59 protein-coding genes (2 of these 59 running past the window's edge) are annotated in these 54,425 nt (G+C 66.5%); 36 read left to right on the top strand and 23 right to left on the bottom strand.

The features are described 5' to 3' along the window. Window positions 1-482, bottom strand: the start of a protein-coding gene (locus ACQ5SA_RS06980) for a DUF2066 domain-containing protein (RefSeq protein WP_230112806.1). The gene continues 646 nt to the left of window position 1, outside the view; only the first 482 of its 1,128 coding nucleotides appear in the window; it begins with the start codon at window positions 480-482; the stop codon falls past the left edge of the window. Window positions 483-594: 112 nt separating this feature from the next. Between ACQ5SA_RS06980 and purM the strand changes: the two genes are divergently transcribed. From purM to ACQ5SA_RS06945, 7 genes are all read left to right on the top strand, one after another. Continuing rightward, complete coding sequence (gene purM, locus ACQ5SA_RS06975) at window positions 595-1,653, top strand: phosphoribosylformylglycinamidine cyclo-ligase (protein WP_089239327.1); 1,059 nt, start codon at window positions 595-597, stop codon at window positions 1,651-1,653. Window positions 1,654-1,675: 22 nt separating this feature from the next. Continuing rightward, window positions 1,676-2,173 (top strand): hypothetical protein, encoded by a 498-nt coding sequence (locus tag ACQ5SA_RS06970; protein WP_108266768.1) that lies wholly within the window; start codon window positions 1,676-1,678, stop codon window positions 2,171-2,173. Next, the gene (locus ACQ5SA_RS06965; protein WP_499313636.1) at window positions 2,170-2,592 is read left to right on the top strand and encodes a hypothetical protein; all 423 of its coding nucleotides are present in this window, start codon (window positions 2,170-2,172) and stop codon (window positions 2,590-2,592) included. Before ACQ5SA_RS06970 ends, ACQ5SA_RS06965 begins: the two co-directional genes overlap by 4 nt. 93 nt (window positions 2,593-2,685) lie before the next feature. After that, the gene (locus ACQ5SA_RS06960) at window positions 2,686-3,297 is read left to right on the top strand and encodes a DUF2238 domain-containing protein (RefSeq protein WP_499314006.1); all 612 of its coding nucleotides are present in this window, start codon (window positions 2,686-2,688) and stop codon (window positions 3,295-3,297) included. Further along, the gene (gene purN, locus ACQ5SA_RS06955) at window positions 3,294-3,950 is read left to right on the top strand and encodes a phosphoribosylglycinamide formyltransferase (RefSeq protein ID WP_499313633.1); all 657 of its coding nucleotides are present in this window, start codon (window positions 3,294-3,296) and stop codon (window positions 3,948-3,950) included. The genes ACQ5SA_RS06960 and purN overlap by 4 nt, the downstream gene beginning before the upstream one ends. Window positions 3,951-4,018: 68 nt before the next feature. Then, window positions 4,019-4,816 (top strand): DUF3108 domain-containing protein, encoded by a 798-nt coding sequence (locus tag ACQ5SA_RS06950; RefSeq protein ID WP_089239317.1) that lies wholly within the window; start codon window positions 4,019-4,021, stop codon window positions 4,814-4,816. A gap of 2 nt (window positions 4,817-4,818) precedes the next feature. After that, window positions 4,819-5,502, top strand: a complete 684-nt coding sequence (locus ACQ5SA_RS06945) for a DUF3108 domain-containing protein (RefSeq protein ID WP_499313630.1) — start codon at window positions 4,819-4,821, stop codon at window positions 5,500-5,502. A 105-nt stretch (window positions 5,503-5,607) separates the two neighbouring features. Here the strand turns inward: ACQ5SA_RS06945 and ACQ5SA_RS06940 are convergent, their stop codons facing one another. From ACQ5SA_RS06940 to ACQ5SA_RS06930, 3 genes are read right to left on the bottom strand one after another with little or no spacing between them, the layout of a single operon-like run. Then, window positions 5,608-5,922 (bottom strand): EF-hand domain-containing protein, encoded by a 315-nt coding sequence (locus ACQ5SA_RS06940; protein ID WP_353101924.1) that lies wholly within the window; start codon window positions 5,920-5,922, stop codon window positions 5,608-5,610. Beyond that, window positions 5,919-7,193, bottom strand: coding sequence for a UDP-N-acetylglucosamine 1-carboxyvinyltransferase (gene murA, locus ACQ5SA_RS06935; RefSeq protein WP_108266763.1), 1,275 nt, complete (start codon window positions 7,191-7,193; stop codon window positions 5,919-5,921). The genes ACQ5SA_RS06940 and murA overlap by 4 nt, the downstream gene beginning before the upstream one ends. A gap of 21 nt (window positions 7,194-7,214) precedes the next feature. Then, complete coding sequence (locus tag ACQ5SA_RS06930; RefSeq protein ID WP_089239309.1) at window positions 7,215-7,445, bottom strand: BolA family protein; 231 nt, start codon at window positions 7,443-7,445, stop codon at window positions 7,215-7,217. 54 nt (window positions 7,446-7,499) lie between these two features. Between ACQ5SA_RS06930 and ACQ5SA_RS06925 the strand changes: the two genes are divergently transcribed. The 17 genes from ACQ5SA_RS06925 to ACQ5SA_RS06845 all read left to right on the top strand — a co-directional run bounded on the left by ACQ5SA_RS06925 (window position 7,500) and on the right by ACQ5SA_RS06845 (window position 21,381). Next, window positions 7,500-8,501 carry a KpsF/GutQ family sugar-phosphate isomerase gene (locus ACQ5SA_RS06925; protein ID WP_353101476.1) on the top strand — a complete coding sequence of 334 codons (1,002 nt, stop codon included), beginning with the start codon at window positions 7,500-7,502 and terminating at the stop codon, window positions 8,499-8,501. 66 nt (window positions 8,502-8,567) lie between these two features. Further along, window positions 8,568-9,116, top strand: a complete 549-nt coding sequence (locus ACQ5SA_RS06920; RefSeq protein WP_499313620.1) for a KdsC family phosphatase — start codon at window positions 8,568-8,570, stop codon at window positions 9,114-9,116. Further along, complete coding sequence (gene lptC, locus ACQ5SA_RS06915; RefSeq protein ID WP_353101480.1) at window positions 9,113-9,688, top strand: LPS export ABC transporter periplasmic protein LptC; 576 nt, start codon at window positions 9,113-9,115, stop codon at window positions 9,686-9,688. Before ACQ5SA_RS06920 ends, lptC begins: the two co-directional genes overlap by 4 nt. Before the next feature lie 105 nt (window positions 9,689-9,793). Further along, window positions 9,794-10,318 (top strand): lipopolysaccharide transport periplasmic protein LptA, encoded by a 525-nt coding sequence (gene lptA, locus ACQ5SA_RS06910; RefSeq protein ID WP_025874018.1) that lies wholly within the window; start codon window positions 9,794-9,796, stop codon window positions 10,316-10,318. After that, on the top strand, window positions 10,318-11,037 hold the full coding sequence (gene lptB / locus ACQ5SA_RS06905; RefSeq protein ID WP_353101484.1) for an LPS export ABC transporter ATP-binding protein: 720 nt from the start codon (window positions 10,318-10,320) through the stop codon (window positions 11,035-11,037). Before lptA ends, lptB begins: the two co-directional genes overlap by 1 nt. Window positions 11,038-11,077: 40 nt before the next feature. Then, entirely contained in the window at window positions 11,078-12,517 is a 1,440-nt protein-coding gene (locus ACQ5SA_RS06900; protein ID WP_353101486.1) for an RNA polymerase factor sigma-54, read from the top strand. A 58-nt stretch (window positions 12,518-12,575) separates the two neighbouring features. Next, window positions 12,576-12,893: a ribosome hibernation-promoting factor, HPF/YfiA family gene (hpf, locus tag ACQ5SA_RS06895; protein ID WP_004147311.1), complete on the top strand. Its 318-nt coding sequence runs from the start codon at window positions 12,576-12,578 to the stop codon at window positions 12,891-12,893. A 21-nt stretch (window positions 12,894-12,914) separates the two neighbouring features. After that, complete coding sequence (locus tag ACQ5SA_RS06890; protein ID WP_032977285.1) at window positions 12,915-13,367, top strand: PTS sugar transporter subunit IIA; 453 nt, start codon at window positions 12,915-12,917, stop codon at window positions 13,365-13,367. After that, window positions 13,364-14,314 (top strand): HPr(Ser) kinase/phosphatase, encoded by a 951-nt coding sequence (gene hprK, locus ACQ5SA_RS06885; protein WP_004147299.1) that lies wholly within the window; start codon window positions 13,364-13,366, stop codon window positions 14,312-14,314. The genes ACQ5SA_RS06890 and hprK overlap by 4 nt, the downstream gene beginning before the upstream one ends. 26 nt (window positions 14,315-14,340) lie before the next feature. Continuing rightward, complete coding sequence (gene rapZ / locus ACQ5SA_RS06880) at window positions 14,341-15,225, top strand: RNase adapter RapZ (protein ID WP_230113210.1); 885 nt, start codon at window positions 14,341-14,343, stop codon at window positions 15,223-15,225. A 410-nt stretch (window positions 15,226-15,635) separates the two neighbouring features. Then, on the top strand, window positions 15,636-16,028 hold the full coding sequence (locus ACQ5SA_RS06875; RefSeq protein ID WP_089239297.1) for a PTS sugar transporter subunit IIA: 393 nt from the start codon (window positions 15,636-15,638) through the stop codon (window positions 16,026-16,028). Then, on the top strand, window positions 16,021-16,290 hold the full coding sequence (locus tag ACQ5SA_RS06870; protein WP_230113211.1) for an HPr family phosphocarrier protein: 270 nt from the start codon (window positions 16,021-16,023) through the stop codon (window positions 16,288-16,290). Before ACQ5SA_RS06875 ends, ACQ5SA_RS06870 begins: the two co-directional genes overlap by 8 nt. A gap of 2 nt (window positions 16,291-16,292) precedes the next feature. Next, entirely contained in the window at window positions 16,293-18,062 is a 1,770-nt protein-coding gene (gene ptsP, locus ACQ5SA_RS06865) for a phosphoenolpyruvate--protein phosphotransferase (RefSeq protein WP_180163782.1), read from the top strand. Window positions 18,063-18,280: 218 nt separating this feature from the next. After that, complete coding sequence (mgtE, locus tag ACQ5SA_RS06860; RefSeq protein ID WP_025874026.1) at window positions 18,281-19,642, top strand: magnesium transporter; 1,362 nt, start codon at window positions 18,281-18,283, stop codon at window positions 19,640-19,642. An 11-nt stretch (window positions 19,643-19,653) separates the two neighbouring features. After that, window positions 19,654-19,920: a hypothetical protein gene (locus ACQ5SA_RS06855; RefSeq protein ID WP_230113213.1), complete on the top strand. Its 267-nt coding sequence runs from the start codon at window positions 19,654-19,656 to the stop codon at window positions 19,918-19,920. A 70-nt stretch (window positions 19,921-19,990) separates the two neighbouring features. After that, the gene (locus ACQ5SA_RS06850) at window positions 19,991-20,788 is read left to right on the top strand and encodes a carboxylesterase family protein (protein ID WP_499313612.1); all 798 of its coding nucleotides are present in this window, start codon (window positions 19,991-19,993) and stop codon (window positions 20,786-20,788) included. A gap of 101 nt (window positions 20,789-20,889) precedes the next feature. After that, window positions 20,890-21,381, top strand: a complete 492-nt coding sequence (locus ACQ5SA_RS06845; RefSeq protein WP_499314005.1) for an REP-associated tyrosine transposase — start codon at window positions 20,890-20,892, stop codon at window positions 21,379-21,381. 191 nt (window positions 21,382-21,572) lie between these two features. Here the strand turns inward: ACQ5SA_RS06845 and ACQ5SA_RS06840 are convergent, their stop codons facing one another. Genes ACQ5SA_RS06840 through ACQ5SA_RS06830 form a run of 3 tightly spaced genes read right to left on the bottom strand, consistent with a single transcriptional unit; the run spans window position 21,573 to window position 23,567 of the window. Next, window positions 21,573-22,523 (bottom strand): aspartate carbamoyltransferase catalytic subunit, encoded by a 951-nt coding sequence (locus ACQ5SA_RS06840; RefSeq protein WP_089239291.1) that lies wholly within the window; start codon window positions 22,521-22,523, stop codon window positions 21,573-21,575. A 17-nt stretch (window positions 22,524-22,540) separates the two neighbouring features. Then, entirely contained in the window at window positions 22,541-23,008 is a 468-nt protein-coding gene (ruvX, locus tag ACQ5SA_RS06835; RefSeq protein ID WP_025874031.1) for a Holliday junction resolvase RuvX, read from the bottom strand. Beyond that, complete coding sequence (locus tag ACQ5SA_RS06830; RefSeq protein WP_108264821.1) at window positions 23,001-23,567, bottom strand: YqgE/AlgH family protein; 567 nt, start codon at window positions 23,565-23,567, stop codon at window positions 23,001-23,003. The genes ruvX and ACQ5SA_RS06830 overlap by 8 nt, the downstream gene beginning before the upstream one ends. Window positions 23,568-23,648: 81 nt before the next feature. Between ACQ5SA_RS06830 and ACQ5SA_RS06825 the strand changes: the two genes are divergently transcribed. Both ACQ5SA_RS06825 and ACQ5SA_RS06820 read left to right on the top strand, forming a co-directional pair. Further along, entirely contained in the window at window positions 23,649-25,337 is a 1,689-nt protein-coding gene (locus ACQ5SA_RS06825; protein ID WP_499313609.1) for a DUF4153 domain-containing protein, read from the top strand. 119 nt (window positions 25,338-25,456) lie between these two features. Further along, the gene (locus ACQ5SA_RS06820; RefSeq protein WP_394196040.1) at window positions 25,457-26,002 is read left to right on the top strand and encodes a DNA-3-methyladenine glycosylase I; all 546 of its coding nucleotides are present in this window, start codon (window positions 25,457-25,459) and stop codon (window positions 26,000-26,002) included. Window positions 26,003-26,035: 33 nt separating this feature from the next. On the opposite strand, the gene ACQ5SA_RS06815 is transcribed toward ACQ5SA_RS06820, so the two are convergent. Together ACQ5SA_RS06815 and ACQ5SA_RS06810 are read right to left on the bottom strand one after the other, a co-directional pair. After that, the gene (locus ACQ5SA_RS06815; protein ID WP_165780962.1) at window positions 26,036-26,743 is read right to left on the bottom strand and encodes a YitT family protein; all 708 of its coding nucleotides are present in this window, start codon (window positions 26,741-26,743) and stop codon (window positions 26,036-26,038) included. Between the two features lie 327 nt (window positions 26,744-27,070). Further along, window positions 27,071-27,283 carry a DUF4287 domain-containing protein gene (locus ACQ5SA_RS06810; RefSeq protein WP_033830520.1) on the bottom strand — a complete coding sequence of 71 codons (213 nt, stop codon included), beginning with the start codon at window positions 27,281-27,283 and terminating at the stop codon, window positions 27,071-27,073. 440 nt (window positions 27,284-27,723) lie between these two features. On the opposite strand from ACQ5SA_RS06810, the gene ACQ5SA_RS06805 reads away from it, so the two are divergent. Further along, a complete protein-coding gene (locus ACQ5SA_RS06805; protein ID WP_312786824.1) occupies window positions 27,724-28,623 on the top strand; it encodes a LysR family transcriptional regulator in 900 nt (299 codons plus the stop codon). An 81-nt stretch (window positions 28,624-28,704) separates the two neighbouring features. Here the strand turns inward: ACQ5SA_RS06805 and ACQ5SA_RS06800 are convergent, their stop codons facing one another. The 4 genes from ACQ5SA_RS06800 to ACQ5SA_RS06785 all read right to left on the bottom strand — a co-directional run bounded on the left by ACQ5SA_RS06800 (window position 28,705) and on the right by ACQ5SA_RS06785 (window position 32,819). Next, window positions 28,705-29,688: an aldo/keto reductase gene (locus tag ACQ5SA_RS06800; protein ID WP_499313605.1), complete on the bottom strand. Its 984-nt coding sequence runs from the start codon at window positions 29,686-29,688 to the stop codon at window positions 28,705-28,707. A gap of 140 nt (window positions 29,689-29,828) precedes the next feature. Then, window positions 29,829-30,512: a PIN domain-containing protein gene (locus ACQ5SA_RS06795; RefSeq protein WP_312786825.1), complete on the bottom strand. Its 684-nt coding sequence runs from the start codon at window positions 30,510-30,512 to the stop codon at window positions 29,829-29,831. Between the two features lie 26 nt (window positions 30,513-30,538). Then, the gene (locus ACQ5SA_RS06790) at window positions 30,539-31,702 is read right to left on the bottom strand and encodes a PilT/PilU family type 4a pilus ATPase (RefSeq protein ID WP_049467229.1); all 1,164 of its coding nucleotides are present in this window, start codon (window positions 31,700-31,702) and stop codon (window positions 30,539-30,541) included. Window positions 31,703-31,781: 79 nt separating this feature from the next. After that, window positions 31,782-32,819: a type IV pilus twitching motility protein PilT gene (locus ACQ5SA_RS06785; protein ID WP_004147099.1), complete on the bottom strand. Its 1,038-nt coding sequence runs from the start codon at window positions 32,817-32,819 to the stop codon at window positions 31,782-31,784. An 87-nt stretch (window positions 32,820-32,906) separates the two neighbouring features. Here ACQ5SA_RS06785 and ACQ5SA_RS06780 point away from each other — a divergent pair, with 87 nt between their 5' ends. Together ACQ5SA_RS06780 and proC are read left to right on the top strand one after the other, a co-directional pair. Continuing rightward, window positions 32,907-33,584, top strand: coding sequence for a YggS family pyridoxal phosphate-dependent enzyme (locus tag ACQ5SA_RS06780; protein WP_230109669.1), 678 nt, complete (start codon window positions 32,907-32,909; stop codon window positions 33,582-33,584). A gap of 16 nt (window positions 33,585-33,600) precedes the next feature. Then, window positions 33,601-34,422, top strand: coding sequence for a pyrroline-5-carboxylate reductase (gene proC, locus ACQ5SA_RS06775; RefSeq protein ID WP_499313602.1), 822 nt, complete (start codon window positions 33,601-33,603; stop codon window positions 34,420-34,422). Window positions 34,423-34,543: 121 nt separating this feature from the next. On the opposite strand, the gene ACQ5SA_RS06770 is transcribed toward proC, so the two are convergent. Continuing rightward, window positions 34,544-35,419, bottom strand: a complete 876-nt coding sequence (locus ACQ5SA_RS06770; protein ID WP_499313599.1) for a LysR family transcriptional regulator — start codon at window positions 35,417-35,419, stop codon at window positions 34,544-34,546. A gap of 98 nt (window positions 35,420-35,517) precedes the next feature. Here ACQ5SA_RS06770 and ACQ5SA_RS06765 point away from each other — a divergent pair, with 98 nt between their 5' ends. Further along, window positions 35,518-36,120: a short chain dehydrogenase gene (locus ACQ5SA_RS06765; protein ID WP_499313597.1), complete on the top strand. Its 603-nt coding sequence runs from the start codon at window positions 35,518-35,520 to the stop codon at window positions 36,118-36,120. 37 nt (window positions 36,121-36,157) lie between these two features. On the opposite strand, the gene soxR is transcribed toward ACQ5SA_RS06765, so the two are convergent. Continuing rightward, the gene (gene soxR / locus ACQ5SA_RS06760; protein ID WP_230109663.1) at window positions 36,158-36,592 is read right to left on the bottom strand and encodes a redox-sensitive transcriptional activator SoxR; all 435 of its coding nucleotides are present in this window, start codon (window positions 36,590-36,592) and stop codon (window positions 36,158-36,160) included. A gap of 29 nt (window positions 36,593-36,621) precedes the next feature. Between soxR and ACQ5SA_RS06755 the strand changes: the two genes are divergently transcribed. Next, a complete protein-coding gene (locus ACQ5SA_RS06755; RefSeq protein ID WP_353100570.1) occupies window positions 36,622-38,043 on the top strand; it encodes an MFS transporter in 1,422 nt (473 codons plus the stop codon). Between the two features lie 44 nt (window positions 38,044-38,087). Here the strand turns inward: ACQ5SA_RS06755 and ACQ5SA_RS06750 are convergent, their stop codons facing one another. Beyond that, complete coding sequence (locus tag ACQ5SA_RS06750; RefSeq protein WP_499314004.1) at window positions 38,088-40,097, bottom strand: esterase/lipase family protein; 2,010 nt, start codon at window positions 40,095-40,097, stop codon at window positions 38,088-38,090. Between the two features lie 29 nt (window positions 40,098-40,126). Continuing rightward, on the bottom strand, window positions 40,127-41,104 hold the full coding sequence (locus ACQ5SA_RS06745; RefSeq protein WP_499314003.1) for an Lnb N-terminal periplasmic domain-containing protein: 978 nt from the start codon (window positions 41,102-41,104) through the stop codon (window positions 40,127-40,129). Between the two features lie 164 nt (window positions 41,105-41,268). Here ACQ5SA_RS06745 and ACQ5SA_RS06740 point away from each other — a divergent pair, with 164 nt between their 5' ends. Continuing rightward, a complete protein-coding gene (locus ACQ5SA_RS06740; RefSeq protein ID WP_108266726.1) occupies window positions 41,269-41,673 on the top strand; it encodes a GFA family protein in 405 nt (134 codons plus the stop codon). Window positions 41,674-41,949: 276 nt separating this feature from the next. Here the strand turns inward: ACQ5SA_RS06740 and ACQ5SA_RS06735 are convergent, their stop codons facing one another. Both ACQ5SA_RS06735 and ACQ5SA_RS06730 read right to left on the bottom strand, forming a co-directional pair. Further along, a complete protein-coding gene (locus ACQ5SA_RS06735; protein ID WP_499313594.1) occupies window positions 41,950-45,051 on the bottom strand; it encodes an efflux RND transporter permease subunit in 3,102 nt (1,033 codons plus the stop codon). Between the two features lie 4 nt (window positions 45,052-45,055). Continuing rightward, on the bottom strand, window positions 45,056-46,240 hold the full coding sequence (locus ACQ5SA_RS06730) for an efflux RND transporter periplasmic adaptor subunit (protein WP_499314002.1): 1,185 nt from the start codon (window positions 46,238-46,240) through the stop codon (window positions 45,056-45,058). Between the two features lie 152 nt (window positions 46,241-46,392). Here ACQ5SA_RS06730 and ACQ5SA_RS06725 point away from each other — a divergent pair, with 152 nt between their 5' ends. Continuing rightward, window positions 46,393-47,076 carry a response regulator transcription factor gene (locus tag ACQ5SA_RS06725; RefSeq protein ID WP_499313592.1) on the top strand — a complete coding sequence of 228 codons (684 nt, stop codon included), beginning with the start codon at window positions 46,393-46,395 and terminating at the stop codon, window positions 47,074-47,076. Beyond that, on the top strand, window positions 47,054-48,439 hold the full coding sequence (locus ACQ5SA_RS06720) for a sensor histidine kinase (RefSeq protein ID WP_499313590.1): 1,386 nt from the start codon (window positions 47,054-47,056) through the stop codon (window positions 48,437-48,439). Before ACQ5SA_RS06725 ends, ACQ5SA_RS06720 begins: the two co-directional genes overlap by 23 nt. A gap of 676 nt (window positions 48,440-49,115) precedes the next feature. On the opposite strand, the gene ACQ5SA_RS06715 is transcribed toward ACQ5SA_RS06720, so the two are convergent. From ACQ5SA_RS06715 to ACQ5SA_RS06705, 3 genes are all read right to left on the bottom strand, one after another. After that, window positions 49,116-50,003 carry a LysR family transcriptional regulator gene (locus tag ACQ5SA_RS06715; RefSeq protein ID WP_108266893.1) on the bottom strand — a complete coding sequence of 296 codons (888 nt, stop codon included), beginning with the start codon at window positions 50,001-50,003 and terminating at the stop codon, window positions 49,116-49,118. Between the two features lie 39 nt (window positions 50,004-50,042). Then, window positions 50,043-50,924: an SDR family NAD(P)-dependent oxidoreductase gene (locus ACQ5SA_RS06710; RefSeq protein ID WP_108266917.1), complete on the bottom strand. Its 882-nt coding sequence runs from the start codon at window positions 50,922-50,924 to the stop codon at window positions 50,043-50,045. A 96-nt stretch (window positions 50,925-51,020) separates the two neighbouring features. After that, window positions 51,021-51,884, bottom strand: coding sequence for a DMT family transporter (locus ACQ5SA_RS06705; protein ID WP_108266895.1), 864 nt, complete (start codon window positions 51,882-51,884; stop codon window positions 51,021-51,023). A gap of 133 nt (window positions 51,885-52,017) precedes the next feature. Between ACQ5SA_RS06705 and ACQ5SA_RS06700 the strand changes: the two genes are divergently transcribed. Then, a complete protein-coding gene (locus ACQ5SA_RS06700; protein ID WP_499313586.1) occupies window positions 52,018-53,406 on the top strand; it encodes an aminotransferase-like domain-containing protein in 1,389 nt (462 codons plus the stop codon). A gap of 49 nt (window positions 53,407-53,455) precedes the next feature. Then, window positions 53,456-54,181, top strand: a complete 726-nt coding sequence (locus tag ACQ5SA_RS06695) for a hypothetical protein (protein WP_353099705.1) — start codon at window positions 53,456-53,458, stop codon at window positions 54,179-54,181. 12 nt (window positions 54,182-54,193) lie between these two features. Here ACQ5SA_RS06695 and ACQ5SA_RS06690 read toward each other — a convergent pair whose 3' ends face one another. Then, window positions 54,194-54,425: the final stretch of a hypothetical protein gene (locus ACQ5SA_RS06690; RefSeq protein WP_353099703.1), read on the bottom strand. It continues 242 nt past the right edge of the window; only the last 232 of its 474 coding nucleotides appear in the window; its start codon lies beyond the right edge, outside the window; its stop codon occupies window positions 54,194-54,196.

The following is a 54,425-nucleotide window of genomic DNA, read 5'->3' as shown; positions in this document are numbered from 1 at the left end:
GCCTGCTGCACGCTGACCAGACGCGGACCGCTGCCGTCATCGACGGCAAGCCACAGCACCGGCTTCGGTCGCGGCTGCGGCCACAGCGGCAGGCCCAGGGCCGACACCAGCCCGTCCACGTCATCCTCGCGGAAGCGCGCGACCAGCAGGGTACGGAAGCTCGGCGCACCGCTGGCGCCCACGCTCTGGTCCTGCTTGTAGTCGTAGCTGGCCACATAATCCTTGGCATTGCGCAACGCCTGCGCCACGCCGGGGCGCGACATGACGCTGCGATCACCGGACAATTTACCCAGTACCACGCTCAACGCGCGGGCAAGTGCACCGTTGCGGTCAGCCTCGGCTTGGCTGTTGACGGGCACTTCGGCCTCGTACGCACCACTGGCAGTGGCAACATCCCCCTCGGTTCGCATGCCGCTCTGGGCCATCGTGGCCACCGGCAGGCATAGCGCAAGGAGCAGGGTCAAAAACAGGCTGCGGCGCATCAGGACATCCATTGGCTCGACGTATCCGGGGGGAATTGTTGCCCGAATACGGCCTTTGCGCCAATGCGGCCTGTTAAAATCGGCGATTCAACCCCTGCCAGCGCCGACGCCCGTGACCAACAGCCCGTCTTCCGCCCCTTCTCCCCTCACCTACCGTGATGCGGGTGTCGACATCGACGCCGGCAACGAGCTGGTCGAGCGGATCAAACCCTTGGTCAAGCGCAGCTTCCGTCCGGAAGTGATGGGCGGCCTGGGTGGCTTCGGCGCCTTGTTCGACCTGTCCAATAAGTACCGCGAGCCGGTGCTGGTGTCGGGCACCGACGGCGTCGGCACCAAGCTGAAGCTGGCCCACCAGCTGAACCGCCACGATACGATCGGCATCGACCTGGTCGCCATGTGCGTGAACGACGTGCTGGTGCAAGGCGCCGAGCCGCTGTTCTTCCTGGACTACTTCGCCACCGGCAAGCTGGACATCGACACCGCCGCCGCCGTCGTGGGCGGCATCGCCAATGGCTGCACCGAGGCCGGCTGCGCCTTGATCGGCGGCGAAACCGCCGAGATGCCCGACATGTACGCGCCGGGCGAGTACGACCTGGCCGGCTTCACCGTCGCGGCCGTCGAAAAGAGCGAGCTGAAGGACGGCGCCCATGTCGCCGCCGGCGACGTGCTGATCGGCATCGCTTCGTCCGGCCCGCACTCCAACGGCTATTCGCTGGTCCGCCGCATCTACGACCGCGCCGGCCGCCCGGCCGAGCTGGAACTGGAAGGCGGGGTCAAGCTGGTCGATGCGCTGATGGCCCCCACCCGCCTGTACGTCAAGCCGATCCTGTCGCTGCTGAAGTCGCATGGCGATGCCATCCACGGCATGGCCCACATCACTGGTGGCGGCCTCACCGAGAACATCATCCGCGTGGTGCCCGAAGGCCTCGGCCTGGACATCCAGGCCTCGTCGTGGACCCTGCCGCCGGTGTTCCAGTGGCTGCAGAAGGAAGGCGCGGTGGCTGACAGCGAGATGTGGCGCACCTTCAACTGCGGCATCGGCTTCGTGCTGATCGTCGCCCCGGACCAGCTGGAGGCCGTGTCCGCTGCGGTCAAGGCGCAGGGCCTGGAGCACTGGACGATTGGCCAGGTGGTCACCGCCCAGGGCGGCGAACGCGTCCACATCGCCTGATCCACTGGACAAAGGAACCCGCATGGACGCACCCCCTCCCTTGTCGACGCCGCCGGCTCCGCCGGTGCTGCCGCCGAACCCGGCCGTGCCGGTGTTCGGCCCGCAGGACGCCACCCAGCTGCGCCAGCTGGCAATCGGCCACTACGTGGTCGCTGGCCTGATGGCGGTGTTCTCGCTGATCTTCATCCTGCACATCGTGCTGGGCATCGCCATGCTGTCCGGTTCGCTGCCGATGAAGTCCGGCGGTGAACCGTCTTCGCCGGAAGAACAGCAGTTCGTCGGCTGGCTGTTCACCGTGATGGGTTTCTGCATCGTGCTCGGCGGGCTGACCCTGGCCGGCTTTGTCGCCTATGCCGGCCGCTGCCTGTCACAGCAGCGCCGCTACCTGTTGTGCATGATCGTGGCGGGGCTGTCGTGCCTGTTCACCCCCATCGGCACCATCCTCGGCGTGTTCACCCTGGTCGTGCTGCTGCGCCCGCAGGTGAAGGCTGCCTTCGCTGGCCAGGCGGGTGTGGCATGAACGATGGATTGAACCCGCCACCGCTGCCCAGGCAGACCCTGGCCGACCTGCAGACCGCCAGCCACCTGCACAATCTGAAGATCCTGTTCTATGCACTGGCAGGCTTCCATTGGCTGGCAGCGCTGGTGTTCCTCGGTTTTGTCGGCATCGTCGCCTTCGAACGCGGCATGGATGACGGTGCCGTGCTGGCGACGGTGTACGGCACGGTGTCGCTGCTGGCCATCGGATTGGGCTTCCTGCAGCTGCGCACCGCGCGGCTGCTTGGCCAGCGCAGCAATCTGGCCTGGTGTCGCGGCGCGGCCTGGGCCGCGGTGATGGCCGGCCCGCTGGGCATGGCGCTGACCGCCTACGCGGTGTATTTCCTGCGCAAGCCGGAGATCGCCGCACTGTTCGACCGCGGCGACCACGTCAGCGTCTGAGCTGGCAGGCGCATGTTCCATCCCTCTGCTGATCGCCCCGACATGTCCACGCCCGCTGCCCCCTCGCTCGCCAGCAACCGCGCCACCCACTCACTGTCAGGACCGAAGAAGGTCGCGCTGGTCGCGGTGCTGAGCATATTCGCGGCAACCTGGATCCATCCGCTGTGGCCGCTCGAGCAGACCCTGCACAGCTCGCTGACCGTGATCGGCCTGCTCGCCCTGTGGTGGGTGGACCGGCGCTGGCAGCTGGGCAACGGTGCCTTCATCGCGATCTGCGGCTTCATCGCCATCCACTGCGTGGCCGCGCGCTGGCTGTATTCCAACGTTCCCTATGATGCCTGGCTGCAGTCGCTGCTCGGATGGTCGCCGGATGCCGCCTTTGGCTGGCAGCGCAACCACTTCGATCGCCTGATCCACTTCCTCTATGGCGTCTGCTTCACGCCGGCGTTGCTGCAGTTGGCGCGACAGTCCTGGCCTGCGCTGCGCATCGGCCAGGCATTCACCCTGGCGGTGATGGCAGTGATGTGTTCCAGCCTGGTGTATGAGTGGCTGGAATGGGGCATCGCCCTTGCCCTGTCGCCGGAAGCGGCCGAGGCCTACAACGGCCAGCAGGGCGACATGTGGGACGCGCATGCGGACATGCTGCTGGCGACCCTGGGCAGCCTGTTGCTGTGGCCGGTGGTGCGCCGGAGCGCGGCGCGATGAGCATCTGCCGCATCGCCGTGCTGGCCTCCGGCCGCGGCAGCAATCTGCAGGCCATTGTCGACGCCATCGCTGCGGGGCGGCTGCAGGCCGAGGTTGTCGGCGTGTTCTCCGACCGTCCCGATGCGACCGCACTGGAGCGGGTGGCAGCGGATCGACGCTGGGCGCATGCGCCGAAGGAATTCAGCGACCGCGCCGCCTACGAGCAGGCGCTGGGTGATGCGCTGGCTGCATCCGCCCCGGACTGGATCGTCTGCGCCGGCTACATGCGCATCCTCGGCGCCGATTTCGTGCAGCGGTTCAATGGCCGCCTGGTCAACATCCATCCCTCGCTGCTGCCGCTGCACAAGGGCCTGCACACCCATGCACGGGCGCTGGAGGCCGGTGACGTCGAGCACGGCGCCAGCGTCCACCTGGTGGTGCCGGAACTGGATGCCGGCGCGGTACTGGCGCAGGCGCGGGTTCCGGTGCTTGCCGGCGATGATGCGCAGACCCTGGCCGAACGCGTGCTTGCGGTGGAGCATCCGCTGCTGATCGCGACCCTGGAACTGCTCTGCGCAGGCCGCCTGGCTGAACGGGAAGGACAGCCGACACTCGACGGTCACCCCCTGTTTAGCCCTTTGGCTCTAGATTCCGCCGGAAACCTGAACCGGTAACGCCCGTGCACACGCCCCGCTGACTGCGGGGCTGGCATTCTGCCCCCCTCCTGCGGTTCCTGTCGGCCATGAAGACCACGTCCCTGCTGCGTACAACCCTGCTGCTGCCGCTTGCCGTCCTCGCCTGTGCGGGCTGGGGCCAGGCAACAGCGCCTGCTGCGCCGGCACCTGCCGAGGTGGCGCCGCCGGTGCTGCCTGCACTGGCCTGGGAGCCGCCGCCGCTGCAGCCGTTCAGCGCGACCTACCAGGCCTTCTACAAGAGCAAGGAAGCAGGCGATGCGACCATGCAGGTCACTCACACCGGTGGCAACCAGTGGCGGGTGGACATGCAGGTAGTCGGCCGTCGCGGCTTTGCCAGCGTGCTCGGCCTGAACATCGAGCAGAGCACGGTGTTCGAGGAGCGCAACGGTGTCTATGCGCCACTCAGCCAGAGTACGGTGCGAAAAGGCCTGTTCCTTGGCAAGAAGGCCGTCGGCACCTACAACTGGCAGGCCGGCACCGCGCAGTGGAGTGGCGACGTGGAAAAGAAGCGCGCACAGCCGATTCCGCTGCAGGCCGGCGATCAGAGCGCCCTGCTGATGAACCTGGCGATCATGCGCGATGCCCGCCCTGGCGCGACCATGCACTATCGCTACGTCGACATGGGCAAGGTGCGCCAGCACGATTACCAGGCCGCGCCGCAGACCGAGAACGTCGAGGTCGGCGACCTGTCCTACAACGCGCTGCGGGTCTATCGGACCAACGGCGGCAACAACGAAACCATTCTCTGGATCGCCAACGGTGTCCCCACCCCGGTGCGCATCCTGCAACGCGAAGATGGCGAAGATCGCGTCGATCTGCGCCTGATCGAATACCAAGGAGTCTGAGCATGAATACCCTGACCCGCCCCCTGACCTGGATCGCCGCTGCCGCATTTTCGGTGGTCAGCCTGCCGGCCATGGCACTGCAGCCGTTCAAGGCCGACTACCTGGCCAGCTACATGGGCATGCAGGCCAACGGCAGCATGACCCTGGCCAGCGAAGGTACCAACAAGTGGCGTTACAGCCTGCAGGTCAAGAACCAGCTGGCCGACCTGAGCCAGACCACCGTGTTCGAGGAAGTGCGCGGGCAGCTGCGCCCGCTCAGCAGCCAGGACCGCTCGGCGTTGCTGGTGAAGAAGCGCAATGTGCAGGCGAACTACAACTGGACCAGCAACCAGGCCACCTGGACCGGTGACATCAAGCCGGACCGCGCCGGACCGATCGCGTTGAAGGCCGGCGACATGGACGCGCTGCTGATCAACCTGGCCATCGCCCGCGACCTGGCTGCCGGCAAGCCGCTGACCTATCGCATGGTTGACGAAGGCCGGGTCAAGAACATGACCTACCGTGTGGTGGGCAAGGAATCGATCACCGTGGGCGGCAAGAGCTACGAGGCCACCAAGGTCTCGCGCACCGACGGCAACAAGGAGCTGATTGCCTGGATCGTGCCGGAGTTCCCGGTGCCGGCGCGCATGCTGCAGCGTGAAAGCGGTCGCGATGCGCTGGACCTGACCATCAAGGCGATGAACTGACGCACGAACCGGTAGTGCCGGCCGCTGGCCGGCATCCATTCGTGGGGTTGCCGGCCAGCGGCCGGCACTACCAAATGAAAAACGCCCGCTTTCGCGGGCGTTTTTTTATTTCTTCGGTTCTTCCGCTGGCGCGAACTCGGTGCGGCAGTCCACCCGGATCTGCTCGCCCGTGGATCGGCGCACGAACGTACGGCAATGGCGGTTGCCCTCCTGGCTGTCGTTCACCGCCACCGCATAGAACGACTGGATGATCTCGTCACGGGTCACCGTACCGTCGCCATTCCAGTCCATGTCCTTCTGCTCGATGCCCTTGGTGATGGCGATGTTGGCGTACCAGGCGTAGCCCAGCCACGCCAGTACGATCAGCACCAGCGCCAGCAGCGCCTTGCGGCGACGGCTGAACTTGCCGCGCAGGATCATGCGGCCACGCGCCGGATGGTGGCGCCGAGCGAAGACAGCTTCTCTTCGATGTTCTCGTAGCCGCGATCAAGGTGGTAGATGCGATCGATGGTGGTATCGCCATCGGCCATCAGACCGGCCAGGATCAGCGATGCCGATGCGCGCAGGTCGGTCGCCATCACCGGCGCACCGCTCAAGCGTTCGTGACCGCGCACGATGGCCGTGTGGCCTTCCACCTGGATGTCCGCGCCGAGGCGCAGCAGTTCGTTGACGTGCATGAAACGATTTTCGAAGATCGTTTCGTTGATCACGCCCACGCCGTCGGCCACGCAGTTGAGCGCCATGAACTGCGCCTGCATGTCGGTCGGGAACGCCGGGTACGGCGCGGTGGTCAGGTTGACCGCCTTCGGCCGCTTGCCGTGCATGTCCAGGGTGATGCTGTCTTCGGTGGTCTCGATGGTCGCGCCGGCTTCCACCAGCTTGGCCAGCACGGCGTCCATGGTGTTCGGGCGCGCGCGGTTGACGGTGACCTTGCCACCGGTCATCGCTGCCGCTACCAGGAAGGTGCCGGTTTCGATGCGGTCGGGTAGCACTTCATGGCGGCCACCGGACAGGCGTTCGACGCCTTCGATGACCAGGCGGGCGGTGCCCAGGCCTTCGATCTTCGCACCCAGCGCGATCAGGCAGTGCGCCAGGTCGGTGACTTCCGGTTCCATCGCCGCGTTGTCGAGGATGGTGGTGCCTTCGGCCAGCACCGCTGCCATCAGCACGTTTTCGGTACCGGTCACGCTGACCATGTCGAAGGTGAAGTGGCCACCCTTCAGGCGCTTGGCGGTGGCCTTGATGAAGCCGTTCTCGACCACGATGTCCGCACCGAGTGCCTGCAGGCCCTTGATGTGCTGGTCGACCGGACGCGAGCCGATCGCGCAGCCGCCGGGCAGCGACACTTCGGCCGCGCCGAAGCGGGCCAGCAGCGGGCCCAGCACCAGGATCGAGGCGCGCATGGTCTTGACCAGCTCATACGGAGCCACATGCTGGTTGACCGGGCGCGGGTCGACCACGATCGCGCTGCCGCGCGACAGCGTGCCCTGGTCGATGGTCACTTTCGCGCCCAGTTCGCCCAGCAGCTTCACCGTGGTGACCACGTCGTGCAGATGCGGCACGTTGGTGATCTCCACCGGCGCGTCGGCCAGCAGGGTTGCGCACAGGATGGGGAGGACGGCGTTCTTGGCGCCGGAGATGCTTACTTCACCGTGCAGCGCAGCGCCGCCGGTCACAACGATCTTGGCCATGTATTGGGGATCTTCTGCGGTTCAGCCGGCTTCGGCCGGGGTCACGGTTTTCAATGCGAGCGCGTGGATCGCGCCGCCCATCAGGTCGCCCAGAGTGGCATACACCATCCGGTGGCGGGCCAGCGGCATCTTGCCGGCAAAGGCCTCGCTGACCACGGTCGCTTCGAAATGCACGCCATCGTCACCCTGCACGTCGGCGCGGGCGCCGGGCAGGCCGGTTTCGATCAGATTGCGGATGGTGTCGGCGTCCAACGGGCTTTCCTAATAAAATGTGCGTCCATTCTACTTCCGCTGCGTGGCGTCCGCATGGCCGAATCCCTGTTGCCCCCCCGTTCCGCCGACCCTGCCGCCCTGGTCGCCAGTGGCCGGCGCGTGTTCGAGATCGAACGGCAGGCGCTGGACGCCGTGGCCGACCGCCTCGGCGACGCCTTCCAGCAGGCCTGCCGGGCGATCCTGGGCGGCCGCGGCCGGGTGGTCGCCACCGGCATGGGCAAGTCCGGCCATGTCGCGCGCAAGATCGCCGCCACCCTGGCCTCCACCGGCACCCCGGCGTTCTACGTGCACCCGGGCGAGGCCGGCCACGGCGACCTGGGCATGATCACCGAGGACGACGTGGTGCTGGCGCTGTCCTATTCGGGTGAATCGGATGAGCTGCTGATGCTGCTGCCGGTGCTCAAGCGCCAGGGCAATGTGCTGATCGCCATGACCGGCCGGCCGCAGTCGAGCCTGGCCAGCGCCGCCGATTTCCACCTGGATGTGAGCGTGCCGGCCGAAGCCTGCCCGCTGGCGCTGGCGCCCACCTCCAGCACCACCGCCTCGCTGGCGATGGGCGACGCCCTCGCGGTGGCCCTGCTGGACGCGCGCGGCTTCACTGCCGACGATTTCGCCCGCTCGCACCCGGCCGGCAGCCTCGGCCGCCGACTGCTGCTGCACATCACCGACGTCATGCACACCGGCGAGGACCTGCCCAAGGTCGATGTCGGCGCCAGCCTCAGCGAAGCACTGATGGAGATGAGCCGCAAGCGCCTGGGCATGACCGCCGTGGTCGACGACCAGGGTGTGTTGATCGGCCTGTTCACCGACGGCGACCTGCGCCGCGCCCTGGACACCGACCTGGACGTGCGCACCGCGAAGATTGCCGATGTGATGACCCGGCAACCGCGCACCATCAGCGCCGACAAGCTGGCGGTAGAGGCTGCGCGGCTGATGGAAACCCACAAGATCACCGGCCTGATCGTAGTCGACAGCCAGGGCCGCGCGGTCGGCGCCCTGAACATTCATGACCTGTTGCGGGCGCGGGTGGTTTAACCGACAGTCCGTAGACCCCATTCAGTCTGTACCAACGAGCCCGCAACCACCGAGTCCGATGCCCTGATGCCCTGGTCCCCCCTGCCCGCCTTTCCCGCCCACCTGCATGCCACCGCAGCCGCTATCCGCCTGGCCTGCTTCGACGTGGACGGCACCCTCACCGACGGTCGGCTGTACTACGACAAGGATGGCAACGAGAGCAAGGCGTACTTCGTGCAGGATGGCCTGGGCCTGAAACTGCTGCAGCAGCACGGTATCCACCCCGTGCTGATCACCGCGCGCAACAGCCAGTCCGCGCTCAAGCGCGGCGCCGACCTGGGCATCGACACCCAGATCGCCGTCGGCGACAAGCTGGCCAGCGTGCAGGCGCTGTGCGCGCAGCACGGCATCGGCCTGGAGCAGGTGGCCTTCATGGGTGACGACCTGCCGGACCTGGCGCCGCTGGGCGCGGTCGGCCTGGCCGTGGCGCCGGCCAATGCCCATCCGTGGATCGCAGAGCGTGTGCACTGGATCACCCGCGCCGACGGCGGCCGTGGTGCCGCGCGCGAGCTGTGCGACGTGCTGTTGGCCGCACAGGGCCGCCTGGACGCCGTGCTGGCGAGGTTCGGCGCATGAATGCCCCCTCCTTGAACTGGCGGATGATCCTCGGCGTCGGTCTGCTGCTGGCTGCCCTGCTGAGCAGTTGGGCCGCGCTGCGCAACCGTGAAAAGGCACCTGCCGTCGAGGGCCAGGACGCCGGTGTGGACTACATCCTGCATGACTTCCAGATCGTCGCCTTGGACGAGCACGGCAAGGAATCGACCACCCTGCGCGCGCCCCTGCTGGAACGCCAGCGTGGCGACCAGACGCTCAACATCACCACCCCGCTGTTCGAAATGCCCGACAAGGATGGCAAGCACTGGACGCTGCGTGCCGAGACCGGCTGGCTCAGTGCCAAGGGCGACGAGATGAAGCTGCGGGGCAACGTCGCCGGCGACAGCCCGGCCGATCCCGGCGTGGTCCCGACCACTTTCCGCACCGACCACCTGGATGTATTCCCGAAGGACAACCGCGCCCGTACCGATGCCCTGGTGACCATGACCCGGCCGGGCATGGAGCAGTCCGGCGTCGGGTTCGAGGTGGATTCGAAGAACAACACGTATCATTTCCTCAGCCAGTCCAAGGGCCGTTACACGCCCAAGCGCTGATTCCGCCGCCCGCCCGCGACGTCTTCCCGACAGGCGCGAAGCAGGCAGCCCCCACCCGCCGCCCCCGGTCCCGCCGGAGGGCCACCACCGGTAGAACGGACCCCGATGAAGATTCCCTTTGCAGCCGTGCTCGCGCTCAGTCTTCTTGTCCCCGCTGTCGCCTTTGCCAAGTCGACCGACCGCAATGAAGCGATGAATATTGATTCCGGCGCACAGTCCGGCACCCTCACCGGTGACGGCAAGACCGTGCTGTCGGGCGGCGTGATCATCACCCAGGGCACGCTGGACCTGCGTTCGTCCGAGGCCGAGATCTACCTCAAGGGCGGCGAAGCCGTGCGTGCGGTGTTCACCGGCAAGCAGGCCAAGATGAAGCAGCAGCTCGACGATGGCACCTGGATGGATGCGGTGGCCGACCGGATCGACTACGACATCACCACCGAGATCATCACCCTGACCGGCAACTACAAGGTCACCAGCGCGCGCGGCACCAATGCTGGCCAGCGCATGGTCTACAACACCCGCAGCGGTGAGATGAACTCCGGCGGCGATGGCAGCCGCGTGCGCACCGTGATTCCGCCGAAGAACAAGACGCCTGCTGCCGCCCCGGCCCCGGCGGGAGGCAAGAAGTAATGCTCGTCGCTACTGGCCTGCGCAAACGCTACAAGCAGCGCGAAGTCGTCAAGGACTTCGGGCTGACTCTGGATGCCGGTGAAGTGGTCGGCCTGCTGGGTCCCAACGGTGCCGGCAAGACCACCTGCTTCTACATGATCGTCGGCCTGGTCGGTGCCGATGCCGGCAGCATCGTGCTGGACGGCAAGGACATCACCGGCGACCCGATGTACACCCGCGCCAAGCAGGGTGTGGGTTACCTGCCGCAGGAACCGTCGGTGTTCCGCAAGCTGACCGTGGCCGACAACCTGCGTCTGGTGCTGGAACTGCGCGAGGACCTGGATTCGACCGGCCGCGAGCGCGAACTGAACAGCCTGCTCGACGAACTGCAGCTGGGACACGTGTCCGAACAGCTCGGCGCCAGCCTGTCCGGTGGTGAGCGTCGTCGTTGCGAGATCGCGCGTGCACTGGCCGCCAAGCCGCGCCTGATCCTGCTCGACGAACCCTTCGCTGGTGTGGACCCGATCTCGGTCGGCGAAATCCAGCGCATCGTCACCCATCTCAAGCAACGCGGCATTGGTGTGCTGATCACCGACCACAACGTGCGCGAGACCTTGGGAATCTGCGACCGCGCGTATATCCTCGCAGAGGGCACCGTATTGGCCCAGGGCTCGCCGGAGGCGATCCTGGACAACGCCGACGTGCGCCGCGTCTACCTTGGGGATTCCTTCAAGCTGTAACCGCGGCCGCCGGGCCCTCTCCCTTCCGTTCGGCACAGGCATGAAGACTCGGCTGCAGACATCGTTGGGACAGCAGCTGGTGCTTACGCCCCAGCTGCAGCAGGCGATCAAGCTGCTGCAGATGTCCACGACCGAGCTGGAGCTGGAAATCGCCCAGGCGGTGGAGAGCAATCCACTGCTGGACTGGTCCGACAGCAGCGACGAAGGCGCCGGTGTCGACAAAGACGCCAGCAGCGACGACGCGGGCGGCGACAATGACGCCCCGCCCGACAACGCTGAAAGCAGCGGCGACGACTGGGCGCCCGCCGAACTGGACTGGAGCAGTGGCGGCAGCGGCGGTAGTTTCGATGATGACGACGACAACGGCAGTGCCGCCGAGCGCGTCGCCGAAACCGAAACCCTGGCCGACCATCTGCTGTGGCAGCTACACCTGACCCATCTGTCCAACCGCGACCGCAGCATCGGTGCCGCGCTGATCGATTCGCTGGAAGACGACGGCTATCTGCGCGAGCCGCTCTCGGCCATCGCCGAAGCGCTGTTGCCGGCGATCCACGCCGGTGAAGACGAAATCCTGACCGTGCTGCACCAGATCCAGCGCTTCGACCCCGTTGGCGTGGCCGCACGCAGCCTCGGCGAATGCCTGCAACTGCAGCTGGACGTGCTGCCTGCCGACACCCCGTGCCTGGCCCTGGCCCGACAGGTCGCCGCCGGCCCGCTGGAACAACTGCCTCGCAGCGGCGTGACCGGCCTGGCCCAGCAGCTGAAGCAGCCGTTGGCCGAGGTCGAGACCGCCGTGGCCCTGCTGCGCTCGCTGGACCCTCGCCCCGGCACCCAGATCGCTCCGCTCGCCCAGGACACCTACGTGGTCCCGGACGTGGTCGTGTGGCGGCAGAACGGCATCTGGCGCGCCGCGCTGGCCGCCCATGCCGGCCCCAAGCTGGTGATCCACCGCGGTTACGAGCAGATGATCCGTCGCTGCGGTGACGCCGATGCCGGTTATCTGCGCGGCCAACTGCAGGAGGCACGCTGGCTGCTGAAGGGTCTGCAGGCGCGTGGCGAGACGCTGCTGCGGGTGGTGCGCAGCCTGATCCAGCAGCAGGCCGGCTTCCTTGAATTCGGCGAACAGGCACTGCGCCCGCTGACCCTGCGCGAGATCGCAGGCGAGCTGGGCCTGCACGAATCCACCGTGTCGCGCGCGATCGCCCGCAAGCACGTGCGTACGCCGCGCGGCACCCTGCCGCTGCGCGCCTTCTTCGCTTCGGGCATCGACACCGACGGCGGTGGCGAAGCATCCAGTACCGCCATCCAGGCCATGATCCGGCGCCTGATCGATGACGAGAACCCACGCAAGCCGCTTTCTGACGCCAAGCTGGCTGACCTGCTCAAAACATCGGGAATCCCAGTAGCGCGGCGCACCGTGGCGAAGTATCGTGAGGCCATGAACATCTCCGCCTCGCACGAAAGAGTCAGAATCGTTTGACGCGCCGCCGCGCCCGGCGGAGAGGTTCATTGGCACATCCGATCAAAGGAGAAACCCGATGCGCATCGAAACGTTTGGCAAAGATGTCGAAGTCACCCCGGCCCTGCAGTCCTATGTAGAGGAGAAGCTGGCCCGGATCGGCAAACACTTCGACCAGCACTGCGAAGCGCGGGTGACCCTCAAGCTGCAGAAGACTGAACACCACGTCGATGCCAGCCTCAATATTCCGGGTCAGACCCTGCACGCTGAAGCCAATGCGCAGACCATGTATGCCGCGATCGACCTGCTGGCGGACAAGCTTGACCGCCTGGTGATCAAGCACAAGGAGAAAAAACAGCAGCACGCACCGCTGCCGGTGGGCGACAATGGTGGCTGATCGCCACCGCTTCCCGCAGACATGCCCCTGACTGACCTCCTGGCGGCCGTGCAGACCCAGCTCTGCACGGCCACCGACCGCGACAGCGTCCTGCAGGCCGCGGCCGGATTGCTGGCCTGCCGCCAGGCCAATGCCGAACAGATCTATCTCAACCTGTGCCAGCGCGAAGCGCTGGGCAGTACCGCGATCGGTTACGGCATCGCCATCCCGCATGGTCGTGCGCCGACCCTGGATCGACCCCGAGGCGCGCTGCTGCGTCTGCAGACCCCGGTCGATTTCGGTGGCGACGAGCCGGTGGACCTGGTGTTCGCCATGGCCGTTCCCGCCCACTACACCCATCAACACCTGATGCTGCTGTCCGAGCTGGCCGAGCTGTTTTCCGCGCCCTGCATCCGCCAGGCGCTGCGCGAGGCCGGTGATGCACGGGAGCTGCGCCAGGCCCTGGACCTTACCCCACCGGCGAGCGCCGCATGAATACCAGCATCACTGCCCGCGAACTGTTCGAACAGCAGCGTGAGCGGCTCGGCCTGCGTTGGGCAGCGGGCAAATCCGGCGAGAAGCGCGAACTGGAGGCCGGCAATACGGTCTCGCGTCGCCCTTCGCTGGCCGGCTATCTCAATGCGATCTATCCCAACAAGGTGCAGATCCTCGGTACCGAGGAACTGTCCTGGCTGGACGCGCTGGAACCACGCCAGCGTTGGGAAACCATCGAAAAGATCATGCAGTCACACCCGCTGGCCCTGGTGCTGACCCGCAACCAGCCGTGCCCGGAAGATCTGCGTGCGGCCGCTGATGAATCCGGCACGCCGCTGTGGCTGTCGCCCAAGCGCGGCCACGAACTGCTCAACCACCTGTCCTACCACCTGGCGCGGACGCTGGCGCCGCGGGTGATCCTGCACGGCGTGTTCATGGAGATCTACTCCATCGGTGTGCTGATCACCGGTGAAGCCGGATCAGGCAAGAGCGAACTGGCCCTGGAACTGCTCAGCCGCGGTCACCGTCTGGTGGCCGACGACGCCCCCGAGTTCACCCAGATTGCCCCCGACGTGCTCGATGGCACCTGCCCGGAACTGCTGCAGGACCTGCTGGAAGTGCGTGGCCTGGGCGTGCTGAACGTGCGCGAGATGTTCGGCGACACCGCTGTAAAGAAGAACAAGTACCTTCGGCTGATCGTCCACCTGACCAAGCCGATGACCGAGCCCACCCCCCATGGTTACGAGCGCCTGACCGGCGACTCGGGCACGCGCCATGTGCTGGACCTGGACGTGCCGCTGATCACCCTGCCGGTGATGCCCGGCCGCAACCTGGCCGTGCTGACCGAGGCGGCCACCCGGCTGCACATTCTGCGTACCAAGGGTATCGACCCGGCGGCGATGTTCATCGCCCGCCACAGCAACCTGCTGGAACGGCGAACGCCCTGACCCCCTGTCCTTCGAAGAGTCCGTCCATGAGCACCGTCATTCCCACCGCCCCGACCCTGATCATCGTCAGTGGCCTGTCCGGCTCGGGTAAATCCGTCGCCCTGAAGACCTTCGAGGACCAGGACTACTACTGCTCGGACAACCTGCCGATCCAGCTGCTGCCGGATTTCGTGCGCAATGTCCTGAGCCATCACGACGGTGCCGCATCGCGCCGGTTGGCGGTGGGCATCGATGTGCGCGGACAGAGTGACCTGACCCAGCTGTCCAGCTGGCGGCAGCTGGCCACCGATGCCGGGGTGGACGCCAAGGTGCTGTTTTTCGAGGCCAGCGATGAAACGGTGCTCAAGCGCTATGCCGACACCCGTCGCCGGCACCCGCTGAGCCAGCTGGGCCTGTCGCTGCCGGAAGCGATCGCCCGCGAGCGCGAACTGATCGCGCCGCTGCGCCGCGAAGCCGATGCGGTGATCGATACCAGCGCGTTGAACGTGCATCAGCTGCGCCGCCGCATCATCACCGAATTCGCGATGGGCCATGCCACCCGCCTGTCGCTGCTGTTCGAATCGTTCGCCTACAAGCGTGGCGTGCCGGCCGAGGCCGATTTCGTGTTCGACGCGCGTGTGCTGCCCAACCCGCACTGGGATCCGGAACTGCGGGCGCTGAGCGGTCGCGAGCCGGGCGTGCGCGACTACCTGGAAGCGCAGCCGGATGTGCAGCGCTATCTGGCGCAGCTGATGGATTTCCTGGATACGTGGCTGCCCAAGCTGGGCGATGGCACCCGCAGCTATGTGACGGTGGCCTTCGGTTGTACGGGTGGCAAGCACCGCTCGGTGTTCCTGGCCGAACGCCTGGCGCGCCATGCGCGTGAGATGGGCTGGGAAGACGTGGCGACGTACCACCGCGAGCAGGATTGAGGGTGGTCGGCCGGGCTGCGCCCGGCACCCGCAGAAGCCACGGCAACGTCAACGGCAAGAGCCGGATTGCGTGGGATGGCGGGGTGGGTCCGGTTGCGGGGGACGCCGTAAACCCATCCCTGGGGGCTTGGCCGCGGCATCCATGCCGCGGACACCCCCGCAACCGGACCCACCCCGCCTCTGACAGATCGCGGCGCGTCGTCGTTTCGCTGTTGGTGGGTGTCGACCTTGGTCGACACGGTAGATCCACGCCATGCGTGGATGAATCTCTGTCATGCATCGAAAAACGGATGGGGTCGGAGCCCTTTTTCAACGAAAGAGGGCTCCGACCCGAGCAACACTGAATACGGGACACAGTGCCCCTCTGCTGCTGCTATCGCCAATTCACCTTGACCTGTTAACGTGCAGTAATGACCTGTGGCATTCTCCTCGTAACACATCCTGGGGTCGGGATCGCCCTGCTCGACGTGGCGACCCGGCTTCTGCGGCAGTTGCCGTTGAAAACCGAAGCTTTCGAAGTACCGTTCGACGCAGACCTGGATGCTCTGCTCCCGCTCGCCTCGGCCGCTCTGCGGCGGGTCGATGGGGGTGAGGGCGTGCTGATCCTGACCGACCTGTACGGCGCCAGCCCCGCCAACCTTGCCGGGCAGCTGGCCCGGTTGGGGACCCCGGTTCGCCGGGTGTCGGCGCTGAGTCTGCCGATGTTGCTGCGGGTGATGAATTATCCGGAACAGGGACTGGATCAACTGCCTGCCACTGCGGCGGCGGGCACCCGTAATGGAGCGATAGTCGACGATGCTTGAACGAGAACTCATTGTGAGCAACCGCCTGGGCCTGCATGCCCGGGCAACCGCCAAGCTGGTGCAGACCCTGGCGCCGTTCCGCTGCAACGTGACCATGGCCGCCAAGGGCCGTGAGATCAACGCCAAGAGCATCATGGGCGTGATGCTGCTGGCGGCTGGGCAAGGCACGCCGGTCACCATCCGCATCAACGGCGAAGACGAAGTCGCTGCGATGGACGCGGTGGTAGAGCTGTTCGAGCGCCGCTTCGACGAGGACAACTGAGCGTGCCGCGCGCGCGCGCCGGCCAAGCCCCCACCGGCCAACGGCCGGTACAGCTGCTGGCCGGGCACGGCGCCGCCCGCGGTACTGCGATGGGCCGCGCCCGCGTGCGCCTGCCGCATGCGCTGGAAGTAGCCGAACAGCGCGTCACCCCTTCCCAGGTTGAATCCGAGCTGGCACGCCTGCACCGCGCCGTGGACGCGGCGCGCACGGAAATGCACGAGCTGCGCCAGCGCCTGCATGGTGCGCTGAACCAGGAAGTGGGCGAGTTCCTCGACCTGCATGCACTGTTGCTGGACGATCCCGAACTGCTGTTCGGCCTGGACGAACTGATCCGCAGCGGTCCCTACAGCGCCGGCTATGCGTTGCGACTGCAGCGCGACCGCTTGGCCAAGGTCTTCGATGGCATGGACGATGCCTACCTGAAGAGCCGCATGGACGACCTCGACCATGTGATCGGGCGCATCCATGCGTTCCTGCAGCCCGAGCGCCCGGCAGCGGTAAAGGGCCTGGCCGGTGAAATCCTGGTCTGCGACAACATCGCCCCTTCCGAGCTGGCCCAGCTGCAGTCGCACGGTGTGGTCGGCATCGTGACCAGCGCGGGCAGCGCGCTTTCGCACAGTGCGATCCTCGCCCGCAGCCTGCACCTGCCGTTGATCGTCAACGTGCCGCAGCTGCTGAGCAAGGTGATCGATGGCGACGTGCTGATCATCGATGGCGCCGACGGCAGCATCACCGTCAACCCACAGGCCGACAACCTGCGTGATTACCGCGCACGCCTGAAGGAGCACGCACGCGAGCAGCGCGAGCTCGGCCGCCTGCGCAGCAAGCCCAGCCGTACCCGCGACCAGGTCGACATCGCCCTGCTGGCCAATGCCGAATCGCTGGAAGATGTGACCCAGGCACATGCGCTGGGCGCCCACGGTCTTGGCCTGTATCGCACCGAATTCCTGTTCCTGCAGCGCAACGAACTGCCGGACGAAGAAGAACAGTTCCAGACCTACCGCGATGCGGCGCTGGGCATGAGTGGCCGGCCGGTGACCATCCGCACCCTCGACCTGGGCGCAGACAAGGCCGACCGCACCGGCCTGACCCTGAGCAATGAGGAAAACCCGGCGCTGGGCCTGCGCGGCGTGCGCCTGTCGCTGGCCCGCCCCAAGGTGGCCGACACCCAGATGCGCGCGATCCTGCGTGCCTCGGCCTACGGCAAGCTGCGCGTGCTGGTGCCCATGGTCAGCACCCGCGACGAACTGCTGGCGGTACGCCGGCGCATGCTGAAACTGGGCGAGCAGCTGCGCGCCGAGGGCCACATGGTGGCCGAGCATGTGCCACTGGGCGCGATGATCGAAGTGCCCGCCGCCGCGCTGGCCTTGGAGAGTTTCATCGACCTGGTCGACTTCCTGTCGATCGGTACCAACGATCTGGTGCAGTACCTGCTGGCCGCCGACCGCAACAACGAAGCACTGGGCGAACTGTATTCACCGCTGCACCCGGCCGTGCTGCGCCTGCTGCAGATGGTGATCGAGACCGGCGCCCGCCATCGCATTCCGGTGGCGGTCTGCGGCGAAATCGCGGGCGACGCACGGATGACCCCGCTGCTGCTGGCGCTGGGCCTGACCGAGTTCAGCCTGCACCCGGGCACCCTGCTGGAAGTACGCCGGGCTGTCCGTGATGCCGACCTGGGCGCCCTGCGTGCCCGCGCACCGAAGCTGCTGGGCATGCGTGACCGCCGCGGCATCGAGCGCTGGCTGGCGTTGGTGGCGGACGCGTCCTGATTCCCGTCGGTAATGCCGGCCGCTGGCCCGCAACCTCATGGACCTTCGGCAGGCATGTTGCAGTTGCCGGCCAGCGGCAGGCACTACCATCGCCCGGCATAGCCGCCATGCCCGGCGGCTATGCGTTGAAACATCCCCTTGCGATAATGACGCGCTGAACACCCCTGTTGCCGCATCCTTGCAAGGATCGCGGCTTTTCTTATCCCGCGGGAGCTGCGATGGCTGAGGCTGTACGCCACGACAAGACTGCGCGCCAGTTGCGGATGCTGTCCGATGCACTGGACAGTGGTCGGCTGGGCCCGGTACGCCGTCTGGTCAATACCCTGGCGCCGGCCGAGATCGGCAACCTGCTCGAATCGCTGCCACCGGGCAAGCGCGAGATCGTCTGGGGCCTGGTCGATCCGGAAGACGACGGCGAGGTGCTGGTTCACGTCGGCGACGACGTGCGCGAAAGCCTGCTCGCGGACATGGACCCGGACGAGATCATCGCCGCGGTCGAAGACCTGGACATCGACGATCTGGCCGACCTGGTCGAAGACCTGCCGGACACGGTCATCGACGAAGTCCTCAAGTCGATGGACCGCGAGAACCGCGAGCGCCTGGAGCAGGTGCTGTCCTACCCCGAGGACAGCGCTGGCCGCCTGATGAACCCGGACGTGGTGACGGTGCGTGCCGACGTCAACGTCGACGTAGTGCTGCGCTACCTGCGCCTGCGCGGCGAACTGCCCGACCATACCGACCACCTGTTCGTGGTCAGCCGCCGGCACCAGTACCTGGGCCGCGTGTCATTGGCCTCGCTGGTGACCCACGAAGACACCACGCCGATCAACCGCCTGATCGACGACGAGCAGCCTGCCATCGATGTCGGCGAGAGCGACCAGGAAGTGGCGCGGCAGTTCTCCGACCATGACTGGATCTCCGCGCCGGTGGTGGATGACAACAACATCCTGATCGGCCGCATCACCATCGATGACGTGGTCGACATCATCCGTGGCCAGGCCGAGCACCAGGCGCTGGGCGCCGCCGGCCTGGACGAGGACGAGGATCTGTTCAGTCCGGTCTGGCGCGCGATGCGGCGCCGTTTGATGTGGTTGTCGGTGAACCTGTGCACGGCCTTCCTGGCCTCCAGCGTAGTCGGCCACTTCGAAGGCACCATCGACAAGCTGGTCGCACTGGCCGTGCTGATGCCGATCGTCGCCGGGCTCGGCGGCAATGCCGGCACCCAGGTGCTGGCGCTGATGGTGCGCGGCCTGGCGCTGGGCCAGGTCGGCAGTTCCAACGCACGCACGCTGCTGTGGAAGGAAGTGCGGGTCGCCCTGCTCAATGGCGTGGTGCTCGGCTCGGTACTGGGCCTGATCGTGCTCGCCTGGTTCCACTCGCCCGGACTCTCGGCGGTGATCGCCATCGCGCTGACCTGCAACCTGTTGTTCGCGGCACTGGCCGGCGTGTTGGTGCCCTTGGGTCTGAAGCGCTTCGGCTTCGACCCTGCACTGGCCAGCGGCATCTTCCTGACCGCGGTCACCGACTCGATGGGCTTCTTCACCTTCCTCGGCCTGGCCACCATGGTCCTGCTGCACTGACTGGAACTGCCATGGCAACGACAATCGAAAACTACTTTGCGCCGGGTTGGCGCGACCAGCCTCACACCTGCGCGGCCTGCGAGTGGAAAGGCAGTTCACGGGCAATGGTGATGGAGCTGGACGAGGACGCCACCGAGTACGTGTGCCCGGTCTGCGAGAACCCGTTGCTGGTGGTGCTGCACCCGGACATGGCGCAGGTGCAGGCCGCAGCCGCAGGCGGCAATGCCGAAGCACAGGAGCAGCTGGACATCATCGCCAGCTTCCCGCGCCCGCAGTGATGCGGCGCACGATGCCGGGCCAGCCGCAGCGCACTACCATCGAAGCGACCTCGCCCTCTTGGGAATCGCCATGCTTCGATCGTTCTCGCGCTGGCTGCCGCTGCTGGTCCTGCTGATGATGACCGGGTGCGCCAGTACGCCGCCCGGTGCGCGCGGCCACTTCGAGGCACGTGCAGTGAAGGTGGAAGGCGAAACCGCCTACTACCAGGTGTTCATTCCAGCCGAAGCCGCGCGCGCGTCTGGGCCTCTGCCGGTGATGCTGTTCCTGCACGGTTCCGGTGAGCGCGGCGGCGATGGCGTGAAGCAGACCCACGCGGGCCTGGGCCCGTACCTGCGTCAGCACGCTGCCGACTTCCCCGCGCTGGCGGTGTTTCCGCAGGTACCCGGCCGTGAAGAATGGAGCGGCCGCAACAATCGTGTGGCGATAGCGGCACTGGACGCCACGATTGCCGAATTCGGCGCCGACCCGGCAAGGCAGTACCTGACCGGGATGTCGATGGGCGGCTACGGCAGCTGGAACATCGCCCTGGATGACCCACAGCGCTTCGCCGCGATCGTGCCGGTCTGCGGTGCGGTACTGGCGCCGCGTGCGGTACGTCCCACCCTGTTCGTGGAGCAGGTGACGAACGAAGCGGATCCCTATGCAGTGATCGCGCAACGGTTGCAGCGCACCCCGATCTGGATCTTCCACGGCGCGCTGGATGATGTGGTGCCGCCGGATGACGACCGCCGGCTGCATGCCGCCTTCCAGACCGCCGGCGCGCGTGACGTGCGCTATACCGAGTACGCGGAAGGCAACCACAACGCCTGGGATGCCACCTACGCCGACGCGGCAATGTGGGCGTGGTTGTTCAAGCAGAAGCGCTGAGCGCCTGTTCTGGTAGATGCCAACCTTGGTTGGCACTGGCCTACCCAAGATCAAGCCATTCCCCGATGTTCGTCGCAGGCATGTCCGCCCAAGCTTGCGCCATGCAAAACGTCCGACTCCTGCTCGGCCGTCGCTCCAGTGTCGGCCTCAGCTACCTCCTCACTACCGTCGTGGATCGCCGCGCGCCCCTGTTCGCCGACGATGCTGCCGCAGCCCTCGCAATCCAGGAATTCCAGAGGCTCGATCAGGAAGGCTTCACCCGCTCGATCGCCTACGTAGTCATGCCCGATCACATTCACTGGCTGGTCGAACTGCGTGCAGGAACACTGGAAACCGTCATGAAGCGCTTCAAATCGCGCACGGCGCAGCAGGCAAACCGGTTGCTGGGAAGGGTCGGGCGTTTCTGGCAGGCCTGCTACCACGATCATGCGATCCGCTCGGACGAATCGTTGTACCGGCATGCGATGTACCTGATGGGTAATCCGATCAGGGCGGGTCTGACGACGCAGTTGGGGCAGTATCGGCACGCATGGTGCGAGTGGGAGCTCGAGGCCTTGGGTGATCGGCCGGAGGCATTCAGCACGGACGGATAGTGCCAACCAAGGTTGGCATCTACCAAAGCAGTGCACGTGCCAACCAAGGTTGGCATCTACCAAAGCAGTGCACGTGCCAACCAAGGTTGGCATCTACCAAAGCAGTGCACGTGCCAACCAAGGTTGGCATCTACCAGAGCGGGGCATGTGCCAACCGAGGTTGGCACCCACCAAAGCAGCGACGCGGGGTCTCAACCCAGCAGGGTTTCCAGCACCGCCATGCGTACGGCGACGCCGTTGGCGACCTGGCGCAGCACCCACGACTGCGGGCCGTCGGCCACGTCGTCGGTCACTTCCACGCCGCGGTTGATCGGGCCCGGATGCAGCACGGCTGCATCCTTGCCGGCGCGGGCCAGGCGTGCGGTGTTCAGGCCGTACTGCGCGTGGTACTGCTCCAGCGACGGCACCAGACCTTCTTCCATGCGCTCGCGCTGCAGGCGCAGCATCATCAGCGCGTCGACGCCTTCCAGCATCGCGTCGAAATCATCACCCACCACGCAGCCCTTCAGGGTGTCGTCGTCCGGCAGCAGCGACTGCGGGCCGCACACGCGGATCTCGCCCACGCCCAGCGTGCGCAGCGCATGCAGGTCGGTGCGGGCCACGCGCGAGTGCTTGACGTCGCCGACGATCACCACCTTCATCTTCGAGAAGTCCGGGCCCTTGGCCTGGCGCAGGGTCAACATGTCCAGCAGGCCCTGGGTCGGGTGCGAGCTGCGGCCGTCGCCGGCATTGACCAGTGCGGTGCCCTCGCCCGCCACGGCAGCCAGCGCTGCCACGGCGCCGTCGTCCGGGTGGCGTACGACGAAACCACGCACGCCCATCGCTTCCAGGTTCTTCAGCGTGTCGCAGGCGGTTTCGCCCTTGCGCGTGGACGAGGTGGAAGCGTCGAAGTTCAGCACGTCCGCACCCAACCGCTGCGCCGCCAGATGGAACGAGCTGCGGGTACGGGTGGAGGGTTCGAAGAACAGGGTGCACACCGCCGACCCGCCCAGCACGTGGCGCTTGTTGCCGACGCGGCCCACCGCGGCATCGCGGATCTGGCCGGCGCGGTCGAGCAATTGCACCAGGGTGTCGCGGGGAAGACCTTCAAGCGTCAACAGGTGGCGCAGGCGGCCGGAGTCATCGAGTTGCTGGGCGGTCATGGCGGGGGTTCGTATCGTCAGGGAATGGGAATGGCGTCGTCCGGCGACGACAACCAGCGGTCGATGATCACCGCCGCAGCCACGGCATCGAGAGCAGCCGCATCGCGGCGGCGCTTGCGCCCTTCGGCGCGTTCGACGGCGAAGCGGCGGGCAGCCTCGACCGAGCTGGAACGCTCGTCGATCATTACCACCGGCAGTTTGAAACGTTCCCGCAGCTGGCGGGCAAAGCCCTGCGCGCGCTTGCGGTTGGGCTGGTCCTGGCCGTCCAGGGTCAGCGGATCGCCAACCACCAGGCCATCGGGCTTCCATTCCTTGAGCAGGCGTTCAATCGCCGCCCAGTCGGGACCATTGCCGTGCACATCGACCACGGCCACCGCGCGCGCATGCGCGGCGAACGCACTGCCGATCGCCACACCGATCCGGCGCGAGCCGACATCGAAACCGAGCACGGTGCCATCGCGGCGGATGAGGGCCGGCTCAGACATGGCCGCTGTAATCGGTCAGCCGGAACAGATCGACGCCAATACGCGACGCGGCGCCCTGCCAGCGCTGTTCCAGCGGCAGCTGGAACACCAGTTCGGCGTCGGCCGGCACGGTCAGCCAGCTGTTTTCGGACAGTTCGCTTTCCAGCTGGCCGGCACTCCACCCCGCGCAGCCCAGGGTGACCACGGCATTGGCCGGGCCTTCGCCGCGCGCCATCGCCTCGAGGATGTCACGCGAGGTGGTCAGGTACAGGCCGTCACCGACGATCAGGCTGGAATCCCACGCGCGCGCATCGTCATGGATGACGAAACCACGTTCGGGATGCACCGGCCCGCCATTGAGTACTGGACGCGCCTGCAGACCACCATCGACGGTGGCGATGTCCATCTGCGCCAGTACTTCGCCCAGGGTGTACTCGGAAGGCTGGTTGACCAGCACCCCCATTGCGCCGTTCTCGTCGTGCTGGCAGATCAGCGCAACGGTGCGGGCGAAGGTGGCGTCGATCAGCGACGGCAGCGCCACGAGCAGGTGATTGGCGAGGGAAGTCGGCGTTACTGGCATGGGCGTCATTCTAACCGCTGCGGCAGGATGCGGGCGCGAAGGGATGGGCTAGGATGGCGCTCTTGCAAAGAGGACGACCCGATGCAGCAGGACGCAACGCTGTCATGGCCCACCCGCAGCATGATCGTGTTGATCGCATTGCTGCAGGGGCTGATGCTTTTCGCCGCCCAGGAACTGGCCGATCAATGGCCGTTCCGGGACATCGGCTGGCGCTACTGCTGGTATGCCTGGGTATTGACCGTGCCCACCGCGGTGGCGTTGACGCTGGTCGATCTGAAGGCGTGGCGCCTGTGGCTGCACGCCGGGCTGGCCTCGCTGCTGGTGCTTGCGCTGGCGGCCTGGGCCGCCTGGAACCTGAGCGGAGAAACCGCGCTGTATGCGGCCGGGCTGCAGGTTCCGCTCTCGGTCTGCCTGGCGGTTGCCACGTTCATTGCCCTGCCGTGGTGGCAGTTCCGTCTGCATGCGGGTCATTGGCGGGCCGACTATGGCGCACTGTTCGAGCGCGCCTGGCAGAACGGCCTCACCCTGGTGCTCGCGGCGGTGTTCACCGGCCTGACCTGGTTGCTGCTGTGGTTGTGGGCAGCACTGTTCCAGATGGTCAAGGTCGACTTCTTCGACGAGCTGTTCGGCAGCGATGCCTTCATCGCCCTGGCCACCGGCATGCTGGCGGGCTTCGGCGTGCTGATCGGGCGCACCCAGCATCGCGCGATGCAGATCACCCGCCAAGTGCTGTTCGCCATCTGCCGCGGCCTGCTGCCGTTGCTGTCGTTCATCGCGGTGCTGTTCGTGCTGTCGCTGCCGTTCACCGGGCTGGCGCCGTTGTGGGCCACGCGCTCGGCCGCCAGCCTGCTGCTGGTGCTGGCGGTGCTGCTGATCAGCCTGGCCAACGCGGTCTACCAGCACGACGACGGCACCCCGCCCTACCCGGCCTGGCTGCGCCGGCTGGTCGAGGCCAGCCTGCTGGCATTGCCGATCTACGCCGGCCTGGCGCTGTACGCAATGACGCTGCGGGTCAGCCAGTACGGCTGGACCCTCTCGCGCTTCTGGGGCTTTGCGGTTGCGGTACTGATCGCCGGCTATGCAATCGGCTACGCCTTCGCCGCACTGCGCCGGCAGGGCCGTTGGCTGCATCGGCTTGAGCCGGTCAACCGCTGGATGTGCTGGACCGTACTGGCCACTGCACTGCTGGCCATCTCCCCGGTGATCGACCCGGTGCGCATCACCCTGGCCAGCCAGATGAAGCGCCTGCGCGCCGATCCCGCGCTGATGACCGCGGACGCGGCCAACCAGCTGCGATTCGAGCTGGGCCGCCGTGGTGTGCAGGCGCTGCGCACGCTGCAGAAGGCGCCATCCTTGGCGGCCGACACCCGCGCCTCCAGCATCATCGTGCAGGCACTGGCCCGACAGAAGCGCGAATCGCGCTGGGACAACAACATCGACGATGGCGTGCGCGACCTGGCCGGCCTGAAGGCACGGATCGTGCTGGCCAAGGGCACCGCATCGCCAGCCGATGACTGGTGGCAGGCAGTACTGGATAGGCGCTTGAGCGCGGGCGATTGCCTGGACGCCGACAAGATCGGCGACAACCGCTGCGTCGCCCTGCGTCGTGACCTGGACGGCGATGGCGAAGATGAAGTGCTGCTGTGCATGACCACCCTGTACAGCGGTCCGCGCTGCCAGCTGCACGTGCGTGAACCGGCTGGCTGGAGAAAGGAGGGTGATGTTTCCTTCCAGGACGTTGACCAGCGCACTTCCAACGAGGCCCCATAGGCCCTGCGCGATGGCCGCTTGACCGTGCAACCGCCGCGCTGGCCGACGCTGCTGCTTGACGGCACGGCGGGTCAGCTGGAGATTGATCGCAGCAAAGACCGCGCGGAGGCGGCAACACCATGAGCGGATACTGCCGCATCGCCCCGGGCCACCCGGTGCACGAGTACTACCACGCCAACGAATACGGTTTCCCGCAGCGCGATGAGCGCGAGTTGTTCGAGCGCCTGCTGCTGGAGATCAACCAGGCCGGCCTGAGCTGGGAAACCATCCTGAAGAAGCGCGAGGGGTTCCGCGCGGCCTATGACGCTTTCGACGTCGATCGCGTCGCCGCCTATGCCGAGCAGGACATCGAGCGCCTGTTGTCGGACCCTGGCATCATCCGCAACCGGTTGAAGGTGCTGGCCGCGATCCACAACGCGCAGGTGATCCAGCAGCTGCGCCGGAGCCACGGCAGCTTCGCCGCGTGGCTGGACGCCCATCACCCGCGCAATAAAGCTGACTGGGTGAAGCTGTTCAAGAAGACCTTCCGCTTCACCGGCGGCGAGATCACCGGCGAGTTCCTGATGAGCCTGGGCTACCTGCCGGGCGCGCATGCCGAGGACTGCCCGGTGCACGCCAAGCTGCTGAAGCTGGCACCGCCATGGGTGCAGGCATCCGCCCGGTAGTGCCGGCCGCTGGCCGGCATTGCCCGTGAGCCGTCAGACGCCCATGTAACGGCCCGGACGGTGGTTGAACATCAGCACCAGGCTGAGCACCACCGCACCGATGGCCGAGTACATCACCTTCGACGGCGACAGCACGAAGAACGCGGCCACCATCAGGCACGCATCGAAGGACATCTGCACCTTGCCGGCGCTCCAGCCACGGGTGCGCTGCAGGTACACCGCCAGGATGCCGATGCCGCCGAGGCTGGCGCGGTGGCGGATGAAGAACAGGATGCCCAGGCCGGACAGCGCGCCACCGACCAGCGCCGAGTACAACGGCGCGATATGCGAGAAGTCGGCCCAGCGCGGCAGGATGTCGGTCAGCAGGCCGCAGGCGGTGACCGCCGCGAACGTCTTCAGGGTGAATTCCCAGCCCATGCGGCGCACCGCCACCCAGTAGAACGGCAGGTTGACCAGCACGAACACCAGGCCGAAGTTCCAGCCCATCGTGTAATGCAGCAGGAACGCCATGCCGGCCATGCCCCCGATCATCAGCCCGCTCTTGGCGAAGATCGCCAGGCCCAGCGACGCCACCAGCATCGCCAGCACCATGCCTTGCGCGTCCTCGGCGACCGAGTGGCGCAGTGCCTTTTCATCGGCGGGGGTGCCGGCGACATCGGGCGGCGGGGTCAGCGGACCAGCGGTGACCAGGTGGCCGTCAGCGTCGTCGCACGGCGCCGGGCCATGGGATTGGAGGGACATACAGGTGGGGGCACTACGGGTGGGGAGCGGTATTAGACACGATCTGCATGACAGTTGCAGATGAAATCGTTCAGTTGGGAGTTCCGGCGAACGGCGCAGCCCCTCGTGGCTGGGCGTATCAACAGCAAAAGCCGCGCTTGGCCGGGGGAGATGGGTTCGCGGGGGACGCCGTGAACCCGTCCTTGGGGGCTTAGCCGCGGCATCCATGCCGCGGACACCCCCGCGAACCCATCTCCCCCGGCCTTGGACAATTTCCGTGCGCGTCCAGCCACGTAAAGAGATAAAAAAGAGCAGAAGCGGGTCGCTGCGCTCGGTGGAGCGGTTGTATCAGCGCTGGGTGGCCAGGTGGTGGGCGACCAGGGCGTTTGCATGGCCATGGCCCAGTCCATGCTCGGATTTCAGGAAGCTGACCAGCTCCATGTGCTTCAGCCCAGGCCGTTTGGCCAGCAATCCCAGCCAATGCGCCACCGGCTGCCCGTAGGTCTTCTCGATGGACGGAAAGTAGGACGCCGGGCCCTTGGGTTTGCTGTCGGTGCTCATGTGCTGCTCCCTGTTGTTTGGAAAGTACCCATTCGACGAACCACGGAACCACAAATCGACATCGGCATTTACCGACCAGCGCCGGCACCACCGGGTACGCATCCACGCATGGCGTGGATCTACGTGTCGACCAAGGTCGACACCCACCAAGAGCAGACCATGCCATTCCGACAGCATGCCATTGCGACAGATCGCGGAGCCCTGTCGAAGGCGGGGTGGGTCCGGTTGCGGGGGTGTCCGCGGCATGGATGCCGCGGCCAAGCCTACAGGGACGTATTCACGGCGTCCCCCGCAACCGGACCCACCCTGCCAAACCCTGGAAACCGATGTTGCTGTTGCTTCGGCTTTTGCTCTTGCTTCGGCTGTTGCTGTTGAGGTTGCCGGCCAGCGGCCGGCACTACCGCGGGCGCCGGGCGCAGCCCGGCCGTATCATCCCTCTCATGCCGCGTGAAAACCTCAACGACCTGCAAGCCTTCGTCCACGTCGCCCGCGAAGGCAGCTTCACCAAAGCCGCCGCCCAGCTGGGCGTCTCCCAGTCCGCCCTCAGCCACGCCATGCGCGGGCTGGAAGAACGACTGGGCGTGCGCCTGCTGACCCGCACCACCCGCAGCGTCGCCACCACCGAGGCGGGTGCTCGCCTGCTGGAGACATTGGCCCCGCGCCTGGCCGAAATCGAAGACGAACTGGCAGCGCTGGCCGAATATCGCGAGCGGCCGGCAGGTACCATCCGCATCAATGCCACCGGCCACGCCGCCGAATACCTGGCCTGGCCAAGGCTGGCGCCGCTGCTGCAGCAGTACCCAGACCTGAAAGTCGAGCTGACCACCGATTACGGCCTAGCCGACATCGTCGCCGAGCGCTACGACATCGGCATCCGTCTCGGTGAGCGCCTGGCACGCGACATGGTGGCGCTGCCGATCAGCCCGCCGCTGCGCATGCGCGTGGTGGGCGCGCCGTCGTACTTCCGCCAGCACGTGGCGCCGGTGCATCCGCACGATCTGGCCGGGCACAACTGCATCACCCTGCGCCTGCCCACCCATGGCGGCCTGATGCCGTGGGATTTCGGCCAGGACGGCAACGAGCTGAGCATCCGCGTCTCTGGCCAGTGGACCTTCAACACCATGGGCATGACGCGGGCAGCAGCGCTGGCTGGCAGTGGCCTGGCCTGGCTGCCCGAGGACCAGGTGCAGGCGGCCCTGCAGGAGGGCCGGCTGCAATCAACACTGGATGACTGGTGCCCGCACTTCGACGGCTACTACGCGTATTACCCGTCGCGCCGGCATGTCACCGTGGCGATGCGCACCGTGCTCGATGCGCTGCGCGGGCCGATGGCGGGGTGAGGCGTGCGGACCAACGGTCCGCACCCACCACATGGCGAGAGCCCGCACCCACCACAGGACGAGAGTCCGCACCCACTGCGATCAGCCCTTGGCCTGTGCCGCACGCTGTGCGTTGTAGCGCTCGCCGACGATGGCGATCTCCTGCAGCGTGTGCGCGATACGCTCCAGCTCGGCCGGCGACAACTGCAGGTCGGCGGCGGCCAGGTTCTCTTCCAGGCGATGGATCTTGGTCGTACCCGGAATCGGCACGATCCACGGTGCCTGCGCCAGCAGCCAGGCCAGCGCGACCTGTGCCGGGGTGGCACCCCGCGCTGCCGCGATCGTGGTGATGCGGTCAACCAGCGCTTGATTGGCGCGACGTGCTTCCACTTCGAAGCGGGGCACGGTGTTGCGGAAATCGTTGTCGGCGAAGGTGGTGTCGGCGTTGATCGCGCCAGTCAGGAAGCCGCGACCCAGCGGACTGAACGGAACGAAGCCGATGCCCAGTTCCTGCAGCGCCGGCAACAGTTCGCGCTCCGGCTCGCGCCACCACAGCGAGTACTCACTCTGCACTGCAGCCACCGGTTGCACGGCATGGGCGCGACGCACCGTGGCGGCACTGGCTTCGGACAAACCGAAGTGGCGCACCTTGCCCTCGGCGATCAGGTCACGCACGGTACCGGCCACATCCTCGATCGGCACGTTCGGATCCACGCGGTGCTGGTAGAACAGGTCGATATGGTCCGTGCGCAGACGCTTGAGGCTGGCTTCGGCCACCGCGCGGATGTTCTCCGGATGACTGTCCAGGCCGGTGTCGACCTGTGCGTCCTTGAAGCCGAACTTGGTGGCGATCACCAGCTTGTCGCGGTGCGGCGCCAGCGCTTTGCCGAGCAGATCTTCGTTGGTATACGGCCCATAGACTTCGGCGGTGTCGAAGAAGGTCACGCCGCGTTCGACCGCCGCATGCAGCAGGGCAATGCCCTGGCTCTGCTCGACGGCGGGACCGTAGCCGTGGCTCAGGCCCATGCAGCCCAGGCCCAGGGCGGAGACTTTCAGGCCGCTGCGGCCGAGTTCACGTGTCTGCATCGTCGTGCTCCAGTAGGGGAGCGATGACCATACGCCTGCAGGGGCGGCGGATTGAACGACCTGGATGGCAGTCGGTCATGACTGGATTTCATGAATGCATCTGGCTGAGACCTCAATGCCGCCGGGCCGACGCAGGAGGCCTAGGTCGCTTTGGCTGGCAGCTGGTATCGCACCGCTTGGCCTTCCAGCACGATCCACTTCTTCTGCTGCAGCGTGTGGATGAGCGCGGTGACGTCACTGTCCGGCAAGGTCTTCTGGAACATGGTATGAACGGCGCTTCCAAGTGACTTGAGTCTGGTTGGCCTGGCCTTTCCTTGCTTGAGAAGCTGCGCACACACATGCTGCAACCGCAACGCCTCGCTCAACTGCGCTGGCTTCGGCTTTGGCGGCGTCGGCGGCTTCTTTGGCGGCGGTGGCACCGCAGCTGGGCGCTTCGTCGCGGCACGAAACATCGGCAACTCCGCCACCGACGTGCTTCGGCCGACCGTCAGGCCACGCGAGCGCAGGTGCGCGAGTAAGGGATCGAAACCGGTGTCCTTGGATACGATGTGGAAACACATGCCGGGATCGGTGGCAGCCATCTCACCGATGTAGAACGCGATATGGAAATCGAGTGCGTTGGAACCATGTCCATTGCAGCGCACGTACCTTCCCTGTGTACCGAGCGCATGCATCGCCTCGACCACATCCATGCTGATTTTGGCCTGCGATGCGCCAACAAACACCAGGACACTGAACCCCGGCGCGAGCAGCTCCTTCAATGAAGGAGGCTGCACGTTCTCATAGTCGATCAGGATGACATTGCGAGCCAGCGGCATATCCATATGCATCTCCTGTCATGGCATGGCGATCAACGGACCTCTGAAATCTCCACGCCATCCAGCCCCTGCGACAGGGTGCGGGCATCGCCGCCCTGGCTGAGCTTGATGCGCAGGCGCACTTCATTCTGCGAATCGGCGTAGCGCAGTGCATCCTCGTAGCTGATCTCACCGGCCTGGTACAGCTCGAACAGGCTCTGGTCGAAGGTCTTCATGCCCAGCTGGACCGATTCCTTCATCAGCTCCTTCAGCTTGTGGATCTCGCCGTCGCGGATGTAGTCCTGCACCAGCGGCGTGCCCAGCAGGATCTCCATCGCGACCTTGCGCGAGCGGCCATCCGGCGAAGGAATCAACTGCTGCGCGACCACGCCCTTGAGGTTCAGCGACAGATCCATCAGCAGCTGGTTGCGGCGATCTTCCGGGAAGAAGTTGACGATGCGGTCCATCGCCTGGTTGGCGTTGTTGGCGTGCAGCGTGCACAGCACCAGATGGCCGGTTTCAGCGAAGGCGATGGCGTGGTCCATGCCCTCGCGGGTACGCACCTCGCCGATCATGATCACGTCCGGTGCCTGGCGCAGGGTGTTCTTCAGCGCGGCTTCCCAGCTGTCGGTATCGATGCCGACTTCGCGCTGGGTGATGATGCAGCCCTCGTGCTTGTGCACGAATTCGATCGGGTCTTCGATGGTGATGATGTGCCCGGTCGAATTCTGGTTGCGGTAACCGATCATCGCTGCCAGCGACGTTGATTTACCGGTACCGGTAGCGCCGACGAACAGGATGATGCCGCGCTTGGTCATCGCCAGCGTCTTGATGATCGGCGGCAGGCTCAGCTCTTCCACGGTCGGGATGCGCGTCTCGATGCGACGCAGCACCATGCCGACCTGGTTGCGCTGGTAGAAGCAACTCACACGGAAGCGGCCGACACCGGACAGGCCGATGGCGAAGTTGCATTCGTGGGTCTTTTCGAACTCCTCGCGCTGCGCCGGCGTCATCACGTTCAGCACCAGGTCGCGGCTCTGCTGCGGCGTCAGCGGAGTCTGGGTGATCGGCGAGATCTTGCCGTTGACCTTGATCGCCGGCGGCATGCCAGCGGTGATGAACAGGTCCGAGGCGCGCTGGTGCGCCATCAGCTTGAGGAACGAGGTGAAATCGATGGTGGTCGCGGTGGTGTTCACGGCGGGCTCCCAATGGGGCATGTACCAGGAATCGGTCGGTGGAGGAAACAACGCGGGGCCGGCGGCGTAGTGGTACGCCCTGCCCCGCCATTGCCTCGCCTTACTCGAACAGACGCTTGTCCTTGGCGTATTCGCGGGCCTGGTTGCGGGTGATCAGGCTGCGCTTGACCAGGTCCTGCAGGTGCTGGTCCAGGGTCATCATGCCGTACTGCTGGCCGGTCTGGATGGCCGAGTACATCTGCGCCACCTTGTCTTCGCGGATCAGGTTGCGGATGGCCGGGGTGCCGACCATGATTTCCCACGCAGCGGTACGACCGCCACCGACCTTCTTCAGCAGCGCCTGCGAAATGACCGCGCGCAGCGATTCAGACAGCATCGAGCGCACCATCGGCTTTTCGCCGGCCGGGAACACGTCGATGATGCGGTCGATGGTCTTGGCCGCCGAACTGGTATGCAGGGTGCCGAACACCAGGTGGCCGGTTTCCGCGGCGGTCAGCGCCAGGCGGATGGTTTCCAGGTCACGCAGTTCGCCGACCAGGATGATGTCCGGATCCTCACGCAGCGCCGAGCGCAGTGCCTCGTTGAAGCCGTGCGTATCGCGATGCACTTCGCGCTGGTTGATCAGGCACTTCTGCGAGGTGTGCACGAATTCGATCGGATCCTCGACAGTGAGGATGTGGCCGTATTCGTTCTTGTTGATGTAGTCGATCATCGCCGCCAGCGTGGTCGACTTGCCCGAACCGGTCGGGCCGGTCACCAGAATCAGGCCCTGCGGCTGCTGGATCACCTCGCGGAACAGCGGCGGGCAGGCCAGGTCTTCCAGGGTCAGCACTTCGGACGGAATGGTGCGGAACACCGCACCGGCGCCACGGTTCTGGTTGAACGCATTGACACGGAAGCGCGCCAGCGACGGGATCTCGAAGGAGAAGTCGACTTCGAGGAATTCCTCGTAATCGCGGCGCTGCTTGTCGGACATGATGTCGTACACCAGCGCGTGGACCTGCTTGTGGTCCAGGGCTGGAATGTTGATCCGGCGAACGTCACCGTCCACGCGGATCATCGGCGGCAGGCCTGCGGACAGATGCAGGTCGGACGCTTTGTTCTTTACGGAAAACGCCAACAGCTCGGCGATATCCATGAGCGGCTACTCCCCAATAACGGCTTCGACTGGAAGGATCTTTCCCCGGGCGGCAGTATAGCCTCCTGATTGAACGGAACGCGTTACGTGGCCACTCCCCTGCCCCAGATCCTGAGCAACCTGCACAACGCCGCCGATGCCGCCGGGCGGCCACCGCCGCGCCTGCTGGCGGTGTCCAAGACCCAGCCAGCAGAGGCCGTCGCCGCCCTTGCCGCGCAGGGCCAGACCGCGTTCGGCGAGAACTACGTGCAGGAAGCACTGGCCAAGATGCAGGAGCTGCAGCCCCTGGACCTGGAATGGCACCTGATCGGCCACCTGCAGTCGAACAAGGCTGAGCCTGTGGCCACGCACTTCGACTGGGTGCAGAGCGTGGACCGGCCCAAGCTGGTCACCGCCCTGGCCCGCTATCGCCCTGCTGAACGTGGCCCGCTGAACGTGCTCATCCAGGTCAACATCGATGACGAATCGAGCAAGCACGGTTGTGTGCCGGAGGACGTGGAGGCGCTGGCCGCGGCCATCGTCGCCGAACCGAACCTGCGCTTGCGCGGCCTGATGGCGATTCCTGCGCCGTGGCCCGAAGCAGAGCGCCGGCGCGATGCGTTCGTGCGCATGCGCACACTTTTCGAGGCGCTGGCAGCCCGTCATCCCCAGGTGGATACCCTGTCGATGGGCATGAGCAGCGACTACGCTGAAGCCATTGCCGAAGGTGCCACCCTGGTGCGCATCGGCACCGCCCTGTTCGGCGCGCGTCCGCGCCCGGCCTGATTCCAAGGAGATTCCCATGGCAGCTGATTCCATCATTTTCATCGGCGGCGGCAACATGGCCCGCAGCCTGATCGCCGGCCTGATCCGGCAGGGCGTGCCGGCCACGCGCATCCACGTGGCCGAACCGGTGGCCGGACTGCGGGAAGCACTCGCTACCGATTTCGGCGTGCAGACCCATGACAACGCGGCCGACGCAGCTGCCCAGGGCGACACCTGGCTGCTGGCGGTGAAACCGCAGGTGCTGCGCGATGTCTGCCAGTCACTGCAGGTACTGGCGCAGGCGCAGACACCCTTGGTGATCTCGATCGCCGCCGGCATCACCAGCGCGCAGCTGCAGCGCTGGCTGGCGGGCTCGCTGCCGGTGGTGCGCGCGATGCCCAACACCCCGGCGCTGCTCGGTGCCGGGGTTACCGGTCTGTATGCAACGCCGTCGGTGGATGCGCAGCAGCGTGCGCAGGCCGAACGCGTGCTGGCCAGCGCGGGACGCACGGTGTGGATCGACGACGAAGCGCAGATGGATTCGGTCACCGCCGTATCCGGCAGTGGCCCGGCCTATGTGTTCCTGCTGGCCGAAGCGATGGAAGCGGCGGGGATCGCACAGGGCCTGCCTGCAGAGGCGGCGCGCACACTGGTGGTGCAGACGCTGCTGGGCGCCTCGCGCATGCTGGACGAAGCCGGTGAAAGCCCCGCCGAACTGCGTCGCCGGGTGACCTCGCCCAATGGCACCACACAGGCGGCGATCGAGAGCTTCCAGGTCGGCGGGTTTGAAGCGCTGGTGGGAAAGGCACTGCGTGCGGCGCAGGTGCGCGGGCAGGAATTGTCAGCGGCCAATGATTGAAACAGGTGTGCCGACCAACGGTCGGCACCCACCGCCATCCACGCATGGCGTGGATCTACTGACACCTGTCGCCGCTGGAATGCATGGTGCTCTTCAGTAGATCCACGCCATGCGTGGATGCTCATTGCCCCAATGTGGCCATGACGAAATCGACGAAACACTGCAGCCGCGGTCGAGGGCGACGATCGGGCAGGTAGATCAGGTGCATCGGCCGTGGCTCGGGCAGATGGTCGCGCAATAGTGGTTTCAATCGTCCTGCCGCGATTTCACCAGCAAGCAGCGCGGTCGGCTGCAGCACCAGGCCCGCACCCGCCACGGCTGCTTCGCGCAGCGCGTAACCGTCATTGCTGGTCAGCCGCGCCTCCCAGTCGACCTGTTCGCCATTGGCCAACTGCCAACCGTGCCCCCCGCGCCAGGCCAGGTGGCTGAGGCAATCATGTCCTTCAAGATCGGCCGGCGTGCGCGGCGTGCCACGGCGGCGCAGGTACGACGGTGATGCGCACAGACTCATTGCATACGGTGGCAGCGGACGCGCCACCAGTTCCTGCGATGGCAACGGACCGACCCGTATCGCTGCATCGAAGCCATCCTCGATCAGATCGATGCGGCGATTGCTCAGGTCCAGTTCGAGGTTCAGCAGCGGCTGTGCCCGCAGCAGCTCGGCCAGCAATGGCGCCAGGACACAACTGCCCCACGTGGTCGGCGCACTGACCCGCAACAGGCCGCGTGGCTGCACCTGCAGCCCGGCCACGTCCGCCTCGGCCTGCTGCACTTGCTCCAGCACCTGCCGGCAACCGGCCAGATAAGCGTTGCCGGCCTCGGTCAGGCGTTGGCGCCGGGTGTTCCGCTGCAGCAGCGCGGTGCCCAGGTGCGCTTCCAGCTGCTGGATGTACTTGCCGACCATCACCGCCGAGACCTGCAGCTGGCTGGCCGCAGCGGAAAAACTGCCGTGCTCGGCCACGGCGACAAACGCCTGCATGCAGCGCAAGGTGTCCATTGCGAACCCAAGGTTAGGAATATGCGAATCATACGCACATTACCAAACCAGCCCGCGACGGCGCAGACTGCCTCCATCCCCTATCGCAAGGAGCTGTCATGAAGATTCTTCTCGTCGGTGCCAGCGGCACCCTCGGCCAGGCCGTTGCCCGACATCTGGGCCAGCAGCACGACATCCTCGCTGCAGGCCGACGCAGCGGCAGCCTGCGCGTGGATCTCACCGACGACGCCAGTGTGCGTGAGCTGTTCGCGCAAACCGGCCCGGTCGATGCGGTGATCTCCACCACTGGCAAGCTGCATTTCGGCCCGCTGCAGCAGATGACACCCGAGCAGTTCAACGTCGGCCTGCAGGACAAGCTGCTCGGTCAGGTGCGTCTTGCGCTGGCGGCGCAGCACCACCTCAACGCGGGCGGCTCGATCACACTGACCAGTGGCATCGTCAGCGCGCAGCCAATCCGCGATGGTGCCAACGCCACCGCCGTCAACCACGCACTGGAAGGTTTCGTGCGTGCGGCGGCACTTGAGCTGCTGCCGCGCGGGCTGCGCATCAACGTGGTCAGCCCGAACGTGCTGGTGGAATCGATGGACGCTTACGGTCCGTACTTCCCCGGCTTTGAAGCAGTCACCGCACAACGCGCGGCGCTGGCCTTCCAGCGCGCGGTGGAAGGCATCCAGAGCGGCGAAACGATCACCGTCTGGTAACGAGCGTGCCGACCAAGGTCGGCACCCACCCGCACGGTCAGCCCCAGCGCATCGGGCCGTCGCCGCGTTCGCCGAGCACGTCCTCCGGGTTGGCCAGGCGGCAACGCTTCAGTGACAGGCAGCCGCAGCCGATGCAACCGGTCAGCTCGTCACGCAGCAGCTGCAGCATGTGGATGCGTTCTTCGAGCTCCACCTGCCAGCGCGCCGACAGCTTGGCCCAGTCGGCCTTGGTCGGCGCCCGCCCCTGCGGCAGGCTCTCGAACGCACGGGCCACCGCTTCCAGCGGCATGCCTACGCGTTGCGCCACGCGGATCACCGCCAGCCGCCGCAACACATCGCGGGCGTAGCGACGCTGGTTGCCCGACGTGCGCAGGCTGCTGATCAACCCCTTGCGCTCGTAGAAATGCAGCGCAGAGACCGCCACGCCACTGCGGCGGGCGACATCGCCAACGCTCATGTCCTGTGCCAGCATCGATTGACCTCAACTTTGGTTGAGGTGGCATGCTGCTACCATCGCCGCCAGATGACAAGCGCGGCCCGTCCGCCACCCGCAGGAACCCGATGCCCTCCCCCGCTGCCACGGCCGATCCGGTCGACTCCTCCATCCTGTCCGCGCGCTACCGCGCCACCACCGTGGGCATGGTCGCCCTGGTCTCTCTGCATGCCTTCGAGGCGCTGGCGGTAGCCGCCGCGATGCCCACCGTGGCCGAGGCACTGGACGGCCTGCGCCTGTATGCGCTGGCCTTCGGCGGCACGTTGGCCACCAGCGTGATCGGCATGACCCTGGCCGGCCGCTGGGCCGACCGCCACGGGCCGGCACGGCCGCTGTGGTGGGGCCTGGCCTGCTTCGTGCTGGGCTTGTTGCTGGCTGGCTTCGCGATGCGCATGGGCATGCTGGTGGCCGGCCGTCTGCTGCAGGGCCTGGGCGCCGGCGCCATCTCGGTCTCGCTGTATGTGATGGTCGGCCGCACCTATCCCGAGCACCTGCGGCCGAAGGTATTCGCAGCGTTCTCTGCCGGTTGGGTGGTGCCCTCGATGATCGGCCCGGCACTGAGCGGGGTGATCGTGCAGCATCTGGGCTGGCGCTGGGTGTTCCTGGCGGTACCGCTGCTGGCGATACCGGCCGGCCTGCTGCTGCGACCGGCGCTGGCGCGCATGCAGGCTCCAGCGACCGGTGTTGCCGATGATGGCCGCGGCAGCATCGTGCACTGGGCGACCGGCGCGTCCCTTGCTGCCCTGCTGCTGTACCTGGGTGGGCAGCAACAGGGCGTGCCGGCGCTGGTGTGCATCGGTGTGGCAATGCTGGCGCTGTTGTTCTGCGTGCATCGCCTGTTGCCGGCCGGCACCCTGCGCCTGCGCCGCGGCCTGCCCAGCGTGATCGCATTGCGTGGCGTGGCCGCTGCCGCATTCTTCGCCTGCGAGGCCTACCTGCCCCTGCTGCTGCAGCGCGAGCGCGGGTTGTCGCCCAGCTGGGCCGGTGCCGTACTGAGCCTGGGGGCACTGGGCTGGTTCACCGGCTCGTGGCTTCAGGGTCACCAGCAGCGCGGCTGGTCGCGCCAGCAACTGCTGCGTGTGGGCACGCCGCTGATGACCGTGGGCATCGCCGCCACGCTGGCGGTGCTGTTCACTGCGGTACCGCTGCCGGTCGCGCTGGTCGGCTGGACGCTGACCGGTTTCGGCATGGGCATGATCTACGCCAGCCTGTCGGTGCTGACGTTGTCACTGTCACCGCCGCACGAGCAGGGCGCGAACACCTCGGCCCTGCAGTTGAGCGAAGCGCTGTCGGTGACCACCGCACTGGCGGTATCCGGCGCGCTGTTCGCCTTATTCGTGGAAAGCGCCCCGCATACCGGTTACGTCCTGTGCCTGGCCATCACGCTGGGCCTGGCCGCGTTCGCCACCGTGATCGCCAGGCGGGTGTAGACGCGCTGCGGGTTCCGCCGGGGCGCGCCCGGCGGACGCCGCGATCAGGGGCGCGCCACCGTGCCCACTTCATCGATGTCCTGGTGCAGGATGCGGCGCACTTCCAGCACCGCCTGCGGGGTTTCCTGCACGCTGTGGCCGGAGATGATCACCTTCTCCGACAGCGCGCCCGGCAGGTGCGAACTCCAGTACGGCACCAGCCCATCGTCGGACTTCTCCACCGGCAGTTCCGGTTTGCGCTGGGCGATGATCGAGTGGTACTTCAGGCCCGGCGTGATCGGCAGCTGTGCAGCGGCTTTCACGAACGGGTCGCTGGCTTTGAGGTTGTCGATGCTGTTGGGGATCTTCGGCTTGGCCGTGCCATCCACCTGCTGCTCGGCCTGCGCCAGCGCCAGGAATACATCCTCAAACTTGCCGAGGATGGTCAGCGGCAGACGAACGAGGCGGCCGATCAGGCGGCCGACCTTGTTGCCGGCGATGTCCGTGCCCTGGTGCGGGGCGGCGATGAAGATCGCACGCTCCACGTTCGGTTCGGCCTTGAAGTGCAGCAGCGGACCGAGCTTGGACTGCACCCGCTTCAGGCGTTCGCCCTTCAGGTCATAGTTGGCCAGCAGATCGTTCCAAAGCACGTCGCCGGAGTCGCTGACCAGCAGCCGCGCCAGCACGCCGCCCATGCTGTGGCCGATGTAGACCATGTCCTTGGAGGCACGGGTGCTGCCGTTCGGGTCGAAATGCTTCAGCGTGTCGTTGAACGCGTTGGCGATCTCATAGCGGTTGAGCGCGATCGGCGCATTGGTCGGGTAGTACACCTGCCACACCTGGAACTGCTGGCGCAGTTCGGGGTCACCCATGATCTCGTTGGCCAGGTTCACCCACGCTTCCGGGCTGCTGCCCAGGCCATGCAGCATGAAGATGATGCGGCGGTTCGGATCCCACGGCTGCATCAGGTAGATGTGCGGCTCGCCGATGCCCTCGCTCATGCCAAAAAGGGTACGCAGCGACTGCGTGGCGAACCCGCTCTGCGCCAGCCACAGGCCGTAGGCGGCAGTGAAGTTGCCCGCCAGCGGCACCTCTTCGCCATGCAGGGCGATGCGCTCGGTCGCCTCCGGCGAATAGCCATCCAGCAGCACCTGGCGGGTGCGCATCACGTCCTCCAGCGTGTTGCCTTCAAAACGCAGCAATGCGGTGACGTTGATCGAGGACATCTCGCTGTACTCGGGCACCGAATCGTCGTGCTGGTGGCGGCGTCCGCGACGGACGCCCTCCTCCTGCTCGTCCTTGGTGGCCTGCGCCTGTGCCGTTTCGGCCTTCGGCCCTTCCGCGGCGACCACCGGCACCACCAGCTTCGGCGGGTCCATCACCATCACCAGCTCGGCGCCGAAACCATCGCGGCGATAGGTGCTGCGCATGCCCACGAAGCTGACGGTGCCTGCCGGCACCAGCTGCTTGGGGATGCTCTTCAGCGACAGCCGCTGGAAATCGGACGCCAGCGTCCAGCTGCCTGCCGACACCGGCTTGGTGTAGTCCTCGCCGGCCAGGGCGGCGGCGCGCGCGCGCGCGAACAACACTACGGCGGCCTTCTCGGCAGCGTAGTTGTAGTAATCGCGCACCTGCGTCTGCCGGTCCTCGAACGCACGATCGGAGGGCGAGCGTCCGCTGTAGAACAGATAGGCGTAGCCATAGCGCGCCGCCTCCAGCCACGCATCCAGCGCTGCATCGCTCATCGGTGGCTCGTTGGCCGCCTGCTTCTTCGGCGTCAGTGCCAGAGCGGCCTTCACCCACAGCTCGGACAGCGTCGACAAGCGCTGCTCGACGTTGAGATCATCGGTCATCAACAGCGTGCTGCGGCAGACCAGGAATTCCTTCTCGCACTGCGATTCGTCCAGCCCGGCCGCACTCAGCGTCTCGCGCGAGGCGGGGCTGAGCTTGCCGGTGTTGAGCACGTCGGCCCGCTTGTTGACCAGGTAATCGCTGGAAGCCACCTGCTTGACGGTGACCATCGCGCAGCCGCTGCCACCCAGCAGCAGGAAGGCCGCCAACAGCGCCGGCAGCACGCGCTGCCAGCGGAACAGGATCATCGGGGTCATTGCTGCGGGTCCTGCTCGGTGCCGGGGATGCCCTGGCGGATCACGGTGGAGAAATCATCGTCGGGGGCCATCTTCAGCGCGCGCTCGGTGATGCGGCCCTTGGCATGCAGTTCGGCGTACGGCACGCCAGGCGTGAGCGCGCCCACCTCCTGCGCGTACTCGGCCAGGTAACCCGAGGCCAGCAGCCGATAATCCAGCGGCAGGCGCGGGGCAATATGCCGCGCCAGATCGAAGACGATCGTGGTGCAGTTGCTGGTCAGCGTGTTGTAGAAGCCGGGCGTGGCATCAAGTTGCCGCGCCTGGTCGATGTAGGCAGCGAACAGGGTCTTCAGCTGGTTGCGGTCCATGCCGTGCAGGCGGTACAGGTAGACATCCTCGCCGCGCGCGTTGGTACGGGTGCGGATGATGTCGGTTTCTTCGGAGGCGACCAGCGTCATCTCGAACTTGCGGAAGAAGCCGCCCAGCGCCGAGAACGATTCACCGCGCTCCTTGCGGATTTCCAGCGAGAAGACCAGGTGGCGCCCGTCCTCGAATCCAAACGAGACCAGGGTGTGGGCGATTGCCGGGCCCATCCAGTACGACAGCACCAGGTCGGCCGAACGCAGCTGGTCGAGGTCGTAGCTGCGGCGCACCCAGCGCGCGTCGTAGTCGGTCTCGGTGCGCCAGGTGAAATCGCGCACGTTGTCCAGCACCACGTGGCGACCATCGAAGGATTCCACGTGCAGGCGCTGCGCCACGTCATCGGCCCAGTCGCGGTCCTGGCGCGGGGTCAGCAGTAGCCACCACAGCCCCGCAAGCGCCAGAGCGCCGGCGAAGGCCGCCCACAGCCTGCGCGTGCCACGGCCGCGCGCCACCTGCCAGGCCGCCCAGGCGGCGGCCAGCAACCACAGCAACGCCACAGCGCCGCCCAGCCAGCCCGGCCCGGGCATCTGGTAGGTCAACAGACCGGCCACCCACAGCGCCAGCAGCACCATCACACATCCTGTCATCCATCGTCCTGCGGCTTTCACTGGCGTCCTGTCGAGGTCCCGGGGCGGCATAGTTAGCCACAAGCCGCCTCACGGCGACATCTACAACCGGTTCAGGCTGGCGCGACCGGGGCATACTGGCACCCACCAAGGGCGCGCAGGGAGCAGAGATGGGCATCACCACCGTGGCCGGCGTAGCCGTGCAGGCGCAGCACCGGGCCAGCTGTCATTGCGGCACGGTCGAGCTGCTGCTGGACCTGCCCGAGGGCATCGTCGACCCGCGCCGCTGCGATTGTTCGATGTGCCGGCGCCGCGGGGCCATCGCCGCCAGCGTGGCACGGGACGGGCTGCAGATCGTGCGCGGCCAGGCTCATCTGCGCCTGTACCAGTTCAACACCCACGTGGCCGAGCACTATTTCTGCGGGATCTGTGGCATCTACACACACCACCGCCGCCGCTCCAACCCGGACCAGTACGGCTACAACGTGGCCTGCCTGGAAGGCATCGATCCGTTCGCGCTGGGAACGATTCCGGTCAATGACGGGGTGAACCACCCCGCCGACCGTACCGGTTAGTGCCGGCTGCGCCGGGGCGGCGGCGCGATCTTCTGCCACGGGGCCATGCTGGCCCGGCCGACGCGCAACGGGCGCTTCAACGGCGCTCGACGCGCGGGCGTGTCCGCTGCAGGCGGCAGCGTCTCAGCGGGCAGCACGGGGCGCGGGGGCCAGAGTCGGTCGATCAACCACATGGCAGGTCTCCGTTGGGGGCGGGGACGATCTACCGTACCGATGCCCAGGCCAAGACCGGGTGATGGCCCTGCGGCATGCAGATGACAGCTGGCGGCCCTGCCCTCAGTGCACCGGCCGCGCCCTGCCCAGCCGCCGTACCAGCACGAAGAACAGCGGCACCAGCACCACCGCCAGCACCGTTCCCGAGAGCATGCCGCCGATCACGCTCATGCCGATTTCACGGCGGCTGACCGCGCCGGCGCCGGTGGCCAACGCCAGCGGAATGACGCCTGCCACAAAGGCCAGCGAGGTCATCACGATCGGCCGCAGGCGCAGACGCGCGCCCTGTAGTGCCGCTTCCACCGCCGAACTGCCGGCGCGGTAGCGCGCTTCGGCGAACTCGACGATCAGGATCGCGTTCTTTGCCGATAGTCCAATGGTGGTCAGCAATCCCACCTGGAAGTAGATGTCATTGACGAAGCCCGCAGCCGTGGTCGCCAGCACCGTACCGATCACGCCCAGCGGGATCACCAGAACCACCGCCACCGGAACCGTCCAGCTCTCGTAGAGCGCGGCCAGGCACAGGAAGATGAAGGCAATCGACGCGGCGTACAGGTACAGGGTCTGGTTGCTGGCCAGTTGTTCCTGGTAGGACAGCCCGCTCCATTGCAGATCGAACCCGGGTTGATCGGTCACCAGCGCCTGCATGCGCTGCATCGCTTCACCCGAGCTGCGCCCTTCCGCCGCACTGCCTTGGATCTGCATCGCAGGCAGGCCGTTGAAGCGCTGCTGCAGCTGCGGCCCACGCGCCCAGTGGCTGCTGGCGAAGCTGGCGAACGAGGCCATCTGACCGTTGCCACCGCGCACATACCATTGGCCGATGTCGTCGGGCACGCTGCGGTAGGGCTGGTCGCCCTGCATGTAGACACGCTTGACCCGGCCACGGTCCAGGAAATCATTGATGTAGCTGCCGCCCCAAGCGGAAGACAGCGTGGAATTGATGTCGGCCTGGGCCAGACCCAGCGCACTGGCCTGGGCGTGATCGATGTCCAGCCGCAGCTCGGCCTTGTCACCCAGCCCGTTCAAGCGCACCGAGGTCAGCCCATCATCTTCGCCGGCCGCACGCACCACCTGCTCCTGCGCCGCCTGCAAGGCCACGCGACCTGCCGCGCTGGTGTCCTGCAGCCACAGTTCGAAACCGCTGGACTGGCCCAGGCCACGCACGGCTGGTGGTGCCAGCACATTCACTTTGGCGTCGGGCAGCTTGCGGAAATAGGCATTGGCACGCGCGATGATCGCTGCCGCAGTGTTGTCGCCGTTGCGCTCGTCCCACGGCTTGAGAGCCAGGAAGCCCTGCCCGGCGTTCTGGCCGGTACCCGCATTGTTGCGACCGACCACCACGAACACCACGTCCAGATTCTGCTTCTCGTGCTCCATGAAGTAGCGGCTGATCTGCTCGCCCAGCGCCTCGGTACGGGCCATCGGCGTGCCTTCCGGCGTGGAGAACTGGAACGTCACCTGGCCCTGGTCCTCCACCGGCAGGAAGCCGGTCGGCATACGTGCGTACAGCACGCCCATAGCGACCACCACCAGCAGGTAGAACGCCATCCAGCGCCGCGGACGGGCAACCACGCCGCCCAGCTTGCCTTGGTAGGCCGACTGGCTGCGTTCGACGCCACGATTGAACGCAGCAAAGAAGCGCCCCGGTGGCTTCTGCGCCGACGAGGGCTTGAGCAGGGTCGCGCACAGCGCCGGGGTCAGGGTCAGCGCGACCAGCGCCGACAGCGCCATGGCAGATGCAATGGTGATCGAGAACTGTCGGTAGATGATGCCGGTGGAACCACCGAACAGCGCCATTGGCAGGAACACCGCGCCGAGTACCACGGTAATGCCGATCAGCGCACCGGTAATCTCGCCCATCGACTTCTCGGTCGCCTCGCGTGGCGGCAGATGTTCTTCGTGGATGATGCGCTCCACGTTTTCCACCACCACGATCGCATCATCGACCAGCAGGCCGATGGCCAGCACCATCGCGAACAGGGTCAGCGTGTTGATGGTGAAGCCGGCCACCGCGAGGACGCCGAAGGTACCCAGCAGCACCACCGGCACCGTGATCGCCGGGATCAGCGTGGCACGCAGGTTCTGCAGGAACAGGAACATCACCACCACCACCAGCACGATGGCTTCGATGAGGGTATGGATGACTCCCTCGATCGAGACCCGCACGAACGGTGTGCTGTCACGCGGGTAGGCCACCTGCAGGCCGGGCGGGAAAGTCGGCCGCAACCGTTCAATCTCCGCGCGCACCGCGTCGGCAGTGGCCAATGCGTTCGCGCCGGAGGCCAGGGTCACCGAGAAACCCGCGGCCGGATAGCCGTTGAGGTAGCTGCTGGTCTGGTAATTCTCCGCGCCGATTTCGACCCGCGCCACATCGCCCAGGTGCACCGCCGCACCGCTGGGCAGCGTGCGCAGGATGATCGCGCGGAACTGTTCCGGGGTCTGCAGGCGCGACTGCGCGGTGACGGTGGCATTGAGGCTCTGCGTCGCACTGGACGGCAGCGCCCCCAGTTCACCGGCCGTGACCTGGGTGTTCTGCGCCTGGATCGCACTGCGCACATCCGACGGCATCAGGTCGTAGGCACGCAGCTTGTGCGGATCCAGCCACACCCGCATCGCATAGGCCGAACCGAACACATTGATCTCGCCGACGCCGGCAATGCGGCTGATCGGATCCTGTACGTTGCTGACCAGGAAGTCGGATACGTCCACCCGCTCCATGCGCCGGCTGGTGTCGTACAGCGACACCACCATCAGCGAGTCGCCCTGCGACTTGGCCACGGTCACGCCCTGCTGCTGCACTTCCTGCGGCAGGCGGTTGATGGCCTGGTTGACGCTGTTCTGCACCTGCACCTGGGCGATGTCGGGGTTGGCGCTCTGGTCGAAGGTGACCGTGATCCGCGCCTGCCCCGAAGACGAACTGGTGGAGGAAAAATACAGCAGGTGGTCGATGCCCTTGATCTGCTGTTCGATCACCTGGGTGACGCTGTCTTCCACCGTCTGCGCAGACGCGCCGGTGTAGTTGGCGGTGATGTTGACCTGCGGCGGTGCGATGTCCGGATACTGCTCGACCGGCAGCTGGGTCACCGCAATCGTGCCGAACGCCATGATGCAGATCGCCAGTACCCAGGCGAATACGGGGCGGTGGATGAAAAAGCGCGGCAGCATGCGCTCAGTCCTTTCCGGCCGGCGCAGCCACGGGCGCGGGCTTTACCCGCACCGGCATGCCGTCGGCAAGGCCCTGCGCGCCCGCCACCACCACCTGCTCGCCGGCGCTCATACCATCAAGCACCAGCCACTGGTTGCCGACCGCGCGTGCGGTGCGGAAGGTACGCAGCCGCGCCTTGCCCTGCTTGTCGACCAGCCACGCCTGCGCCTCGCCCTTGGCACTGCGGTCCACCGCCGACTGCGGCACCAGCAGCGCCTGCTGCTGCGTGCCCTGGCCCACCTGCGCGCGCACGTACATGCCCGGCAGCAGTTGTCCTTCGGGGTTGGGGAACTGCGCACGCAGGGTGATGCTGCCGGTCTCCTGCTGCACATCGATGTCGGCGAACTCCAGCGTGCCCGGCAGCGGGTAGTCGGTGCCATCGGACAGCCGCAGCCGCACCGGCGCGCTGTTGGCCTGCACGCCACCCTCGGCAATGGCACGACGCAACGCCAGGTACTCGTTGCTGGACTGGGTGATGTCCACGTTCATGGGATCCACCTGCTGGATCCGCGCCAGCGGATCGGCCTGGGCGGATGTCACCAGCGCACCCGGGGTGAACAGCGCGCGCCCGATGCGACCGGCAATCGGAGCGGTGACTGTGGCAAAACCCAGCCGCGTGCTGGCGGTATCGCGCGCCGCCTGCGCAGCCTGCACCGCCGCATCCGCCTGCTGGCCACTGGCGATGGCATCGTCCACGTCCTGCCGCGCGGCCAGCTGGTCCTTGCCCAGCGCCTGCATCCGCTGCGCCCGCAGGCGCGCGGTCACGGCGGCCGCTTCGGCGGTCTTCAGGTTGGCCTGCGCCTCGTTCAGGGCGGCCTGGTACAGCGCCGGCTCGATCTGGAACAGGGGCTGCCCGGCCTTCACCAGCTGCCCCTGCTCGAACAGCCGCTTCACCAGCACCCCGTCCACCTGCGGGCGTACATCCGATTCCTGCGAGGCGATGGTGCGTCCCGGCAGCTCCTGCTCCAGCGCCAGCGCCTGGTTCTGCAGCGTCAGCACGGTAACTTCCGGCGTCGCCCTGCCTGGTTTGGGCGCGTCCTTGCCGCAGCCGGCCAGCAGAGTCGCCAGGGCCAGCAACAGCAGCGGCAGGCGCCAGGTTCGGGGCCGGCGCCTGGCCACAGCCGGCAGGAAGGAGTACGGAAGGGTCATCGGCAGCAGGTTCCACGCGCGGGGGGAGCGCTCGGCGCCGAATATAGAAGACCCGGCGCTGCGATCCAGCGAAAAACGCATGAAACATTTTTCATTTGCAGTGCACGCCCGTGGTTGCGAGGATGCGCTGGTCCCAATCTGCAAAGTGGCCCATGCCGCGCGTACTCACCATCGAGGACGACCTTGTCACCGCGGAGGAAATCGCCACCGAGCTGCGCAGCCACGGCTTCGAGGTCGACCTGGCAGCCGATGGCAGCAATGGCCTGGCACTGGCACGCGCGGGTGACTACGCAGTGATCACCCTGGATCGCATGCTGCCGGGCGTGGACGGGCTGACCCTGGTCACCACACTGCGCCGCGAAGGCGTGACCACGCCGGTGCTGATGATCAGCGCATTGTCGGACGTGGACGAGCGCGTGCGCGGGCTACGCGCCGGTGGCGACGACTACCTGACCAAGCCGTTCGCTTCGGATGAAATGGCGGCGCGCGTGGAGGTGCTGATCCGCCGCCATGGCCAGATGGGCACAGCCGACAGCGTGCTGCGCGCCGGTGATCTGGAACTGGACCTGATGAGCCGCTCGCTGCGCCGCGGCGGCCAGGAGATCAGCCTGCTGCCGACCGAGTTCAAGCTGCTCGAATTCCTGGTCCGCAATGCCGGCCAGGTGGTCACCCGCACGATGTTGTTCCAGGAAGTCTGGGGCTACCACTTCGATCCGGGCACCAACCTGATTGACGTGCATATCGGCCGTGTGCGCAAGCGCATCGAGCAGCCCGGCCGCACGCAGCCGATCAAGACCGTAAGAGGAACCGGCTATGTCTTCGACGCGCAGCCCTGATCAGTGGCGCTCGTCCAGCAGCCGCCTTCTTGGCCTGTACTGCATCCTGTTCGTGGCCTGGTCGAGCATGCTGCTGGGGGTGATGTACTGGCGCATCTCGGATTACCTGAACAACCTGACCGAATCGGGTCTGCAGCAGCGCGCTCATCTGTTCATGAGCTTCGACGGCCCGGCACTGGATGACGCGCTGCGCGACAGCCAGCGCTTCGACCTGCACCAGGTGTATACGTACGGGCTGTTCGACAGCGCCGGCATGCCGATGGCGGGCCCGCTGACGGCCATTCCCGAGGGACTGCCGCTGGATGGCAACTCGCATCCTGTTGCGGGTTGGACACTGGTCGATGGCCGGCACGAGAGCGGTGGCAGCGCGCTCGGCGTAGTGACCCGGGATGGCCGCACACTGGTGTTCGTGCGCCAGAACGGCAAGCTCATGGCGGTCAACAGCATCATCCTCGATGCGCTGCTGTGGGGCGTGTCACTGACTGTCATTCCCGGGCTGGTGGGCTGGCATCTGCTGCGCCGGCGCCCGTTGAAGCGGATCCAGCAGATCGAAGCGGCCACCAACCGGATCATTGCCGGCGACCTCGGGCAACGGTTGCCGGTGTCCAACCGGCGCGATGAAATCGATCGGCTGTCGAGCATCGTCAACGCCATGCTGGAACGCATCGAACAGCTGATGACCGAGGTCAAAGGCGTGTGCGACAGCATCGCGCATGACCTGCGTACACCGCTCACCCGGCTGCGTGCGCACCTCTACCGCATGCGCGTGGGCCTGGACGAGCACGACCCGCATGCGGACCCGCTGGACAAGGCGCTGACGGAGACCGACATGCTGATGGCGCGCTTCGCTGCGCTGTTGCGCGTGTCCGAGCTGGAAAGCCACCAGCGCCGCTCCGCCTTCGACGAGGTCGACATCGCCGACCTGCTGCAGGAGCTGCACCAGTTCTACCTGCCGTTGGCCGAAGAGAAGCAACAGGAGCTGCAGCTGCAGGTAGCGCCGCAGATCGGCATGCTGCGTGGCGATCGCGAGCTGCTGTTCGAGGCGGTGGCCAACCTGCTGTCCAACGCCCTGCAGTTCACGCCTGCGCACGGGCGCATCCTGCTGCGCGCGGTGGACGACCACGGCGCGCCCCGCATCGATGTGATCGACAACGGGCCGGGCATCCCGCCGCAGGACCGTACCTTGATCTACCAGCGCTTCTTCCGCGGCAGCAGCACTGCCGGGCAAGGCCCCGGATTTGGCCTGGGGCTGTCGATCGTGGCCGCCATTGCCGGACTGCACGGCTTCCGCGTCCGCGCCGGCAGCGCGCCCGACGGCGGCGCCTGGATGAGCATCCGCGGTGCCGCAGACGGCCTCCCCTGAGGCCCGGCCCACCACCCGCAAGTGTGCAGGTGACCAACTGGACCTGGGCTTTGAACATCACCAACCTCACCGCAGGCATTACTACGCGCCATGCCGCGCCTGTGGCGATTGTTTCGCTGGCTACCCACGCGTAGTCACCGGCACCGTCAGCGATCGGTTCTGATCCCTGCAACTACCGATGCCCCGCCCCAAGGCAAACGGTGCCCTGGTTACCGCCAGACAGATGCACCGCCCGCCGCCGCTCCCCATGCGCGACGCGCATTGCCCCCCCGAGGCAAGCGCGATCAACGCATTCGTGGCTGACCACGAACAGGCGGCGGGCGATGCGGGTTGGCGTACCGGACAACTCTGGGACTGACCGGCGGATCATGGTGATCCCCACACATCGCCCACCACGGACAGCGGGTCACGTGATCCGAAGGCGCCATCCGTGCGCCTGCCGATCACGTGCCAGAGTTGATTGTGGGACGCCAATCCCAGCCGACCGATGATGGCCGACGGGCACATGCTGGTCGTCGTAGCCGAGGCGGTATGTAGGGATTCCCCGCGCCGGTGCCTCTGGCTTGCTGCAGGCCCAATTCGAAGGACAGAACTGCAGGCCGGATCACATTCCGGGGCGGGCACGACGCAGAGCACCGCCGCACCCGCGCATGCAGCACGGCTGCTCAACCGGCAATCACGACATTACCGGCTGCGCTGCCATCGCCAGGAAATTCTGCAGCACCGGCGTGGGCGATTCCGGGCGCATGCAGAACTGCAGTTCGAACGCAGCATTGCTGCCGTCCAGTGGCCGATAGACGATTTCTTCGGGACGGAACCCGCTCATGCTTGCCGGCACGATCGCCACGCCCGCTTCCACGGCCACCAGCGACAGCACTGCGTGCATGCCCTGCGCTTCCTGCACGACCCGAGGTGTGAAGCCGGCAGCGGTACACAGGCCCAGCACCTGTGCATGGAAGCCGACACCTTCGGCCGATGGCCATGAGACGAAGGGCTCGTCCACCAGGTCTGCGACGCCCAGCCGTTGCTGTGCGACCAGCCGATGCGCGCGCGGCAGGGCGATGGCCAGTCGATCATGGTCGAATGCCTGCAGATGCAGTTCTGCGGAAATGATCGGCGGAATCAGGATGCCGAGGTCGATGCGCCCCTCGCGCAGCCACTGTTGCTGCTGCCGCGAGGTGGCTTCGTGCAGATGCAGCTGCACCTGAGCAAACGCATGGCGGAACTGGCGGATCAGCGCCGGCAGGCGCCCATAGAGTGCGCTGCCGACATAGCCTACGCGCAGGCTGCCGGTCTGCCCTGCCGCCGATTCGCGCGTGCGCTGCAGCGCCTGTTCGGCCTGCTGCAGCGTCGCGCGCGCCTCCACCAGCAGCGTCTGCCCCGCCGCGGTCAGGCCCAGCGTGCGGTTGCCGCGCACGATCAATCCCGTGCCCACTTCGTCTTCCAGGCGCCGCATCGCCGCCGTCAATGGCGGCTGCGACATGTGCAGGCGTGCAGCGGCGCGATGGAAGTGCAGTTCTTCGGCCACCGCCACGAACTGGCGGAGCAGGCGCAGATCGATCATTTCATCGCAGGCAGGTGGAGACCCGCCTAGGGTACGCGCTCAGCCGCGCGCGTCGACACTCGGCCGTGCAATGACCGGCCACTGCAGCGCCACCGATTCGATGCTGTCGGCGGCCACGGCGCGCAGGTCGCGTGGATAGTCCACGTTCTCTGCTTCCTGCAGCCGCAGTGCATGGAACTGGCCATTGCTGGCACGCAGAATCCAGCCACCCTGCCGGCAGCGCGTCGAAGCCAGGAAGGCCACCCCGGTAGCCACGGCATCGGGATGCAGTTCATCCGGCTCTCCGTCGATGCCCCACATGCGGGTCTTGGCCACCGGCGAAACCGCGTTGACCACGATGCCATGCTCGGCGCCTTCCAGGGCCAGCACATTGACCAGCCCCTGCGCGGCCAGCTTGGCCATCGCGTAGCCGCACAGGCCGCGCTGCGCATACTGCGGGTACAGCGCGCGATCGGAGGTGGTCAGCACGATGCGTCCGCCGCCGGCAGCGCGCATCGCGGGCCATGCCGCCTGTGCCAGCCACAGCGGTGTCTTCGCGGCCAGGCACAGCATCTGCTCCAGCGCATCGTCTTCCACCGCTTCGATACCGGCATAGGCCACCCAGCCGGCGTTGTGGATGATGAAGTCCAGGCGACCGTGGCGCTGCAGAATGTCCTGCACGAGCGCATGGCAACCATTGCGCTGGTTGATGGGGCCACTGGCGGCCTCGACCGGCAGGCCCTGGCTGCGCAGGACCGCCACCGCCGTGGCGATGCGCTGCGGATCGGCGCCCGTGCCGTCCGTTGCAGCGCCCACGTCATGCATCACCACATGCGCCCCACGTTGCGCCAGCAGGCGGCTGTAGGCCAGGCCCAGGCCACCGGCGGCACCGGTCACCAGGCCCACCTGGCCTTCGAAGGAGATACTGGAATTGGGTTTCATCCGGCCAGCATCGGCGAGCGCCATCATCCTCGGCCAATACTGTTTGCACGCCCGCGCGATACGCCAACGGTATCGCGCGACGATGGGGCTGTGCTGTCAGCGGCTGAAGCGACGGGCACCGGCCACGCAGATCACCGCCGCCACGGTCACCAGCAGCATGCCCGCGCTGACGGTCTCGTGCAGCAGCATCGCCGCCAGCGCCAGGCCGAAGAACGGCTGCAGCAGCTGCAGCTGGCCGACTGCCGCGATGCCGCCCTGGGCCAGACCGCGATACCAGAACAGGAACCCGATCAGCATGCTGAACACCGCTACATAACCCAGCGCCCACCAGGCCGAGGCAGCGACCGCTGTGAACGAGACCGGGCGCATCGCCACCATCAGCGGCAGCATCACCGGCAGTGCCAACAGCAGTGCCCAGCTGATCACCTGCCAACCGCCAAGATGCCGGGCCAGACGGCCACCCTCGGCGTAGCCGAGCCCGCATACCACAATCGCCGCCAGCATCAGCAGGTCGGCCTGCAGCGAGGCCTCGATGCCGTTGCGTGCGGCGTAGCCGACCACGCAGGCGCTGCCCAGCAGCGAGAACACCCAGAACGCCGGGCGTGGCCGGTCGCCGCCGCGCAGGACACCGAATACCGCCGTGCTCAGCGGCAGCAGTCCGAGGAACACGATGGTGTGTGCCGAGGAGGCGTGGCGCAGGGCGAGCGCGGTCAGCAACGGGAAGCCCACCACCACTCCCAGGCTGACCAGCACCAGGCCGGGCAGATCGCTTCTGACCGGGCGCGGTTGCCGCAATGCCAGCAGCAGCACCAGCCCCAGCAACGCGGCGATGCTGGCGCGTGCGGCAGTGACGAAGCTGGCGTCCAGTTCCATCACCGCCATGCGAGTGGCAGGCAAGGAGCCGGCGAAGATCACCACACCGATGAAACCATTGATCCACCCGCTTGCCGACCGTTCCACACCCTGCTCCAGAAGTACCGGGCAATAGCCGGCTGTGCCCATCATTGAGCCACCGGGCACCGGCGATACACAGCTACAATCCAGTACAGTCACAAGTAACTGTACTGCCCACAATTCCCTTACAGTCGCTCTCATGTCCCAACCACCCAGCCGCATCGACAGCGTCATCCACGCCGTCCGCTCACGCATCAGTTCACGCCTGGATGGCCCGGGCAGCCGCCTGCCATCGGTGCGCGCGCAGGCGGCGACGATGGGCGTTTCCGTGTCCACCGTGGTGGAGGCCTACGAACGATTGGCGGCCGAAGGCGTGATCGCCGCGCGCGCCGGCTCCGGCTTCTACGTGGCTGGCCCGGCAGCACCGCTGGCGCTGGCCGAGATGGAACCGCGTCTTGATCGCGCGGTGGACCCGCTGTGGGTGTCGCGGCAATCGCTGGAAACCCCGTCCGGCCACCTCAAGCCGGGCTGCGGCTGGATGCCCAGCGACTGGCTGTACCACGATGGCCTGCGCCGTGGCCTGCGCCGCATGGCCCGCGCCGACGCCGCACACCTGGTCGACTACGCAGGGCCGCTCGGCCTGCCGGCACTGCGGCAGACGCTGCAGCGGCGGGCGGCCACGCTGGGCATCGAAGCGTCGATGGATCAGCTGTTGCTGGCCGAATCGGGGACGCATGCGGTCGACCTGATCTGCCGTTTCCTGCTGAAACCCGGCGACTGCGTGCTGGTCGATGATCCGAGCTACTTCAACTACCACGCACTGTTGAAGGCGCATCAGGTGAAGGCCATCGGCGTGCCCTACACGCACACCGGCCCGGATCTAGAGGTGTTCGACAGCGCATTGCAGGAGTACACGCCGCGCCTGTACATCACCAATTCCGGACTGCACAACCCGACCGGCGCGGTGCTGTCGGCGACCACGGCACATCGCCTGCTGGGGCTGGCCGAACGCAGCGAACTGATCATCATCGAGGATGACATCTTCGCCGACTTCGAGCTGCGCCCGGCGCCGCGGCTGGCAGCGCTGGATGGATTGTCGCGGGTAATCCATGTCGGCAGTTTCTCCAAGACCATCTCCGCGGCATCGCGCTGCGGCTACATCGCCGCGCGCCCTGACTGGATCGAGGCATTGACCGACCTGAAGCTGGCCACCAGCTTCGGCGGCGGGCATCTGGCCGCACACCTGATGCAGATCGCACTGACCGACAGTGGCTACCGCCGGCACATGCAGGCGGTGCGCACGCGCCTGGCCGATGCGCGCAAGCACACCCTGCGGCAGGTGCAGAAGCTGGGCATCACGCCGTGGTTGCAGCCGGAAGCAGGGCTGTTCCTGTGGTGCCAGCTGCCCGATGGCCGTGATGCCTCGGCCGTGGCACGGCACTGCCTGCGCCAAGGCGTGGTGGTGGCGCCGGGCAATGCCTTCAGCCAGTCGCAGAAAGCTGCTGATTACGTGCGATTCAATGTGTCGCAGTGCCAGGACCCGAAGATCTGGCAGGTACTGGGGAAGGCGCTGCAGCAGAACAGCTGAAGCATCCCAGTGCGTTATCCTGCCGGCCATCCAAGCAAGGAGCGTCCGCATGCGTCGATGGATCGGCATCGCCTTGGTCTGCAGCCTGACCGGTGGTTGCATCACGTTCGGGCCCCGAGACGGCTCACTGCGGGTCATTGGCTATGCACCCACGGACGGGAACTGCCAACTGCAGATCACCGCGCCGGGCGCATCCAACGCGGAAGCCCGGCCGGTACAGGGGTATTTTCAACGGCACGTGATGGTTCATTCCAGCAGGCCAGGTCACGTCGCCCTGCTGTGCAATGGCAGGCTGCAGGCCGAACGCAGCTTCCGCTACGGCCGCGACGTGAGGTACGGCGAGGTTCTGCCGCTCCTCGTTTTCGAGCGCAGCGCGCTCGATCTGGGTGGCAGCACACCGGTGCTGCGCATGCGCGCCTTCCAGTCCGACTTCCTGGACTGGAACAAGGCCTCGCTTTCAGGAGTGGCAGAACATGGCACTCCGCGCGGCCTGGCGTTGGCGAGTGCGTCGTATGCAAAGCTGGTAGAGCACTATGCCCTTCCGGGTACCCCGTACACCGCCATGCGCCGGCCCAGCGTTGAGTCAACGCATGATCCGGCACTGGAACAAGTCCTGGCCGTGCAGATCATCGGCGACGCAGCGTCGATACGTACCGCACAACAGCGCCGCTCCAGCATCCTCATCCATGAGTACCGGCTGCAACGCGTGCAGGATGACTGGCGATTGTCCGGGCTGTATCGACTGGAAGCAGACGGAATGAAGCCCGCGCTCTGAACACCTCGGGGCTCAATCGACGAGGTAGGTCTCTGCGGGAATGTCCAGCAGCTCTGGACCTGAAAGCGTCGCACCCTGCAGATCGGCCCCAGCGTTCAAGGCATTGTCGATCGCATTGAGCAACGAACTCCGCTCGCAGATCGTCTTGAACGCAGCGCGCGGACCTTCGTGGTACATGGCCAGGGCGCGCTGCAGGCCATCGACGAATACCGGTTCGCGCTCGAGCGGCAGTTCATGCAGCTCA

Source organism: Stenotrophomonas indicatrix (assembly GCF_050573115.1).
Taxonomy (GTDB): Bacteria; Pseudomonadota; Gammaproteobacteria; order Xanthomonadales; family Xanthomonadaceae; genus Stenotrophomonas; species Stenotrophomonas lactitubi_A.
Note: the sequence above shows the minus strand (reverse complement) of the source record. Positions and strands in the feature narration are given on the sequence as shown.

Coding starts and splice junctions, on each gene's coding strand:
- ACQ5SA_RS06875 (WP_089239297.1), top strand. CDS start 15,636: ATGACCTGTGGCATTCTCCTCGTAACACATCCTGGGGTCGGGATCGCC.
- ACQ5SA_RS06925 (WP_353101476.1), top strand. CDS start 7,500: ATGGCCGAATCCCTGTTGCCCCCCCGTTCCGCCGACCCTGCCGCCCTG.
- ACQ5SA_RS06755 (WP_353100570.1), top strand. CDS start 36,622: ATGCTGCTACCATCGCCGCCAGATGACAAGCGCGGCCCGTCCGCCACC.
- hpf (WP_004147311.1), top strand. CDS start 12,576: ATGCGCATCGAAACGTTTGGCAAAGATGTCGAAGTCACCCCGGCCCTG.
- ACQ5SA_RS06805 (WP_312786824.1), top strand. CDS start 27,724: ATGCCGCGTGAAAACCTCAACGACCTGCAAGCCTTCGTCCACGTCGCC.
- ACQ5SA_RS06965 (WP_499313636.1), top strand. CDS start 2,170: ATGAACGATGGATTGAACCCGCCACCGCTGCCCAGGCAGACCCTGGCC.
- ACQ5SA_RS06845 (WP_499314005.1), top strand. CDS start 20,890: ATGCAAAACGTCCGACTCCTGCTCGGCCGTCGCTCCAGTGTCGGCCTC.
- purN (WP_499313633.1), top strand. CDS start 3,294: ATGAGCATCTGCCGCATCGCCGTGCTGGCCTCCGGCCGCGGCAGCAAT.
- ACQ5SA_RS06900 (WP_353101486.1), top strand. CDS start 11,078: ATGAAGACTCGGCTGCAGACATCGTTGGGACAGCAGCTGGTGCTTACG.
- soxR (WP_230109663.1), bottom strand. CDS start 36,592: ATGCTGGCACAGGACATGAGCGTTGGCGATGTCGCCCGCCGCAGTGGC.
- ACQ5SA_RS06740 (WP_108266726.1), top strand. CDS start 41,269: ATGGGCATCACCACCGTGGCCGGCGTAGCCGTGCAGGCGCAGCACCGG.
- ACQ5SA_RS06830 (WP_108264821.1), bottom strand. CDS start 23,567: ATGCCAGTAACGCCGACTTCCCTCGCCAATCACCTGCTCGTGGCGCTG.
- rapZ (WP_230113210.1), top strand. CDS start 14,341: ATGAGCACCGTCATTCCCACCGCCCCGACCCTGATCATCGTCAGTGGC.
- ACQ5SA_RS06940 (WP_353101924.1), bottom strand. CDS start 5,922: ATGATCCTGCGCGGCAAGTTCAGCCGTCGCCGCAAGGCGCTGCTGGCG.
- ACQ5SA_RS06710 (WP_108266917.1), bottom strand. CDS start 50,924: ATGAAACCCAATTCCAGTATCTCCTTCGAAGGCCAGGTGGGCCTGGTG.
- ACQ5SA_RS06840 (WP_089239291.1), bottom strand. CDS start 22,523: ATGACCGCCCAGCAACTCGATGACTCCGGCCGCCTGCGCCACCTGTTG.
- ACQ5SA_RS06795 (WP_312786825.1), bottom strand. CDS start 30,512: ATGGATATGCCGCTGGCTCGCAATGTCATCCTGATCGACTATGAGAAC.
- ACQ5SA_RS06765 (WP_499313597.1), top strand. CDS start 35,518: ATGAAGATTCTTCTCGTCGGTGCCAGCGGCACCCTCGGCCAGGCCGTT.
- ACQ5SA_RS06825 (WP_499313609.1), top strand. CDS start 23,649: ATGCAGCAGGACGCAACGCTGTCATGGCCCACCCGCAGCATGATCGTG.
- ACQ5SA_RS06820 (WP_394196040.1), top strand. CDS start 25,457: ATGAGCGGATACTGCCGCATCGCCCCGGGCCACCCGGTGCACGAGTAC.
- ACQ5SA_RS06700 (WP_499313586.1), top strand. CDS start 52,018: ATGTCCCAACCACCCAGCCGCATCGACAGCGTCATCCACGCCGTCCGC.
- lptA (WP_025874018.1), top strand. CDS start 9,794: ATGAAGATTCCCTTTGCAGCCGTGCTCGCGCTCAGTCTTCTTGTCCCC.
- ACQ5SA_RS06770 (WP_499313599.1), bottom strand. CDS start 35,419: ATGGACACCTTGCGCTGCATGCAGGCGTTTGTCGCCGTGGCCGAGCAC.
- ACQ5SA_RS06725 (WP_499313592.1), top strand. CDS start 46,393: ATGCCGCGCGTACTCACCATCGAGGACGACCTTGTCACCGCGGAGGAA.
- lptC (WP_353101480.1), top strand. CDS start 9,113: ATGAATGCCCCCTCCTTGAACTGGCGGATGATCCTCGGCGTCGGTCTG.
- ACQ5SA_RS06785 (WP_004147099.1), bottom strand. CDS start 32,819: ATGGATATCGCCGAGCTGTTGGCGTTTTCCGTAAAGAACAAAGCGTCC.
- hprK (WP_004147299.1), top strand. CDS start 13,364: ATGAATACCAGCATCACTGCCCGCGAACTGTTCGAACAGCAGCGTGAG.
- ACQ5SA_RS06790 (WP_049467229.1), bottom strand. CDS start 31,702: ATGCCCCATTGGGAGCCCGCCGTGAACACCACCGCGACCACCATCGAT.
- ACQ5SA_RS06695 (WP_353099705.1), top strand. CDS start 53,456: ATGCGTCGATGGATCGGCATCGCCTTGGTCTGCAGCCTGACCGGTGGT.
- ACQ5SA_RS06735 (WP_499313594.1), bottom strand. CDS start 45,051: ATGCTGCCGCGCTTTTTCATCCACCGCCCCGTATTCGCCTGGGTACTG.
- proC (WP_499313602.1), top strand. CDS start 33,601: ATGGCAGCTGATTCCATCATTTTCATCGGCGGCGGCAACATGGCCCGC.
- ACQ5SA_RS06855 (WP_230113213.1), top strand. CDS start 19,654: ATGGCAACGACAATCGAAAACTACTTTGCGCCGGGTTGGCGCGACCAG.
- murA (WP_108266763.1), bottom strand. CDS start 7,193: ATGGCCAAGATCGTTGTGACCGGCGGCGCTGCGCTGCACGGTGAAGTA.
- ACQ5SA_RS06800 (WP_499313605.1), bottom strand. CDS start 29,688: ATGCAGACACGTGAACTCGGCCGCAGCGGCCTGAAAGTCTCCGCCCTG.
- ACQ5SA_RS06920 (WP_499313620.1), top strand. CDS start 8,568: ATGCCCTGGTCCCCCCTGCCCGCCTTTCCCGCCCACCTGCATGCCACC.
- ACQ5SA_RS06715 (WP_108266893.1), bottom strand. CDS start 50,003: ATGATCGATCTGCGCCTGCTCCGCCAGTTCGTGGCGGTGGCCGAAGAA.
- ACQ5SA_RS06720 (WP_499313590.1), top strand. CDS start 47,054: ATGTCTTCGACGCGCAGCCCTGATCAGTGGCGCTCGTCCAGCAGCCGC.
- ACQ5SA_RS06815 (WP_165780962.1), bottom strand. CDS start 26,743: ATGTCCCTCCAATCCCATGGCCCGGCGCCGTGCGACGACGCTGACGGC.
- ACQ5SA_RS06870 (WP_230113211.1), top strand. CDS start 16,021: ATGCTTGAACGAGAACTCATTGTGAGCAACCGCCTGGGCCTGCATGCC.
- mgtE (WP_025874026.1), top strand. CDS start 18,281: ATGGCTGAGGCTGTACGCCACGACAAGACTGCGCGCCAGTTGCGGATG.
- ACQ5SA_RS06890 (WP_032977285.1), top strand. CDS start 12,915: ATGCCCCTGACTGACCTCCTGGCGGCCGTGCAGACCCAGCTCTGCACG.
- ruvX (WP_025874031.1), bottom strand. CDS start 23,008: ATGTCTGAGCCGGCCCTCATCCGCCGCGATGGCACCGTGCTCGGTTTC.
- ACQ5SA_RS06950 (WP_089239317.1), top strand. CDS start 4,019: ATGAAGACCACGTCCCTGCTGCGTACAACCCTGCTGCTGCCGCTTGCC.
- ACQ5SA_RS06730 (WP_499314002.1), bottom strand. CDS start 46,240: ATGACCCTTCCGTACTCCTTCCTGCCGGCTGTGGCCAGGCGCCGGCCC.
- ACQ5SA_RS06810 (WP_033830520.1), bottom strand. CDS start 27,283: ATGAGCACCGACAGCAAACCCAAGGGCCCGGCGTCCTACTTTCCGTCC.
- ACQ5SA_RS06850 (WP_499313612.1), top strand. CDS start 19,991: ATGCTTCGATCGTTCTCGCGCTGGCTGCCGCTGCTGGTCCTGCTGATG.
- ACQ5SA_RS06970 (WP_108266768.1), top strand. CDS start 1,676: ATGGACGCACCCCCTCCCTTGTCGACGCCGCCGGCTCCGCCGGTGCTG.
- lptB (WP_353101484.1), top strand. CDS start 10,318: ATGCTCGTCGCTACTGGCCTGCGCAAACGCTACAAGCAGCGCGAAGTC.
- ACQ5SA_RS06745 (WP_499314003.1), bottom strand. CDS start 41,104: ATGGTGCTGCTGGCGCTGTGGGTGGCCGGTCTGTTGACCTACCAGATG.
- ACQ5SA_RS06945 (WP_499313630.1), top strand. CDS start 4,819: ATGAATACCCTGACCCGCCCCCTGACCTGGATCGCCGCTGCCGCATTT.